Genomic DNA, 56,768 nt, shown 5'->3' on the forward strand with positions numbered 1-56,768 from the left:
GGCACCGGGGTTGCGCACCAGCTGGAAGTACACGAGCCCGCCGAGGAACTCGACCGGCTGCTTGCCCTCGAGCGTGGACACGGCGATCTGCTTGGTGAGGAGGTCGATCCCCCACAGCACCGCGGCGACGACGAACACCACGGCGACGCGCTTCTTGGGCAGCGGCGGCGATGGTGGCGCGGTTTCGGGCTCTGTACTCACTCCCCCATTGTCCACTGAGCGTGTTCAGGCCTCCTCGGCGGCCGCCTTCGGCCTGCTCAGCAGGGCCGCGAACGCCCCGGCGAGCGCGACCAGCGACGACAGCACCAGTGCGAGCTGTCCTTGCGGCGGCACGACCGCGCAGACCACGAACGCCGCCGCCACGACCAGCACCAGCACGCTGCGTTCCAGCCAGGCCAGCAGCACCAGGCCGACCGTCAGCAGGATCGCGCTCCGGGTGTCGCCGTCGAGATCGAATTCCCAGTAACCGACCAGGTCGGCCAGCACGATGGCGACCAGTCCGCCGAGCGCGATCGCGGCGACCTTCCACCACGGCATGGTCTTCGTCCGAAGGGCGTAGAACAGCACCGTACCGAGGTAGACCACGAACACCGCGAACAGCCAGTTGTCCATCCTGCCGATGGCGCCGGCCGAAACCGCGGTCAGGGGCGTCCCCGCGCTCTGGACGGAGCCGAACATGCCGCCGTCCCCGTAAGGCACGTAGGCGAACCACCCTTCGGACCGACGCGTGCCGACGGACAGGGCCACCACGGCCAGCTGGGCGAATCCCAGCAGCGCCAGCGGAAACCAGTAACGCGGTCGCTCGTTCCCCATGCGGGGTGAGGGTAGTGGGTCAGGCGCAGAACGGGGGCAGTTCGCGCGGATCGTTTTCCGGCACCCAGCGGCCTTCCGGCTTCTCGTACTGCCAGCGCGCGCCACGGGCGACGATCTGGCGCAACGCCAGGACGATCCGGTCCACGTGTTCGGTGGTGCTGCCCAGGCCGAGGCTCACGCGCACGGCCTGCTGGCCCGTCGAACCGGCGACGGCGATCAGCCGTTTGGTCGCCACGTGCGCGCAGAACGCGCCGTCCCGCACGCCGATGCCGTACTCCGCGGAAAGGACCGCGGCGAGCCAGCCAGGGTCGAAGCCGTCGACGACGAAGCTGAGCGTGCCGACGCGGTCGACCGGCGCGTCGAACAGCCGCAGTTCGGCGAAGCCGGGGATGGCGGCGAGGCCGCGACGCAGCCGCGCCAGCAGTTCCTCTTCGTGGGCGACGACGCCGTCCCAGTTCGCGGCCAGCGTCTCGCAGGCGACACCGAGCGCGTAGACGCCGACAGTGTTGGGGGATCCGGCTTCGTGCCGCTCAGGTCCGGAATTCCAGACCACGGAGTCACGGCTGACGAGCTTCGTCGCTCCGCCGCCGGCGAGGTACGGCTGGGCCGCGCGCAGCCAATCGGCGCGGCCGATCAGCGCGCCGGCACCGAAAGGTGCGTACAGCTTGTGGCCCGACAGCGCGACGTAGTCGACGTCCAGTTCGCGCACCGAGATCTTCCGGTGCGGCGCGAGCTGCGCCGCGTCGAGCGCGATCCGGGCGCCGTGCCGCCGCGCGACGGCCGCGATCTCCTTGACCGGCAACAGTTCCCCGGTCACGTTGGACGCGCCGGTGAGCACGACCAGCCGCGGCCCCTGCGGGCAGTCCGCGAGCGCTTCGTCCACAGCGGACACCGCGGCGAGCCGGGTGCGCGGCGTTTCGATCCGACGAACGTTCGGCCCCTTCCAGGGCAGCAGCGCGGCGTGGTGCTCGGTGTCGAACACGACGACCGATGTGTGCTTCGGCAGGCTGCGGGCGAGAAGGTTGAAGGAATCGGTGGTGTTGCGGGTGAACACGACGGTGTCGGTCGATCGAGCGTCGACGAAGTCCCGCAGGATTCCGCGGGTGCGCTCGTAGAGCTTGGTGGAGACCTGCGAGGCGAACCCGGCCCCGCGGTGCACGCTGGCGTACCAGGGCAGGAACTCGTCGACCGCGGCCCGGACCTTGTCCAGACAGGGGGCGCTCGCCGCGTGATCGAGGTTGGCGTAACCGATGTCGCCGCCGGTGACCAGCGGAACCCGCAGACCGGCACCCGCGACCGTCGGGATTTCTTGCGTGGCAACGGTTTCAGCAGGGGTGCCGGTGCGTTCTAGAGCGAGGGTCATCGTCATCCTCCGGGCCAGGGGACCCGACGAGGATCCCGCGCTTGCCCGTCGCACCACGCGACGAGCCAGGTCCTCACCCGGGGCACCCCACCGCGGTAGGAGGGTTGCCGGTCAGCTAGCCGGGGCTTGACGCTGACACTCGTGACCTACGGACGAAGTTAGCGGATGGGCGGGCGATCGAGCCAGCCCTCGTCCGCATCTTGAGACGCCGCTCACGTACTCCGCAAGTGGGAAGAGCCGTTGCCCGGCGCCGCGCCGCGCCGGGCAACGGCAGGTCAGACCCGGAAACGGCCGGGCAGTCCGATGGTCGCGCGGGAGGAGACCTCGGTCGCGGTACCCGAGTACTGATCGGTGCCCGCGGTGAACTGCCAGCCGCCGAAGGTCTTGCCGTCGACCGCCTCGCCGTAGGCCTCGGCGACCGTGGTCGAGACCTCGTCGTAGGACTTGCCGTTCCAGTTGCCCGCGCCGACCCCGAAGTCGCGCGAGTCGCCGCCCTGCGCGGCGGCCGTGGGCAGGGTCCACAAGGTGAAGTGCACGTGGGCGCCGGTGCTGCTGCCACCGCAGGGCAGCGCGTTGCCGGTCCGGCCGAGGGCGTCGCCGGGGACGACCTTCTGGCCGTCGGTGACCGAAATGTTCTCCATGTGGTAGTACCCGGTGCGCCAGCCGCCGTCGTGGTCGACGGTCACCCAGTCTCCGCCGGAGCAGTGCTGGATCCGGACGGTGCCCGCCAGCGGGGCGCGAACGGTCCTGTCGCCGGGGCTGAAGTCGATGGCGTTCTTCACGCCGGAGTTCCCGTTGTCCGAGTGGATCCCCGCCGAGTAGACCGATTGGCCCGTCTCGAAGGGCAGCCCGAACGCGGGAAAGGCACCGGCCGCCGTGGCCGTCGGGGCGGCGAGAACCACCCCGACGAGTGCCACCGAGGCCCCCAGACTGGCGAACCGCGCAGGAAGTTTCGTCACCTTGCGTACTCCTTACCCCGTGACGCTCACCCATTCGATGGAGTCGATTGCGGGGAAAGTAATCCAAAAGGAGTACAGAAGGGAAGAATTTTCTGAGATCAACCGACGAACAGGTGGTGCCGGTTCGTGACCTACTGGCCGGATTCGCCCTTCCACCTGGCCAGACGGCCCGCGCGGTCGACGGCCCGAAGTCGTCGTTCGGCCGCTTCACGGGCTTCGGAGGTGGTCACGACGAGTAACTGGTCGCGTTCCTGAAGCCGCGTGTTCTTGTTCGGTGTGAAGCCGGTGCCGTCGCGGACGAGGAGGCTGATCGTCGCCCCCACCGGCAGCCGCAGTTCGGCCAGGTAGACGCCGTGCATCTTCGACCCGGTGTTGATCCGGACCTGCAGGAGTTCCGCGCCCATCTCGTCGAGCGGCGCGGAGTCGACGTCGATCTCGTGCGCTTCGGCGTGCTGGGCCAGCCCGAGCGCTCGCGCGAGCGGGGTCAACGTCGCCCCTTGGAGCAGCGTCAGCACGATGACCAGCACGAACACCGCGTCGACCAGCTCCTGCGCGCCGGGCACCCCGGACGACAGCGGGATCAGCGCGAGCACGATCGGGACCGCGCCGCGCAACCCGGCCCACGACAGGAACACCTGTTCTCGCCAGGGGATCTTGAACGGCAGCGCCGACAGGAGCACCGACAACGGGCGCGCCAGCAGCAACACGACCGCGCCCGCGACCAGGCCCTGGACCAGGCTCTCGAAGATCCTGCTCGGCGAGGCGAACAGGCCGAGAAGCACGAACAGGCCGATCTGCGCGAGCCAGCCGAGCCCTTCGGCGAAGGAAAGCGTGTCCGACCGGTGCGGCAGCTTCGAATTCCCCAGCACCAGGGCCGCGACGTAAGTGGCGAGCAGGCCCGACGCGTGGGCGAGCTGCCCGCTCGAGTACGCCACGACGCACACCGCGACGGTGGCCAGCGGGTACAGACCGGTGGCGGGCAGCGCCGCCCGGCGCAGCGCGAACGCCCCGCCCCAGCCGAACGCCAGGCCGATCACCAACCCGGCGGCGAGTTCGTAGACCACCAGCAGCGGCAGCGACCAGTCGACGGTCGCGCCCTCGGCGAGGACGACGACCGCGATGTAGGCCGGGGCGTCGTTGATCCCGGACTCGATCTCCAGCGCGCCCACGAGCCGCTTCCCGATCCCCGCCGATCTCAGCACGGAGAAGACCGCGGCGGCGTCGGTCGACGCGAGGACCGCGCCCCACAGCAACGCCATCCGCCAGTCCAGGCCGAGCAACCAGTGCAAAGCCGCGCCGGTGACCGCGATGCTCACCGCGACGGCCACTGTGGACAGTGCGATTCCGATGCCCAGCGAGGGTTTCACGGTCGTCCAGCGGGTGGTGAGGCCACCTTCGGACAGGATCATCACCAGCGCGGCGAGGCCGAGCGACTGGGTGAGCTCGGGGTTGTCGTACTGGATGCCGAACCCGGCTTCGCCGAGCAGGACACCCATCCCCAGGTACAGCAGCAGCGAGGGGAGGCCGACGCGGATCGACACCCGGACGGCGATCACGGCGACGAGGAGCACCGCACCACCGGTGCCGAGGATGAGCGGGAGCTGCTCCATGTCGCCTCCCGTTCCGGTCGCCGTGAGGGCTCCAGAATAGTGAGGCGGTGATCGTCACACGTTCGTGTACCGGTCGAAAAGCGTCCGGATTACCTGTGTTACAGACTGTCCACTACGGACTGCGCAGGGCCACCAGGTCGACACCGAGTTCCGCGAACGGTTCTTCCGCCGCGGGAAGGACTTTCACCGCGCGGTTGCCCTCACGGGACAACCAGCCGGCGCTCACTCCGTGAGACAGTAACGCCGCGGCGGCCCGGCCCGCCAAATGATCACGGCGCACTGTCCAATCCAGACAGTCGCGCAACATCGGGCGGCGGCCGCCGTCGATCTCCACCCCCAGCGTGTCGAGTACCTCGCGCCCGCGCCCGGTCAGCGTCAACCCGCCGGCGTCGTCGATCAGCCCGGTGGTGAGCATCCCGTCCCGCAGCGCGACACCGACCGTCCCGGCGAGGTGGTCGTAGCAGGTCCTGGCGAACTCGAGCCGCTTCACCCGCACGGAAGACCGCAGCCCCTTCACCGGCCGGTGTTCGGCGTGCTGGGCCAAATGCTCGATCAGCTCGGCCACCCGGGGGTCGGCTATCCGGACGTAACTGTGCCTCCCCTGCTTGACCCGCACGACGAACCCGGCATCGGTCAGCTTCGTCACGTGCTCGCTCGCCGTCGACGCGGCCACCTCGGCCGCACCCGCCAGCTCGGTCACCGTCCAGGCGCGCCCGTCGAGCAGCGCGAGACACATCGACGCGCGGCTCGGATCGGCGAGCACGGCCGCGACCTCGGCCAGTGCGATCGTTTCCATGCCTTCACCGTAGAAGACGCACGGTTCGGCGGAGGCCGAAGCGTCAGCCCGCCAGGAACTTCGCCGCCAGCTGCACCGCGGGCTTGGAGTCGTTGGAACCTTCGAGCATGACGGCGAAGGCGACGTCACCGCGATAGCCGACGAACCAGCCGTTGGCGTCGGCGCCCGAGCCGAACTGCGCCGTACCCGTCTTGCCGAAGACGGCTCCGCTGCCCTTCAACGCTTTCGCGGTCCCCGTCGTGCAGACCTCGCGCATCATCGCGCGGACCTGGTTCAGCACCCCGGCAGGCGGAGCCTGGTACCCGGCGTTGACCTTGGTCTCCAGCCCCTGCCACAGCTTCGGCACGACCGGCTTTCCGGTCGCGACCGTCGCGGCCATGAGCGCCGCGCCCAGCGGGCTGACCTGCACCCTGCCCTGGCCGATCCCGGCCTCGACCTGCTCGTCACCGCTGCCCGACGGCTCCACCTTCCCGGCCTCCGTCGACAGGCCCGGGATTTCGAAGTCGGCGTTGAGGCCGAGCTGCGTCGCCGCCTTCGCGAGGCCGTCCGCGGGCAACTGCCCGGCGAGCCGTCCGAAGGTCGTGTTGCACGACGCGGCGAACGCCGTCTTCAACGAGACGGTCCCCAGGTCGAACCCGTTGTCGTTCTTGAGCGTGCGGGTGCCGATCTGCTCACTGCCCGGGCACGCCACCTGGGAGTCGGCGGAGACGCCACCCTGCTGCAGCGCCGCGGTCGCCGTGGCGATCTTGAAGGCCGAACCCGGCGAGTACAGGCCGTTGAGCGCCTTCGGCTGGTTCCCGGCGGCGCCGTTCTGCGCGACCGCCAGGAGTTCGCCCGAGGTCTTCATCGCGACGATGATCGCCGGTCCCCCGAAGCCGTCGACGGCCTTCTGAGCGGCGTTCTGGGACGCCACGCTCAAGGTCGAAACCAGCGGCTTGTCGGTCTCGGCGGCCTGCCCGAAGAGCGTCTCGACCGGTTTGCCGGAGACGTCGACGCGCGACACGGTGACGGTCGCTCCGGCGCCGCTGCTCTCCCCGGAGGCGACCTTGGACAACGCTCCCTGCAGGATCGGCGCGACCCCCGTCGCGTCACCGCCGACAAGCGCCTTGCCGTCGCGGTCGGCCACGACCGGCTTGGCCGAAACAGGAGCGACGGAAAGCCTCTGCCCGGCTTCGAGTTTCGGGTGGATCACCGACATCGCCCAGCGGACCACCCATTTCCCGGCGTTGCGCACCAGTTCGAGCTTGCCCTCGTACTTCCAGACGCTGGTGCCCGCGAACGTCCACGCGACGTGGAACGTGGCCGACGTCGTGGTCGCGTTGCCCGGCGTCGTCGGGACCTCGCCGAGCGACGTCCTGACCGACGCCCCGTTGAGCGCCGCGCGCGTCCCGGACAGGGCCGTCGTGGCCGCCGCCGGGTCGTCGACCGGGGCGGTGTTCAGGTCGCCCATGTCGAACAACCGCAGGAACCGGCCGGCGACCTGCGCCGGGCTTTCCTGCGCGCTCTCGGTGGAATCCCCCTGACCACCGCCGGAGGCCGCGGGCGCCCGGTCCTCCCTGACCAGCAGCACCACCGCGGCCACCACGATGGCGACCACCGCCAGCGCGGCGCCGATCAGGATCCCTCTTTTCCGGGCAGGACTCATGGATTCGCTCTCCCCCCATACGGCGCGCACCCTCGCGCGCCCCCGGGCGCCAGCCTGCCGATTTCCCCCGCGCAAGGCGGGGCGACGGCGAGAAAGCGACGGTTCCGATTCCGTTTCGTGATCCCGGTGATCGAGACCCCGCCCCGGAATGCAATGAAAGGTCCTTTCCTCGCAAATTTTGCAAGGAAAGGACCTTTCATAGCGCTCGCGAGGGTCAGGCCTTGGTGACCGCCACGGTCACCTTCGTGCCCTCACCGACCGTCCCGGCCGAGCCGTCGGCGACGGCGACGGCGCCGTACGCCACCGAAGTCGCCAGCGTCTCCGAAGCGATGAACTCCTCGTGCGTCTTCGCGGCCGTGACCACGTCCTCCGGCGCGTCCACCGTCAGCGCGATGCGGTCGGCGACGTCGAGCCCGGCGTCACGGCGGGCCTGCTGCACGACCCGCACCAGGTCGCGGGCCAGGCCCTCGGCCGCCAGCTCGTCGGTCACCTCGGTGTCGAGCAGCACCAGTCCGGCCCCGCCCGGCAGTTCCGCGGCCGCGCCGCCGCCCTTGGCGACCAGACGCCGGTCGTACTCGCCTTCGACGAGCTCGATCCCGGCCGCCACGACGGCGCCGCTCTCGGACGTCGTCCACTCACCGGCCTTGACGGCCTTGATCACCGTCTGGACGTCCTTGCCCAGCCGCGGTCCGGCGGCACGGGCGTTCACCGCGACCTCGAAACCGCCGTGCGCGGCGACGTCCGTGGTCAGCTCGACGGATTTGACGTTGACCTCGTCGCGCAGGATGTCGGTGAAGTCGCGCAGCGAGTCCGCCTCGTGCGCGGCGACGACCAGCTTGGCCAGCGGCAGCCGCACGCGCAGCTTGTTCGACTTCCGCAGCGACAGCGCCGAAGACGCCACCTGGCGCACCCGGTCCATCGCCGTCACCAGCGCCGCGTCGGCGGGCAGGTCGAGCGCGTTCGGCCAGTCGGCCAGATGCACCGAACGGCCGCCGGTCAGCCCGCGCCAGACGACCTCCGTGGTCAGCGGCAGCAGCGGCGCCACCACCCGCGACGTCACTTCCAGCACGGTGTGCAGGGTGTCGATCGCGTCCTGCTCGCCCGCCCAGAACCGGTCGCGCGACCGGCGCACGTACCAGTTCGTCAGCACCTCGAGGAAGTCGCGGACGGTCGAGCAGGCACCGGCGACGTCGTAGGTGTCGAGCGCGTGCTCGACGTCGGTCACCAGTTCGTGCGTCTTCGCCAGCACATACCGGTCGAGGATGTGCTTCGAATCCGTGCGCCACTTGCCTTCCACGCCCTCGGCGTTCGCGTAGAGCGCGAGGAAGTAGTACGAGTTCCACAACGGCAGCACGGCCTGGCGGACGGCGTCGCGGATGCCCTTGTCGGTGACGACCAGGTTCCCGCCGCGCAGGATCGGGCTCGCCATCAGGTACCAGCGCATCGCGTCGGAGCCGTCGCGGTCGAAGACCTCGTTGACGTCCGGGTAGTTGCGCAGCGACTTGGACATCTTCTGGCCGTCCGAGCCGAGCACGATCCCGTGCGAGATGCAGGTGCGGAACGCCGGCCGGTCGAACAACGCGGTCGCCAGCACGTGCAGCAGGTAGAACCAGCCGCGCGTCTGCCCGATGTACTCGACGATGAAGTCGCCCGGGTAGTGGTGCTCGAACCACTCGGTGTTCTCGAACGGGTAGTGCACCTGCGCGTACGGCATCGAACCCGAGTCGAACCAGACGTCGAACACGTCCTCGATCCGGCGCATGGTGGACTTCCCGGTCGGGTCGTCCGGGTTGGGCCGGGTCAGCTCGTCGATGAACGGCCGGTGCAGGTTTTCCAGGCGCACGCCGAAGTCGCGCTCGAGTTCGTCGAGGGAGCCGTAGACGTCCGTGCGCGGGTACGCCGGGTCGTCCGACTGCCACACCGGGATCGGCGTGCCGAAGTACCGGTTGCGGGAGACCGACCAGTCGCGGGCGTTCTCCAGCCACTTGCCGAACTGGCCGTCCTTGACGTTCTCCGGGTACCAGGTGATCTGCTGGTTCAGCTCGACCATCCGGTCCTTGAACTCGGTCACCGCGACGAACCACGACGAGACGGCACGGTAGATCAGCGGGTTCCGGCAGCGCCAGCAGTGCGGGTACGGGTGCTCGTAGGTCTCGTGGCGCAGCAGCACCGCGCCCTGACGGCCGGCGGAACCGGTGCCGTTCTTGAGGTCCTTGATGATGTTCGGGTTGGCGTCGAACACCTGCTGGCCCGCGTAGTCCGAGACGGTCGCGTCGAACTTGCCCTGCGCGTCCACCGGCGTGACCGGGACGATGCCCGCCGCGTCGGTGACGACCTTGTCCTCTTCACCGTAGGCGGGCGCGATGTGGACGACACCGGTGCCGTCCTCGGTGGTGACGTAGTCCGCGGAGAGCACGCGGTGCGCGTTCTCGTGCCCGGCGAAGTACGGGAACGGTGGGGCGTAACGGGTTCCGAGCAGCTCGGTGCCGGTGTAGTGCCCGACGACGGCCGGCTCTTCGCCGAGCTCGCGGGCGTACGAGGCGACGCGCGCTTCGGCGAGCAGGAACCGCTTGCCTTCGCTTTCCACCACGACGTAACGCACGTCCGGGTGCACGGCGGTCGCGAGGTTGGACGGCAGCGTCCACGGGGTCGTTGTCCAGATCAGCAGGTAGGTGCCGTCGAGCTCGTTGTCGTTGCCCTCCAAGCGGAAACCGACCGTGACGGCCGGGTCCTGGCGGCTGGCGTAGACGTCGTCGTCCATCCGCAGCTCGTGGTTGGACAGCGGGGTCTCGTCGCGCCAGCAGTAGGGCAGGACGCGGTAGCCCTCGTAGACCAGGCCCTTGTCCCACAGCTGTTTGAACGCCCAGATGACCGACTCCATGTAGGACAGGTCGAGCGTCTTGTAGTCGTTGTCGAAGTCGACCCAGCGGGCCTGGCGGGTGACGTAGTCCTGCCATTCGCCGGTGTAGCGCAGCACGGACTCGCGGCACGCCTCGTTGAAGACGTCGATGCCCATCGCGTCGATCTCGGACTTCTCGGTGATCCCGAGCTGGCGCATGGCCTCGAGTTCGGCGGGCAGGCCGTGGGTGTCCCATCCGAAGCGGCGCTCGACGCGCTTGCCCTTCATGGTCTGGTAACGCGGCACCAGGTCCTTCACGTACCCGGTGAGCAGGTGACCGTAGTGCGGGAGACCGTTGGCGAACGGCGGACCGTCGTAGAAGACGTACTCGTTCGAACCGTTGACGCCGGGGTCGCGGGCGTCGATCGACGCCTGGAAGGTCCGATCGGCTTCCCAGTACGCGAGGACGCGCTTTTCCGACTCGGGGAACGAAGGCTGGGACGGGACGCCGGTCTCGCCGTCCAGCTGTGCCTTGGGATACAACTTCGGTGCTCCTCGCGGTTCGTCTCTCGTACGGGCTTTCACCCACACGGGGACGAGACGGCCGTTTCCGGCGCGTTCCGCGGTACCACCCCGCTTGCCCGGCCGGTTGGTGTTCCGGCTGGGCCGCTCATTCGACGGCTGTGACGGGCCGTACCCGTCCGGTTCTACTGAGGGTGTGGGCCCTGTTCTTCCGGAGGCTCCCCGGTGATGGCCGGATCGGTGCCAGTTGATTCAAGGGTAGCGCGCGGGGGCAACCGGGTTGTCACCCGGTCATCTGCACCAGGCCGACACCTCGGGCGTGGACGGCCCTGATCGCGAAACTCCCCCTTTCGATATCGACGTACTCCTGCTGCGGCTTCCCGCCGGCGGGATATTCGCTGCCCAGTTCCGCGCCTGCCGTCACCGAGTCCATGAGGATCGCGGGCCCGTCGGTCTCCCAGCTGCCGCAGTCCTCCCACAGCGTGACGGGATCGGCGAGGATCCGCTCGGCCTCGGTGCGCAACTCGTCGTCGGAGTCGGCGGCGAGCCAGCGAAGGAACGCGCGGTGCTCCGGGAGGTAACAGGTGGCGGCGGGTTCGTCGCCGAGGACCAGGCCCGTCGCCCCGCCGATGGGGAGCGTGCCCGCGAGCGCGTTCACCGCACAGGCGCGGTCGTAGTCGTCCTCACCTCCTTCAAGGCTTCCCTTCCAGTGCGCCAAGACGGAAACGGGTACGACGATGAGCGGGCCGCCGAGGGATTCGACCCAGGATTGAGGCCGCGTGATGGTCACGGCGGCAGTGTGCCGTGAGTGACCGACAGTTTCGGCGATAATGCGGCCATGGGCCGCACTTCGCCGATCCCGAAGGCCCTTGCCTGCAGCCGTATTGGCTTCAGGCTTGACTGGACGGCGGCCGGGGAAACGGGATCTATCGTTGGCGATCCTTTCCCGAGTTGCCTGCCGGTTCGGTCGAGCACGTATCCGTTTCCTCGAAGAGCGTCTCTTGGCCGAAGTGCACGTCCGGATCGGAACACGGTCGCTTGCACTGGTCGCGGGCGAGCTGGAGGAGACGCCCGCGGGTGGATTGCTGTTCCAACGGCTCGACGAACCCGCCCTCGTTGTCACTGATTCTGTAGCTGTCGCGCGTGCTGCCTGGAACATGGCGCGACAGATCCGCCGCTTCTGAAAGCGGGAGCGTGTAGGTCGTTATACAGCGTTCGGCCTATGCCCTGAGGTGCATGGTGTTCCTCCTTGGCGTTCCGGTCGAGTCGAGGTAAGCGGGCGGGGTGAACTCCGGCAGGCCGTCCTGGGCGATCTGGACTTTCCATTCGCTGCGGTGGATCAGCCGGTGATGCCGGGTACACAGCAGCACGAGGTTGTCGATCTTCGTTTCGCCGTGGTGTCGCCAGAAAACGATGTGGTGGGCGGTGCCCCGGGACACCGGCATGTCGCAGCCAGGGAAGGCGCAGCCTCCGTCGCGGAGGGTCAACGCGTACTTCTGCGCCAATGACACGGTGCGTTTGGAGCGGCCGATGTCCAGTGGTTCGCCTGCGGTACCGAGAACGCCGGGCCGCACGCGGGCGTCGCAGGCGAGGATTCGGGCGTCGGTCGCACTGATCGGCCCGACCAGATCCAGGTGGGCTTCGCCGAGGTCGTTGATCAGGTCCTCGTAGGACATGGTGACCAAAAACTGGGTCGCCTCGCCGGCTTGGCCGGGAAGGTTGCGACTGGTGGTTTTCAACCGCACGTAGTCGGTGAAGGCGTCTCCGTAGCGTTCGTCCTGGGTGCGGGAGTCCCGGATTCCGTCGATGGCTTTGTGAGGTTTGGCCATCGGATCCAGGTCGGACTTCAACCGAGCATAGGTTTCCAGATCAAGCCGGGCCTTGAGGCCGAGTGAGCCGTCGCGGTGTTTGACGAACCGCCGCTCCGGGCGGGTGTCTTTCGGATCCTCGTTGCGGGGCTCTTTTCCGTCGGGGTCGAGTTCGTCCAGCAGGCGACGTCCGGCACGGGCGATCTGCCGAGGGCCCGCCCGACGAGCCAGCTCGACGAGGATTTTCTCTCCCGCTCGCACGTCTTCGTCGGGAACCGAAGAAGGGATACGGGCCAGGGTCCGGATGATGGCGTCGATCTGACTGCCCCCGATCGCACCCTCCGCAGCAGCCTCGGCCGTCAGCGGAGCCAAAGGTGGTTCGGGGCCCCCGCCGATAGCGGGGCCGGGATGCAGGGCCAGGACCCGGTCGGCGCGGGCGGCGGCTTCCTTGTCCGACACCAGGAAGTCCTCGAGTATCAGCCCCATCAGCGTCGAATGACCCGAACATCCCCGCACCCCGCGGGAATTGATTTCCGCGAGGATCGCATTCTGCTCCGCATCTGCCCGGCGCTTGAGGACTTCGAGTTCTTGTTTGCGGGCATGCAGCGTCGCGGTATCGACGCGCCACCACTCGATGGGCGTCTCTGGAGGTGCATCGTTGCTGGCCACGACCTCAAAGCTACGCCGAACCGAACACTTGCGCTAGCCCGAACAGACCAACAAGAAGAATTGCCGAAAAATGGCAACAGCGAAGGGAGTCTTAAAGCGGCGAAGCATCTTTAAGGGCACGAAGGCGCCTTAAGCACTAGATAGCCTTAAGGCACGAATTGCACTCACGAGCGCGACCAACGCCAACCCACCACGCAAGGCCCCGAGTTGCCGTCCCCGCCACCGCCTCTAGGTTGACGGTATGCCGATCTGCGTGGCCCGATGAAAGGGCCCGGACTCCTCGTCGTCCTGCTGGTCGTCCTCGGTGGCGTCAGCGGGCTCGGGTTCCTCTTGGGACTGGGCAACGCGGCCGTCCTGGCCGCCCTCACCGCGCTCTTCTGCCTCATCGCGGCGGTCGGCGGGCCGCTCTGGGCGGATCTGCGGTTGCTGGCGTGGTTCGCGCCCGCGCTGATCCTCGCGGTCGGAGTGCCGCGGTTGCTGGGCGCGGTGTCGCAGTGGGCGGCGATCGGGCTGCTGGTGGCGATCGTGGTCGTCGCCGGTCTGGTGCCCGTGCTCGGGCCGCGGTTCGTGACGGTCGGGCTGGGGCTCGGGATGGCGTCGCTGTTCGGGTACGGCTTCCAGTTGACGGGCACGGCGTCGGCCGGGCAGATCCTGGGCGCGCCCGCGGTCGCGGTGGGGGTCGTGATCCTGTTGCGAGTGCTGATGGGTGCGAAGGATCCCGCCAAGCCGACCCGTGACGCGCTGGCCGACGCGCTCTCGACGGGTACTTCCGAAACCCAGGTGCGGGCGGCGAGGCTTTGGCTCGCGGATCGGCCCCGTCGCTGGACCGGCGGGGTCCTCGGCGGCCTGTTCCGGTATCGCGCGGCCACGGGGTTGCTGGAGATCCGCCGGAAACGTCTGGACAGCAAGGAGATCGGCGAAACGCTCGACGCCGCCACGGCAGAAGCCGCCAGGCTGGCCGAAGCCGTCCGAAGCCCCGCCGCGCCGAACGACGTCGAACCGGTGCGGCGCAACGAACCCGGCGGTCTGCCCGGCGCCACGGCGAGGCTCGTCACCGCGCTTTGGGAGGCACTCGAAACCATCCGGGCCGCGGCGACCGAACGTGACGAGTCGCGTGTGGACGTTCCGAAGGGACTCCGCAAGGAACTGCGCCGGATCGAGCTGGGCGGCGCGTTTTCCTGGCAGTCGGCGCAGTTCCGGCACGCGCTCCGTTGCGGGCTCGGCGTCGGTTTGGCCTTGGTGGTCGCGAGTTTCCGGCCCGGCGACCCGCTCACCGTGTCGTTCCTGCTCGGCACCTTCGCCATCCTGCAACCGGAATGGCGGGACAGCCTCGGCAAGGCCTGGCAGCGGATCGGCGGTTCACTCGGCGGCGCCGTCGTCCTGAGTCTTGTTCTTTGGCTTCTGCCGCAAGGATTCCTGCTGCCGATCGGGCTCGTCGCACTCCTCGGCGGGTTCTCGTTCATGCAGACGCGCCCGGCGGTGTTCAACGGCTGCATGGTCCTGATGTCGGTCGGCATGAACGCGACCACCAGACATCTCGACCCGCGCTACGTCCTCGTCGAGTACCTGCTTCTGATGATCCTCGCCGGCGTCATCGCGTTGCTGTTCGGCTTCGCCGCGATCCCCGGGGTGCCGAAACCCGGTCCGGCGGAACGGTTCGAGAACGCCGTCGGCGCCACCCGGGAGCTACTCGGTTCGGTGGCCCGGAAACTACGCGGCGAGGACGTCGATCCGCGGACGCTCGGCCGCGAGTTCCGCGCCGCCACCATCGCCCATCACGGTCTGCTCGCGGCGGAGCCGGGCACGAAGGAACCCGCGCCCGGTCAACGGGACGCACTGGAGAAGGCCGCCGAAGCCTTGCGCGGCCTGTCCGTCACGGCGTCGTCGCTCTTGCTGCGGCCCGGATCGGCCGAAGCGGCGGACGCCGTGGACGAGGCCGCGCGCACGCTCGGCACCGAAGAAGCCGCGGAGATCCCTGTGCCCCGGGACGCGGACGAGGAACAGCGCCTGGTGCTCGACACGATCGCCGCCGACGTCGTGGTGGTCGGCGAAGCGGCGCAGAAGCTCTAGGCCTTCTCGCGGTGCTTTCCGGCGATCTCGGCGTCGGGGGTGCACAGCGCGCACGGGGTGAACCCGAGCTGCCGCGCCTCGCCGATGCCGAGCGGGATGGTGTCCCGGGTTTCGAGCCATTCGCACGAAGTCACGTGATAGCGCGGGTACTCGTCGACGACGACGACCTCGATCTCGAGTTCGGAGACGATCGCCACATCCGCGGGGTCGCTCTTCTCCTCGCCGGGGTCGCCGTTTTGCTGAGGCTCAGGGGTGTCCTCCGCGTCGCCGAGTTCACCCGCGGCGGGCATCAGGACGGTCTGCTCGACGTCCTCGGGTTTCTTTTCCTCACCCTCGGCGGCCTCGTCCTCTTCGGCCGGGGCTTCCGCCGCCGCTTCTTCAGCGGGGGCCTCGGCCGCGCGCTTCTTCCGGCGGCGCAGCAGGTCGAAGAGGAGCAGCAACCCCGCGACGACGGAGAGACCGATGGAGATCCAAGCCCACAGGGAGTTCGCGGTGATGAGCGCCGCGACGAGCAGCCCCAGAGCCGCCAGTACCAGTACCAGGACGATGAAGAGCACGGTGAATTACAACACGAGCGCACAGGGAAACGGCCCCGACCCTCCGGAGAGTGCCGAGGCCGTTCCACTGTGTAGAAACAAACCGGTGCAGAAACAAACCGGTGCAGAAACAAACCGGGGCAGAGATCAGCCCGCTTCGGCCCGGGGACCGAACGAGTAACCCTGTCCGCTACCGGAGGACGACGACTGCCCCGAGTTCGACGAGGACGCCGAGGCGGGAGCGGCCGAACCGCGGTCGTCGAGCTCACGCAGCTGGGACTCGAGGAACCCGCGCAGCCTCGTGCGGTACTCCCGCTCGATCGTGCGCAGCTCTTCGATCTTCTTGCCCAGCGAGCCCTTCTCCGCGTTCATGTTGTTCATGGTCTCGGTGTACTTGCGCTGAGCCTCGCGCTCCATGGTCGTCGCCTTGTCGCGCGCCTGGCGCTCCAAGGTCTCGGCACGGGTCCGCGCGTCGTTCAGCATCGTCTCGGCACGTGTACGCGCCTCGTTCACCATCGAGTCCGACTTGGACCGCGCGTCCGACAGCAGCTGCTCGGACTTGGTCCTGGCTTCCGCCAGCATGCCGTCCGACTCGGTCTTGGCCTCGGCGGTGAGCCGGTCGGCCATTTCCTGCGCCAGCCCGAGCACCTTCGCGGCCTGGACGTTGGGCTCCCCGTTGTCCGGCACCATCGAGTGGGCCTGGGTCTGCTCCATCGCCGACTGCGGCGGCGGCACCGGCGCCAGGCGGCGCGACGGCTCGTCGCGTACCTGCGGCGGCGGGCCGACGGCGCCGGCCTTGGCGTTTTCGAGCTCACCACGCGTGGTCTCGAGCTCGTTGTCGAGCTGCTCGACCTGCTGCCGCAGCTCGTTGTTGTCCTCGATCAACCGGGCAAGCTCGGTCTCCACCAGGTCGAGGAACGCGTCCACCTCGTCCTCGTTGTAGCCCCTTTTGCCAATGGGCGGCTTGCTGAACGCGACGTTATGCACGTCAGCGGGGGTCAACGACATCAGATCACCTCACGCACTCCATGGCCTGCAGGTCCACCGGGGCTTCCCCGAAAATCACCCTGGCGTTGCCAGCTGCATCGCGAAGAACACAACCAACAGCAGCACCATAATCGATAAGTCCAGTCCGACGCCGCCGATTCGTACGGTCGGGATGATTCGTCTGAACAGACGAACCGGTGGGTCGGTCACTGTGTAGATGGTCTCGAGCGTTACCGCAACCCCTCCGGCAGGACGCCACTCGCGAGCGAAAGCACGCACGAGCTCGACGACGATCCGTGCCGTCAGCAGGAGCCAGAAGGCGAACAGCACGTACCAGACGACCAGCAACACAGCATTCACGTAACCACTCTGCCATGCCTCACGTCAAAAGACGCAGTTGACGGGCCGCGGATGCCGATGAGTCGACAAAATCACATCCGGCTGCGCTCAGCGGTCACCGGGTGATCAGCCGCGCAGGAATAATCCGCCTTCGGCAATCCGCCGACGGTCCTCCGCGGTGACATCCACATCGGGCGGTGAGAGAAGGAACACCTTGTTGGTGACCTTGTCCATCGATCCGCGCAACGCGAAAGCGAGCCCCGCGGCGAAGTCGACGAGACGCTTCGCGTCCGCGTTCTCCATCTCCGTGAGGTTCATGATCACCGGGATGCCCTCCCGGTAGTGCTCCCCGATCGCGCGCGCTTCCGCGTAGCTCGTCGGGTGCAGCGTCGTGATCCGGCTCAACGGGTCACGCACCGCAGGACGCACCGGCTCGGTGACCGGCCGCAGCCGCGCGACCGGCTCCGGCTGACGGTCCATCGCCAGCGCTCCGTGGACGGCCGGCTCCGGGCTGGCCACGGAGCGTGACCGAGGCCGGGGTGCGGGCTCGTCGTAAGTGTCAACTTCGTCCCGGTAACGTCCACCCCGTGACCGGGCCGGCGGCTCGTCGTCGTAGTCGTACTCGTCGTCGGCGTAGCCTCGCCGGTACTCATCCTCGACGTCATAGCCGTCTTCGTCCGCGGGCACCATCCCGAAGTAGGCCTTCAGCTTCTGCAGCGCGCTCATGCCTCTCCCTAGCCTTAGCCGCGTCCCGCACGTACTCCCCCGCCCTCGCCGCCACTCCCCGTAACGACGGGACGGTATTCCCTAAGGCGAGGCTAAACCGCGTCCACCGAGCAACGCGGTTCCGACACGCACACAGGTCGACCCGTGCGCGATCGCCTGCTCGAGATCATTGCTCATTCCGGCGGAGATCTCACGGGCATTTGGGTGTTCTTCCCGTAGACGCTCCGACGCTCGGGCGAGTTTCCCGAACGCCTCCGCGGGATCAGTACCCAGCGGCGCGACCGCCATAAGCCCCCGGAGGCGAATATCACCCACATGGGCTATCCGCTCCGCCAAATGGCTCACGTCGCTCAACCGAATGCCCCCGCGCTTCGGATCGTCATCGAGACTTACTTGAATGAGGACGTCCAGCGGATGCTCGCGTTGCCCGGATTCGAGGGCCGACTTGGTCGCTTTCGCGAGTGCCTCCGCCAGCCGTTCGGAGTCGACGGACTGGACCTCGTCGGCCCAGCGCACGACCGATTTGGCCTTGTTCCGCTGCAGGCTGCCGACCATATGCCAGCGGATCCGGGCGTCCGGCCGCAGACCGGCGACCTCTTCGGCCTTCGCGCCCGCTTCCTGATCGCGGTTCTCGGCGAGGTCGAGCGCGCCGAGGTCGGCGAGCAGCGCGGCGTCGAGCGCCGGGAAGGTCTTGGTGACCGCGAGCAGTTTGACCTCGTCGCGTGCCCGGCCGGCGGACTCGCACGCGGCCGCGATCCGCTCTTCCACTTCGGCGAGGGAAGCGGCGAGTTCCCCCTTGCGGGTGTCACTCATGACGCGTCCAGCCACGTGATCCCGGCGATCCGGCCCGTCGTGCCGTCGCGGCGGAAGCTGAAGAGCGTCTTGTCTTCGTTGGTACAGCGCGGATCCACGCCGATCTTGCCGACGCCGAGGTCGGCCAGCTGCCGCCAGAGACCGGCCCGCAGGTCGAGCCCCGGCGTGCCCTTGCGGGTTTTGCACGCGCTGCCCGGCACGTGCTTTTCGACGTCGGCGGCCATGTCGGCGGGGACTTCGTAGCAGTCGCCGCAGATCGCGGGACCGAGCAGCGCTTCGGTCCTGGCGGGTTCGGCGCCGAGCGAACGCATCGCCTCGACCGCGGCGGGGACGACGCCGACCCTGGCGCCGACGCGGCCCGCGTGGACGGCGGCGACGACACCGGCTTCGGCGTCGGCCAGCAGAAGAGGTACGCAGTCGGCGACGAGCACCACGAGCGCGAGGCCGGGCTCGGCCGTCACGAGCGCGTCGGTCGCTTCGGCGGCGGAGGTCTCCGAGCCGTCCACGACGGTCGCGGTCCGGCCGTGGACCTGCTCCATCCAGGCCAGCCTGTCCTCGGCGAGGCCGAGTTCGGTGGCGAGGCGCTTGCGGTTGGCGTAGACGTCGCCCGCGTCGTCGCCGACGTGATCACCGAGGTTGAAGGTGTCGTAAGGCGCGCGGGAAGCCCCGCCCGCCCGTGTCGTGACGACCCGCCGTACCCGCACGCTTTTCCTCCTAGACCTGAGTGAAGGCCCCCTCGACTGTAGTCAAGGAGGCCTTCACGGAACGTACTGGCGAACTACCGGCGCATGAACGGCGGCACGTCGACCTCGTCGTCCGACGGGTCGTCGTGCACCGGGGTCGCGCGGCCGGGCAGGCTGCCGTGGTTCGTGTTCGACCCGATCGGCGAGTAGCCGCGCGAACCGCCGCCGGGCTGCGGGAGCCCGCCGCTCAGCGAACCGTTGCCCTCGTTGCGGGCGGACGGCATCGGCGTGTGCGTGCGCGGCGGCGCGACCGGGTAGCCGTTCGACCCGGTCGACGGCACCGGCGTGGCACCCGAAGGCGGGCTCTGCACCGGGGTCGCCCCGCCGGCGTTGACCTGACCGGCCTGCGCGGACGCGGTCGAGTTCGTGCGGGAGCCGAACGCGGGCGGGTCGAGCTTCTTGTGGGTCGGGGTGCCGGCGTCGAAACCGGCCGCGATCACGGTGACCCGGACCTCGTCGCCGAGCGAGTCGTCGATGATCGTCCCGAAGATGATGTTGGCGTCGGGGTGCGCGGACTCCTGCACCAGCGACGCGGCTTCGTTGATCTCGAACAGGCCGAGGTCCGATCCGCCCGCGATCGACAGCAGCGCGCCGTGCGCCCCGTCCATCGACGCTTCCAGCAGCGGCGAGTTGATCGCCTTCTCCGCGGCCTGGATCGCCCGGCCCTCGCCGCGCGCCGAGCCGATGCCCATCAGCGCGGAACCCGCGCCGGACATGACGCTCTTGACGTCGGCGAAGTCCAGATTGATCAGACCCGGGGTGGTGATCAGGTCGGTGATGCCCTGGACACCGGACAGCAGCACCTCGTCCGCCGAACGGAAGGCGTCCATCAGCGAGACGCCGATGTCGCCCAGCTGCAGCAGCCGGTCGTTCGGGATCACGATGAGCGTGTCGCATTCGTTGCGCAGCTGCTGGATGCCCTCTTCGGCCTGCTTGCTGCGGCGCTTGCCCTCGAAGGTGAACGGGCGGGTGACGACGCCGATGGTCAGCGCGCCGAGTTTGCGGGCGATCTGGGCGACGACCGGCGCGCCACCGGTGCCGGTGCCACCGCCCTCACCCGCGGTCACGAACACCATGTCGGCGCCCTTGATGACCTCTTCGATCTCTTCTCGGTGGTCCTCGGCGGCCTTCTGCCCCACCTCGGGGGCGGCGCCGGCACCGAGTCCGCGGGTCAGTTCCCGGCCGATGTCGAGCTTGACGTCGGCGTCGGACATGAGCAGTGCCTGCGCGTCGGTGTTCACCGCGATGAACTCGACGCCCTTGAGGCCGACCTCGATCATGCGGTTCACGGCGTTCACGCCGCCGCCGCCGATACCGACGACCTTGATCACCGCAAGGTAGTTGTGCGGGGGCGTCATCGGGGCCGCCTTCCTGATCGTGTGTGCCCGTGCTGCCCGCCGGTCGCTGAGCCTGTGCCGAACCCTCGAGCTGAAGTTCAGATTGAGAGTTATGTCAACTGCCGACGTTGAAGCAGGACGGTATGCACCAGGCTGGCTCGAATCCAGTAGCCACGCCGTGTGTCGCAAAGGTGTTTTGCCACAACATGTTCGCGGGCGCAAGAGCGAGACCCGGTCGCGGCGGCGAACGGCGGCCTGGTAAAGGCGAAGATCAGGTGGGCATCAGGTGGGCATGGACATGACCATGACGACGTCCTTCGACGGCGACCCGGTCGGTGATCCACCGGCCTGTTCGACGCTGAGCGCGAACTTCTCGGCCCCGCCGAGCCCGTCGGCGACCAGCAGCGCACCGTCCTGACCACCGGAAATGAGCCCGGCGGGTTTGGGTGCGGCACCCGGGAACATGAGCCAGGCCTGGTAGACCCGGCCCGGTTCGTTCGCCGGCAGCTGCGCCGCCATGAACACCAGCCGGTCCTTCGCGCGCGACATCATCACGGTGCCACCGCCGCCCGCCGAGGTCTCGGCGTGCCCGGTCCGGAGGTCGGCGGCCGAAAGGACGTCGGCGACCGGGGCGTACCGGTCCGCGTACTGCGCCGCACGCTCCCGCGCGGCCGTCAGCTGCGAGTGGTTGTCGTAGGCGATCCCGCCGAACACGGCGGTGCCCGCGAGCCCGACGACGGCCGCGGCCACCGCGGCGATCGCCCAGCGCGGGGCGCGACGCCGGTCCTTGACGCGCTCCCCCGCGCCGAAGCGCGTCTTCGGCGGCTGCTGCCTGGTCGCCATCGCCTCGGCGAGCACGCGGCGTTTGAGTTCGGGCGGCGGGTCTTCGGCCAGCGCGGCACCGAGCCGGGTCGCCGTCATCTGCAGTTCGAGGACCTCTTGCGCGCACGAGGCGCATTCGGCGAGGTGGCGCTGGAACTGCGCTCGCTCCACTTCGGACAGCGCGTCGACGGCGTACGCGCCGGTGAGCGTGTGCATCTCGGGCATGGTCATGCCGTCACCCCCAAACAGTCCCGGAGCCTGATCAGGCCGTCCCGGAGCCGGGTCTTGATGGTTCCGTGCGGGGTCTGCAGCACCTCTGAGACCTCGCGATAGGTATAGCCCTGGTAGTAGGCGAGCAGGACGGATTCCCGTTGCAGCTCGGTGAGGGTGGTCAGGCAGCGGCGTACCTGCGAACGCTCCCAGCGGGCCGCGACGGCCTCGGCCACCTCGTCGAAAGGCCGGGCGCGGGCGGCCTCGAAGGTCGCCTTGACCTCGCGATCCGAACTGGCGCGTGCCGAGCGGACGCGGTCGACGGCGCGGCGGTGCGCGAGCGTCATGGCCCAGTTCAGCGCGCTCCCCCGCTCCGGGGAGTAGCGCGTGGCCGTGCGCCACAGCTCCACCATGACCTCCTGCGTGACCTCTTCGGACTGTGCGGCGTCACGGAGGATCCGCCGCACGAGGCCGAGGACCGGACCGGCGAGCCGGTCGTACAAGGCGTCGAAGGCCCGCTCGTCCCCCTTCGCGACCCGGACGAGCAGATCCTCGGCCGTCGGTCCTGCCGGTTCACCGCTGCTTCCGGGAACAGGCGCCATCCGGCGCGGGCGTGCCGATTCATCCATCAAGCCTGCCTCCGGCCGTCTGGGGCGTCCGCTGTGTCATCGGCGCCTTCTTCAACCACAGTTTGACCCCGTGCCGCCGGATCAGCGCGGAGACCCGGTGCGGCATGAGCGGACGGGTGATCAGCATGTGCGCCAGCCACCTGGCGGTGGCCGGGCGCCGCACACCGCGCAGCGACGCGGTCAACGGCGTCTTCCCGTCCTGATGCAGGGCGATCTTGACCGAAAGCAGCGACTCCGGCCGGGGTACCGCCATCCGGTACTCGCCGTCCATCGACTGGAACGGCGAGACGTAGAACTCCTTGTCCGCGAAGGCGTTCCCGTCCTCGTCGGGGCGAAGGAGGTACGCGTGCCTGCCCCCGTAGGTGTTGTGCACCTCGGCGACGACGCATTCGAGTACGCCGTCGGGCCGGTGGCACCAGTACAGGGTGATCGGGTTGAAGTTGTGGCCGAGCATCCGCGCGCCTGCCAGCATCAGCACCCGGCCGCCGCGGAGGTCGACGCCGCGCGCCGCGAGCCAGCGGTCCAATTTGGACCGGATGCTGGAGGTGTCCTCGGGCGCGAAGTGGTCTCGTGAGTCGAAGCGGGCGAAGGGGCGAAGCCACCACGGCAGCTTCGGCGGCACATCGAGGTCGACGAACCACAGGTAGATCCGGTGGGCGAACGAGATCGGCGGCTCGATGCGCCGGACATGCGCCACCGTGGAGTCGTAGAGCACGGCCATGACGGTCACCATCGCACCCCGAAGTTCTCGGCCGCGCGGACACCGGACGCGCAGCCGTCCTCGTGGAACCCCCAGCCGTGGTACGCGCCGGCGAAGGCGACCGTGCCGTCGTTCAGCTCGGGCAGACGGCGCTGGGCGGCCACGGATTCCGGCGTGTAGACGGGATGTTCGTAGGTCATCTTGGCGAGCACCGACCCGTCGGCCGGGCCGGTGCCCGGGTTGAGCGTGACGACGTAGCCGGTCGGCTCGTCGAGCCGCATCAGGCGGTTCATGTCGTAGGACACCTGGACCGCGCCGTGGTGGGCGCCGCAGAACGGCGTCGCGTAGTTCCAGCCCGCCCGCGCCGATTCCGCCGTCGGGAGCACGCCGGTGTCGGTGTGCAGGCACGCCTCGTTGCTGGAGTACCGGAAGGTCCCGAGGAGGTCTTGCTCGGCCGCGGTCGGCGACGAGAGCAGCTTCAGCGCCTGGTCCGCGTGCGTGGCCACGACGACCTTGTCGAGCCGGTGCCGTGTGTCGGCGTCGTCGCGGACCTCGATGCCGCGCGCGGTGCGCTTGACCGAACGGACCGGAGTCGACAGATGCACCGCGGTCAGCTGTTTGGCCGCCCGCTCGACGTACTCGCGAGAGCCGCCGACGACGGTGCGCCACTTCGGGGACCCGCCGACCGACAGCATCCCGTGGTTGCGGAGGAACTCGAACAGGTAGCGCGCGGGGTACTTGAGCGTGTCGGTCCGGTCGGCGGACCAGACGGTCGAAACGACCGGGAGCATGAAGTGGTCGACGAAGTACTTCGTGTACCCGCCGATCGCGAGGAAGGCGCCGAGGGTGACGTCTCCGGCCTCGGGCGCTTCGAGGACGCGCCTCGCGTGCCGGTGGAAGCGCTTGACGTCGGCGAGCATCCACAGGTAGCGGCCCCGTGCGACGTTGCGCGGCTGCGCGAACAGGCCCTTCAGGCCCTTCGCGCCGGCGTACTGGAGCCCGCAGCCGTCGCAGCGGATGCTCATCGACATCTCGGTGTCGCGGGTGGCGACGCCCAGTTCGGCGAACAGGCGGAGCAGGTTCGGATAGGTACGCTCGTTGTGCACGATGAATCCGGAGTCGACGCCGACGGTGCCGCCGTGCGCGCTCGGGACGTCGTGGGTGTGCGCGTGCCCGCCCAGCCTGTCCTCGGCTTCGAACAGCAGTACCTCGTAGCGGCGTTGCAGCAGATAGGCGGCCGTGAGGCCGGCCACGCCGCTGCCGATGACTCCGATGCGTTGACCCTTGGTGTGCACGTGAAGCATTCGGAGCCGGATCGGGCGAGGATTGGATCTCGTGAACCGGCTCGGCATCCGACCCATCCCTTTCCGGTCCGGGAGCGAATGACGACTATGCCGAACAGTCCCGTGTCCCGCCTAGCCCCGTTCGTCGAGCGGCTCCTCGGTGGTGCCCTTCCGGTCGGTTTGCGTACCTGGGATGGCGTACGCGCCGGTCCGCCGGATGCCCCGACCGTGGTACTCCACAACCGCCGGGCCTTGCGCCGTCTCCTCTACGCCCCCGGCGAATTGGGCCTGGCCAGGGCATACGTCTCAGGTGATCTCGACGTCGAGGGCGATCTCGCCGACGGATTCCGCCGGATCTGGGCGCTGACCCGTTCGGGCGCCGTGCGCGGCGCGAAGCTCGGCCCGCGCGACTGGGCCGAGGCCTTGCGTCTCGCGGTGAGCCTCGGCGTCGCCGGGCCGCCGCCCAAGCCGCCCGCCGAGGAGGCCCGGCTGTCCGGGAAGCTGCACACCCTGCTCCGCGACAAGTCCGCGATCGCGCACCATTACGACCTCAGCAACGCCTTCTACCAGCTGTTGATGGACGAATCGATGGCCTACTCGTCGGCGTACTGGACGTCCGAGGAGAAGGGTTACGACCTCGAACAGGCGCAGTGGGACAAGCTCGAACTGATCTGCCGCAAGCTCGGCCTGCGCCCGGGGATGCGGCTGCTCGACGTCGGCTGCGGCTGGGGCTCGCTCCTGGTGCACGCGGCGAAACATCACGGCGTGACCGCTGTCGGGATCACTCTGTCGGCGGAGCAGCTGCAGCACGTCCGCGGCCGCCTCGTCCAGCACGATCTGGAGGATCGCGTCGAGGTCCGGCGGCAGGACTATCGCGAACTGCGTGACGAACCCTTCGACGCCGTCGCCACCATCGAGATGGGTGAGCACGTCGGCGAGGAGAACTACCCCGAGTACACGCGGACGCTGTACCGGATGCTCAAGCCCACCGGACGGCTGGTCCTGCAGCAGATGTCCCGCGGCGCGGTGGCGCCCGGCGGCGGCGCGTTCATCGAGCGCTACATCGCCCCCGACATGACGATGCGGCCGCTGAGCCGCACGCTCGGGCATCTGGAGACCGCCGGGTTCGAGATCCGCGACGTCCACGCGCTGCGAGAGCACTACGTGCGCACGGTCCGGGCCTGGGAGAAGACGCTCGAAAGCAACTGGGACGACGTCGTCGCGCTGATCGGGGAATCCGGCGCGCGGGTCTGGCGGCTGTACCTGGTCGGCGGGGCGCTCGCGTTCGAGGAGAACCGGATGGGCGTCGACCAGATCCTCGCGGTCCGTTCGTCGGAAGAGGGTTTGAGCGCGCTGCCCGCCACCCGGGAGTGGTCCTGATGCCCCTCGGCGGGACCCTCGCGGTCACGGCGGGCGCGACGCTGCTGGCCTTCGTCGTCACCTTCGGCATCGCGCGATGGCGGAAGCGGTACGACACCGTCGACACGCTGTGGGGACCGGGCTTCGCGCTCGTCGCGCTGGTGGGGGCCCCGCTCGGGGACGGGTCGGTCGCGCTGCGCGTGGTCACCGCGCTGCTGACCGCGATCTGGGGCGTACGCCTCGGCGTCCACCTCCACCTGCGCAACCACAAGTTGCCCGAGGACCCGCGCTATGTGCGGATGGCCGAGAGCGCCGGCCCGAATCCGGCGCTCAAGCTGTTCGTCCGCGTGTACCTGGTGCAGGCCGTGGTGCTCTGGTTCGTCTCGCTGCCGGTCCAGTTCGCGATGTACGGCGACACCTTCGGGGTGACGGCGTGGCTGGGCGTCGCGGTGTGGCTGGTGGGCTTCGGGTTCGAGACGGTCGGCGACGAGCAGTTGCGCCGTTTCAAGGCCGACCCGGGCAACAAGGGGAAGGTGCTCGACAGCGGTCTGTGGCGCTACACCCGGCATCCCAACTACTTCGGGGACGCGTGCGTGTGGTGGGGCCTGTACCTGCTGGCGTGTTCGAGCTGGGTGGGGGCGGCGACCGTGCTGTCGCCGATCGCGATGACGTACACGCTGGCCAAGGGGACCGGAAAACCTCTGCTGGAGAAGGGTTTGCGGCGTTCGCGGCCGGGATACGCGACGTACGTCGAGCGGACCAGCGGGTTCTTCCCGCTGCCCCCTCGCCGCGTCACTCCCCGGTGAGACCGTCCGTCAGCTCGCGCAACAGGTCGAGGTGGCCGGCGTGCCTGCCGGTCTCCTCGATCATGTGCGCGACCACGAACCGGACGTTGACCTTGCGATCGCCGCGGAAGGGGACCTCGTCGTCCAGCCCCATCGCTTCGACGATCTTGCGGCTGCGCTCGCACTCGGCCTCGTAGGCGGCTATCAGCTGCTCGATCGGGGTCTGCATGGCGACCCGGAACTCGGCGTCCGGATCGGCCTCCAGCGCCTCCTTCCAGACGTCCTCCTGCCCGCCGAGCACCACGTTGAACCAGTACTGCTCGACGAGGGTCAGATGCCCGAGCAGACCGGCGACGGTGGTCAGTTCGCTGGGGACGAGCGGCCGCCGGGCCTGCTCGTCGGTGAGGCCGGAGCACTTCCACACGACGGTGGCGCGAAGGAAGTCGAGGAAGCCGTTCAGCTGGGTGCGCTCGTCGCCGGTGAGGGGCGGTTCGGGGCGCTTCGGTTCGTCGGTCATGGTCGTGCAGTCTGCCGGTTTCCTCGGATGATCCGCTAACGAGTTACCCGGGGAGGCACTGTCCACCATCTGTCGCAGAGCGGTGGTCCGTGTCCGAACGTGATCCCATCGTTCGAGTGAACCCCACGGTAGTTAGCGCCCAGGAAACATGACGACCACCCGCCCGTCATGTCAGGCTGGTGCAGTTGTGCCCATCGCCCGCCGGTTCCCGGAGAAAGGTCACTGATGTCAGGCCTGCAGCTGAGCGCACTCGATGTCGCTTTCCTTTGCCTGGAAAGCGAAACGACGCCCATGCACATGGGGGCGGTGGTCACCTTCCGCCCGCACGGGCAGGTGCACGCGCGCGAGCTGACCACGCTGCTCGCCGAGCGGGCGGCACGCCTCCCCAAACTGCGTCAGCGCCCCCGCACCGCGCTGTTCCCGCCCGGCGCCGCGATCTGGGCCGACGACCCGGATTTCGTTGCCAGTGAACATATTTCACATCACCACCTGAGTTCCCTGTACGAACCGGACCCGCTCTCCGCCTACGCGTCACGATGGATGGGACGGCCGCTCGACACCGGAAAACCGTTGTGGGACTTGCATCTCGTCACCGGCCTGCCGGACGGCGAGTTCGCGTTGCTGCTGAAACTGCACCACGCGCTGACCGACGGAGCGGGCGCGTACGCCGTCGCCGTCGGCCTGCTCGACGAACTCCCGCGTGCGCCGAGGCGTCCGCACAGCGGTGCCGCGCCGCCTCCGCCGCGGTCCCCTGTGGACGCTGTGAAGGAAGCCGTCGGCTCGACGCTGACCCAGGCCGGGATCGCGTCGTCGGTGGTGCGCGCGACGCGTTCACCGCTGTCCCCCATCAGCGCGCCGCCGTCGACCGAACGACGGCTCGGCCTCGTCCGGCTGGACACCGCCGAGATCCGGCGGATCCGCCGGGCCCACGGCGGGACCGCGAACGACGTCGTGCTGGCGATCCTCAGCGGCGCGCTGCGCGAATGGATGATCAACCGCGGCCAGCGCGCCGACGACCGGACGCTGCGGGCGCTGATCCCGGTCAGCGTGCGCGGGCGGTCCGCCGAGCAGCTCGGCGGGAACAAGCTGTCCGGGTACCTCTGCGAGCTGCCGGTCGGCCTCGACGATCCGGTCGAGCGGCTGCTGGCCGTCCAGCGCGAGATGAGCCGGAACAAGGCCGCGGGACCTGCGCGAGGCGCGGGCGCCTTCCCGCTGCTCGCCGACCGGATGCCGCCGATGCTGCACCGGCTCGGTTCGAAGGCCGCCGGGCTGGCCGCGCCGCTGCTGTTCGACCTCGTGGTGACCACGGTGCCGGTGCCGCCCAACCGGCTCACCCTGGACGGGACGCAGGTGTCGGGCGTGTACCCGTTCGTGCCCCTGGCACCGCGGCAGGCGCTCGGGATCGCGGTGGCGACCTACCGCGACTCGGTCCACATCGGACTGCAGGCGAACGGGGCGGCGGTCTCGGACGTGGGTTCGCTGCGGGACGGGGTGCTCAAGTCCGCTTCGCGCCTGCTGGACACCGTTTAGCGAATGCCATGAAAGGTCCTTTCCTTGCAAATTTTGCAAGGAAAGGACCTTTCATGGCGCGCGTAAGGGGGCAGGTCAGCCGCGCAGCATCTCCGCGACCAGGAACGCCAGCTCCAGCGACTGCTGCGTGTTCAGCCGCGGGTCGCACGCGGTCTCGTACCGGCCCGAAAGGTCCAGATCCGAGATCTCCTGCGCGCCGCCGAGGCATTCGGTGACGTCCTCGCCGGTCAGCTCGACGTGGATGCCGCCGGGGTAGGTGCCGAGTTTGCGGTGCACCTCGAAGAAGCCCTGCACCTCGTCCACGATCCGGTCGAAGTGCCGGGTCTTGTAGCCGGTCGAAGCCTCGTGCGTGTTGCCGTGCATCGGGTCGCACTGCCAGATGACCTTGTGCCCGGACGCCTCGACCTTCTCGACGATCGCGGGCAGCACCTCGCGCACCTTGCCGTTGCCCATGCGGGCGATCAGCGTCAGGCGGCCGGGCTCGTTGCGCGGGTCGAGCCGCCGGACGTACTCGACGGCCTGCTCGGGCGTGGTCGTCGGGCCGATCTTGAGACCGATCGGGTTGGCCAGCAGCTCGGCGAAGGCGATGTGCGCGCCGTCGAGCTGCCGCGTCCGCTCGCCGACCCAGAGGAAGTGCGAGGACAGGTTGTACAGCTTGGGGTTCGCCGCGTCCGCGCGGTCCATCCGCAGCATGGAGCGCTCGTAGTCCAGCAGCAGCGCCTCGTGGCTGGCGAAGATCTCGGTGGACTGGAGCGAGCTGTCGGTGACGCCGCAGGCCGACATGAACCGCAGGCCGCGGTCGATTTCCGCGGCCAGCGCCTCGTAGCGCTCGCTGGCGGGCGAGGACTTCACGAAGTCCTTGTTCCAGTCGTGCACCTGGTGCAGATCCGCCATGCCGGCGCCGGTGAGGGCGCGGACCAGGTTCATCGCGGCGCCCGCGTTCGCGTAGGCGCGGATCATCCGGCCGGGGTCGGGCACGCGCAGTTCGGGCTTGGCGACGAGCGAGTTGATGATGTCGCCGCGGTACACCGGCAGGCCGAGCGCGTCGGTGGACGCCGAACGCGGCTTCGCGTACTGGCCCGCGATCCGGCCGACCTTCACCACCGGCAGGCTCGCGCCGTAGGTGAGGACGACGGCCATCTGCAGCAGGGTGCGCAGGTTGGCGCGGATGTGCGGCTCGGTGTTCGATTCGAACGTCTCCGCGCAGTCGCCGCCCTGCAGCAGGAACGCCTCGCCGCGGGCGACCATCGCGAGCCGGTCCGAAAGGCGGTCGATCTCGGCGGGGACGGTGATCGGCGGCACGCTCTCCAGCACGCCGCGTACGCGCTTCGTCAGCTCGGCGTCCGGCCACTCGGGCTGCTGCGCGGCGGGCCGGGAAAGCGCGTCGTCGAGCCGGTCACGCAGCTCGGGCGGCAGGGGTGGCAGTTCGGGGAGCGTGTCGACGGGAACGTCCACTGTCCAGTTCACAGGCACCAGGATATGCCGCGCCGAAAGCCGCCCGCCCACCGGGACGAAAGTCCCAAAACGTGGACGGGCGGCGGAAGGGATCAGGCGGCCTGCGCCTTGTTGTAGAGGTTCTGCGCGTCCGTGCCGAAGTACGGGCCGAACATGTAGCCGGGCAGGAAGTTGTAGCCGAAGCTGTTCACCGAGGCCTGGACGCCCGCACCGGTCGCCTCGCTGAAGTTGAGGAACCACGGGCCGCCGCTCGAACCACCGGTCATGTTGCAGTTCATCCCGTGGTCCTTGGTGAGCAGGAAGTCGGTGAACGTGCTCCCGCTGCAGTAGATCAGCTTCGTGCCGTCGTACGGCGCCGCCGCTGGGTACCCGAACGTGTACATCGACTGGTTGCGCGCCTGGTTGAACGCGATCCCCTGCGCGCCGACGACGTCGGTCAGCTTCTGCCCGTTGAGCGGGTTCACCACGGCCGCGCCGATGTCGTAGTTCATGTCCTCGCTCGCTTCCCACTGCGGAGTGGTCAGCGTGCTCTTCGCGGCCCACGTGCCGTAGGGAGTGTTGCCGTTGTTGTAGCCGGGAGCGAAGGTCCAGTTGGTGTGCCAGGCGCCCTGGTACTTCACGCAGTGCCCGGCGGTGATCACGACGCTGCCGTTCGTGCTGGTGACCGCGTCACCGGAGCACGACGCGTTCCGCCCGCCCATGGTGAAGAACACCCGGCCCGCGGTCTGCACGACCTTGCCCGCGCCGGTCCAGGCGCCCCCGCCGTTGGGGATGCTCTGGATGATCGTGCTCGTGCCCTTCGCGACATCCTTCGGCGTGAAGGCGGGCGCCTGGACCAGCTGTTCGATCGGCACCGCCGACCGCATCCGCTCCGGGGTCCAGTAGGCCGCGACCGCTTGCGCGTCGGTGACCGTCCGATGCTGGACCGGCCCGGCGTGGGCGGGATTCGCGACGGCCGTCAGCGCCGTCACCGCCAGCCCCACGAGCGCCGCCAGTATCCCCGTCCGGGAAGCCGTCCTCTTCATGGCGTACCACCTTTCGCCACCGGTGAATTGCCGTATGACTTGCACGACATTTCGAAAGTATTTGGCCTGCTACCAGGGGTACAAGCGGCCGTTCGGCCGCATCCGGGGTGGCGTATGGGCCGTTCGGTCTAGCGGCAGTGCGCGTCGGCCGCCGGGAGGACGCCGTCCCGCAGGTACCGGACCACGAAGTCGTTGCCGCAGGCGTTCTCCTTGGTGAAGACGCCGTGCCCGCCGGCGTCCACGGTGACGAACTTCGCCCGTCCGCCCAACGCCGAACGCAGCTCCCGCGCACCGGACAACGGCGTCGCCGGGTCGCGGAGGTTCTGCACCAGCAGGATGTTCGACGGTCCGCGGTCGTGGATCCGCACCGGCGGTTCGCGGCGCTCGACGGGCCAGAACGCGCAGGGCGTGATGTTCGCGGCCGCGGGGCCGAACATCGGCTGCGTCACGCGGGCGCGTTCGACCGCTTTTCGGTAGTAGCGAACGCTTTCCGGCCAGTCGGAGTCGTTGCAGAGCACCTGCAGCTGGAGCGCGGCGTGATTGTCGGTGTCGAGCGGTCCGCCCTGCGCCTTCGCTGCCGGAGCGGCCCACCGCTCGGCGAGACCGGGGAAGTTCGCGTCGTCGTACAGCGCGCCCCAGGTGTCGATTCGAATTCCCGGGCGCTTTTCGGCCAGCTCGAGGAACTTCGCCGTCACCTCGGCCTGTGTCCGCCCGAGGTGGTAGACGTCGTCGCGCGCCGCCGCCCACGCCGTGAAGTCGCCGAAGCGGTCGTCGAAGCCGTCCGCGAAACGCTGATGTGCCCGGACGTCGAGCCCGTCGGGGCCGAGCAGGCTGTCCAGCACGATCCGGTCCGTGCGCGCCGGGAACAGTGACGAATACGCCGCGCCCAGGTAACTCCCGTACGAAACGCCGTAGTACGAGATCTTCCGCTCCCCCAACGCCGCGCGGATCCGGTCCATATCGCGCGCGGTGTTGGCGGTGGTCATATGTGGCAGGAGGTCCGCGGTCTTCGACTCGGCGCATTGCTTCGCCACGACGCGGGACTTCGCCGCCTTCTCGGCGACGTCGCGCGGGCCCTCCGCGTACGGGCCGACGAGGATGAACTGCTGTTCCTCGCTCAGGTCACAGGTCACCGGGGTGCTGTAGACCGTCCCGCGCGGGTCGAAACCGATGACGTCGTAGCTGTCGAGCAGGTCGGACTGTCCCTGTCGCTGCGCGAGTTGCGCGGGCATCGCCAGGCCTGGGCTCCCCGGGCCGCCGGGGTTCATGAGCAGCACGCCTCGCCGCTTCGGCGATTTACTCGCCTTACGGGAAACGGTGAGTTCGATGGTCCGGCCGCCGGGATCGGCGTAGTCCAGCGGCACCTGGAGTTTCGCGCATTCGAGGCCCTCGGTCGGTGAGGGTGTCATGCCGTAGTCCGGGCAGGGAGACGTCCACCGTAGTGCCGGAGCCGCATCGGCGGTCGCCGGGACGGCTACCGCCAGTGGCAGGAAAGCCAGTATCGCCAACGTTTTTCTCATGCGGAAAGCGTGGCGTGACCGGCCGCCCGACCGCGTCGGCCCGGAGGTTGATCCCCGCCCTCCACCTTGGGCAGGAAGGAACGCGCCGACCACGCTGTCGGCGCGCACCGGGCTCAGACCACCGCGAGCGGCAAAGCCGTCGGGTGCACCGGAGCGGGCAGGTCCGAAGCGCCGGTGAGGTACGCGTCGACGGCGCTCGCCACCGAACGTCCCTCGGCGATCGCCCACACCACCAGCGAGGCACCGCGGTGCGCGTCGCCGCAGACGAACACGCCGGGCGAGGAGGTCTGCCAGTCCGCGCCGCACGAGAGCGTGCCGCGTCGGGTCAGCGAGAGACCGAGCCCGTCCAGCAGCGGCATGTGCTCGACACCCTCGAACCCGATCGCGAGCAGCACGAGGTCGGCGGGCAGTTCCTCGACCTCGTCGTTGACCGGGGTCACCATGCGCTTGCCGGTCTCGGGGTCCTTGACCACGCGGACCTGACGGAGCTCCACGGCGCGCACGTTGCCCTCGTCGTCACCGATGAACCGGGTGACCGCGACGGCGAACTTGCGCTCGCCCGCCTCCTCGTGCGCCGGGTAGGTGCGCAGGATGTACGGCCAGGTCGGCCACGGCGAGCGTTCGTCGTCCCTTGTGGACGGTGGCGTCGGGTACTGGTCCAGCTGGGTCACCGAAAGCGCGCCCTGCCGGGTCGCGGTGCCGTAGGAATCGGCCCCGGTGTCCCCGCCGCCGATGATGACGACGTGCTTGCCCGCCGCGTCGACCGGCGACGGGCCGTCGCCCTCGACGTACTTGTTGGCCGGGACCAGATGTTCCATCGCCAGGTGGATCCCGGCGAGTTCGCGCCCGGGTGTGGTCTTGTCGTCGCGGCCGCGCAGCGCGCCCACGGCGAGGACCACCGCGTCGTACTCCGCCCGCAGTTCCTCGACGGTCAGGTCGACGCCGACCTCGCAGCCGGTGACGAACTTCGTGCCCTCCTTGCGAAGCTGCGCGAGCCGCCGGTCGAGGACCTTCTTCTCCATCTTGAACTCGGGGATGCCGTACCGCAGCAGGCCGCCGAGCCGGTCGTCCCGCTCGAAGACGGTCACCTCGTGGCCGGCGCGGGTCAGCTGCTGCGCGGCGGCGAGCCCGGCCGGGCCGGAGCCGACGACCGCGACCCGCTGTCCCGACGAAACCGCCGAGACCTGCGGCTGCACGTAGCCCGCTTCCCAGGACTGGTCGGCGATCGTCTGCTCGACCCGCTTGATCGACACCGGACCGCCGGACAGCGGCGAGATCGACAGCACGCAGCCCGCCTCGCACGGCGCGGGGCACAGCTTCCCGGTGAATTCGGGGAAGTTGTTGGTCGCGTGCAGCCGGTCGCTCGCCGCGGCCCAGTCGCCGCGGCGCACCAGGTCGTTCCACTCCGGGATCAGGTTGCCCAGCGGGCAGCCGGAACCACCGGAGTGACAGAACGGGATGCCGCAGTCCATGCATCGCGAAGCCTGCTTGCGCACCTGTTCGTTGCGCTCGCCGGGTTCCACGTCGGCGTAGACCTCTCCCCAGGTGGCGAGACGGTCCTCTTTGGACTTCTTCTTCGGCTCTTCACGTTCGTACTTCAGGAAACCCGTCGGATCAGCCACGAGCGGCCTCCATGATCGCTTCGTCGACGTCGCGGCCCGCGGCACGCGCCGCCTTCGCCGCGTCAAGGACACGCTGGTAGTCGCGGGGCATCACCTTGGTGAACGCCGCCGAGCGACGTGGCCAGTCGCCGAGCAGCGACGCGGCCACGGCCGAACGTGTGAGGTCGTAGTGCTTCTGCACGGTCTTCTTGAGCCAGGCGAGGTCCTCGGACGACGGCGTCTGGAGATTCACCATCTCCTCGTTGACCTTGCCGCGGTCGAGGTCGAGCACGTACGCCTCGCCACCGGACATCCCCGCCGCGAGGTTGCGCCCGGTCGGGCCGAGCACCACGGCCTGTCCGCCGGTCATGTACTCGAAGGCGTGGTCGCCGACGCCCTCGGCGACGACCACCGCACCGGAGTTGCGCACGCAGAACCGTTCGCCGACCTGGCCGCGCAGGAACATCTCGCCGCCGGTGGCGCCGTAGGCCAGCGTGTTCCCTGCGATGGTCTGGCCTTCCGCGGCGAACTTCGCGTCCGGATGCGGGCGTACGATGATCCGCCCGCCCGAAAGCCCCTTGCCGACGTAGTCGTTCGCGTCGCCGACCATGTCGAGCGTGATGCCGCGTGGAAGGAACGCCCCGAGCGACTGCCCGGCGGAACCGGTCAGCAGCACGTGGATCGTGTCCTCGGGCAGGCCCTCACCGCCGTAGCGACGGGTGATCTCGGAACCGAGCAGCGTGCCGACGGTCCGGTTCACGTTCCGCACCGGCAGTTCCAGCCGCACCGGATGCGCGTCCTCCAGCGCCGCCTCGGCGAGCTGGATCAGCGTCCGGTCGAGGGCGTGCTCCAGGCCGTGGTCCTGCGCCCGCGTGCGCCGCTTCGCCCCGCCGTACGGGGTCTCAGCGGGCATCTCGAAGATCGGCGCCAGGTCGAGACCGGAGGCCTTCCAGTGCTCGATCGCCTCGTCGGTGTTCAGCACCTCGGCGTGCCCGATGGCTTCGTCGAGGGTGCGGAAACCGAGTGCCGCCAACGTTTCCCGGACCTCTTCGGCGACGAACCGGAAGTAGTTCACGACGTGGTCGGCCTGGCCGGTGTACCGCTTGCGCAGATCCGGGCTCTGGGTCGCGACGCCGACCGGGCAGGTGTCGAGGTGGCAGACGCGCATCATGACGCAGCCTTCGACGATCAGCGGCGCCGTCGCGAAGCCGTACTCCTCCGCGCCGAGCAGCGCGGCGATGACGACGTCCTTGCCGGTCTTCATCGCGCCGTCGACCTGCACGGTGATCCGGTCGCGCAAACCGTTGAGCAGCAACGTCTGCTGGGTCTCGGCGAGGCCGATCTCCCACGGGGTGCCCGCGTGCTTCAGCGAGTTCATCGGGGAGGCGCCGGTGCCGCCGTCGTGGCCGGAGATCAGCACGACGTCGGCGTGCGCCTTGGACACCCCGGCCGCGACCGTGCCGACGCCGAGCGAGGACACCAGCTTCACGTGGATGCGGGCGTTCTCGTTGGCGTTCTTGAGGTCGTGGATCAGCTGGGCGAGATCCTCGATCGAGTAGATGTCGTGGTGCGGCGGCGGCGAGATGAGCCCGACGCCCGGCGTCGAGTGCCGTGTGCGCGCGATCCACGGGTACACCTTGTTGGGCGGCAGCTGCCCGCCCTCGCCCGGCTTCGCGCCCTGCGCCATCTTGATCTGGATGTCGTCGGCGTTGACGAGGTATTCGCTCGTGACACCGAAGCGGCCGCTCGCGACCTGCTTGATCGCGCTGCGCCGCGCCGGGTCGTACAGGCGCTCGGGATCCTCGCCGCCCTCACCGGTGTTCGACCGGCCGCCGATGCGGTTCATCGCGATGGCGAGCGTTTCGTGCGCCTCGGCCGAAATCGAACCGTAGGACATCGCGCCGGTGTTGAAGCGCTTGAAGATCGCCTCGACGGGCTCGACCTCGTCCAGCGGGACGGGCTCGCGAACGCCCTCGCGGAAGGCGAACAGCCCGCGCAGCGCGCCACCCTGGCGGTACAGGCGGTGCACCTCGTCGGAGTACTTCTTGTACACCTCTTCCCGGCCGGTCTTCGTCGCGTGCTGCAACAGGAAGACGGTCTCGGGGGTGAACAGGTGCAGCTCGCCCTCGCGGCGGTACGCGTACTCGCCGCCGGTCTCGAGTCCACGGTGGACACGATCGGTCGGGTTGTCCGGGTACGCCCGGCGGTGACGCGTGGCGACCTCTTCGGCGAGCACGGTCAGCCCGACCCCGCCGAGCTTCGACGACGTCCCGGTGAAGTACTCGTCGAGCAGGTCCTGGGCCAGGCCGAAGGATTCGAAGACCTGCGCCGCGGTGTACGCGCCGACGGTCGAGATACCCATCTTCGACATGATCTTCAGGACGCCCTTCACGAGCGCCTTGACGTAGTTGCGGATCGCCTTGGCGGGCTCGATCCCGGTGACCGCACCGGTCGAGATCATGTCCTCGATGGTCTCGAAGGCCAGGTACGGGTTCACCGCCGCGGCGCCGTAGCCGAGCAGCAGCGCGATGTGGTGGACCTCGCGGGCGTCACCGGTCTCGACGACCAGCGCGACACGGAGCCGCTCCTTGGTGCGCACCAGGTGGTGGTGCACCGCGGACACCAGCAGCAGCGACGGGATCGGCGCCATGCGGTGGTCGGAGTCGCGATCGGACAGCACGAGCGTGCGCGCGCCCGCCGCGATCGCCTCGGAGGCCTCGCGCCGGACCCGCTCGATCGCGGACGCCAGCGCGTCGGCGCCACCGTCCACTTCGTACAGTCCGGAAAGGACACTGCACGCGAAGCCGGGAAGGTCGCCGTCGTCGTTGATGTGAATCAGCTTGGCGAGTTCGTCGTTGTCGATCACCGGATACGGCAGCTGCACGTGGCGGCAGGAGGCCGGGCCGGGGGCGAGCAGGTTGCGCTCGGGACCCATGATCCGGCTCATCGAGGTGACGAGCTCTTCGCGGATCGCGTCCAGCGGCGGGTTGGTGACCTGCGCGAAGTTCTGCTTGAAGTAGTCGTAGAGCAGCCGCGAACGCTGTGACAGCACGGCGGGCGGGGTGTCGGAGCCCATCGAACCGATCGGCTCGGCCGCCTTGACCGCCATCGGCGCGAGGAGGATCTTCAGCTCTTCTTCGGTGTAGCCGAAGGAAAGCTGGCGCCGCAGCACGGAATCGTGGCTCTGCACGATGTGGTCGCGGTCCGGCAGGTCGGCGATCTGCAGGAGACCGGCGTGCAGCCAGCCCTCGTACGGGAGTTCCTTGGCCAGCGCCGACTTGACCTCTTCGTCGTCGACGATCCGGCCCGCCTCGGTGTCCACCAGGAACATGCGGCCGGGCTTGAGGCGGCCCTTGGCCACGACGTCCGCGGGGGCGACGTCGAGGACGCCCGCCTCACTGGCGAGCACCACACGGTCGTCCGCGGTGCGCCACCATCGGGCGGGCCGCAGGCCGTTGCGGTCCAGCACCGCGCCGACGAGCGTGCCGTCGGTGAAGGTGACACAGGCCGGGCCGTCCCACGGCTCCATGAGGCTGGCGTGGAACTGGTAGAACGCACGACGTTGTGCGTTCATCCCGGCGTGGTTCTCCCACGCTTCGGGGATCATCATCAGCACCGCGTGCGGCAGCGACCGCCCGCCGAGGTGCAGCAGCTCCAGCACCTCGTCGAAGGAGGCGGAGTCCGACGCGTCGGCCGAGCAGATCGGGTACAGGCGGGTGAGATCGCCGGGGATGAGGTCCGATTCGAGCAGCGCCTCACGGGCGCGCATGCGGTTGCGGTTGCCCCGGATGGTGTTGATCTCGCCGTTGTGCGCGACGAACCGGAACGGATGCGCCAGCGGCCACGACGGGAAGGTGTTGGTGGAGAACCGGGAGTGCACGAGCGCGATGGCGCTGGTGAGCCGGGTGTCGGTCAGGTCGGCGAAGAAGAGCGGGAGCTGCTCGGGGGTCAGCATTCCCTTGTAGACGATGGTCCGCGAGGACAGCGACGGGAAGTAGGTGCCGCAGCCCGCGGTCACGCTCTCGTTCTCGACGCGCTTGCGGAGGCAGAAGGCCAGCCGGTCCAGTTCGAGCCCGGCGGGACATCGCCCGTCGGACTCGGCGCCCGCGACGAACAGCATCGCGAAATGCGGCATGACCGAACGCGCCGTCGGGCCGATGTCGGCGCGATCGGCGTCGACCGGTACCTCACGCCAGCCGAGGACGTCGAGGCCCTCTTCCGTGGCGATCCGCTCGATCAGGGCGATGGCCTTGTTCCGCTCCTCGACGTCCGAGGGCAGGAAACCGATCCCGGTCGCGTAGGTCTGGTGACCGTCGGCGTCCGCCGCGGGCAGGGGGAAGTCCACTTCCGCCCGCAGCAGCTCGTCCGGGAGCTGCAGCAGGATGCCCGCGCCGTCGCCACTGGTCGGCTCCGCTCCGGCGGCCCCGCGGTGGTCGAGGTTCGTCAGCGCGGACAGGCCGTCGGTGACGATGCCGTGCGAGCGCCGCCCGCGAACGTCGGCCACCATGGCCACACCGCAGGAGTCCTGTTCGGATTCGGGATCGTAGAGACCCTGTTTGCCAGGAATGGCGGAGAAGATCATGAAGGGACCTCCTTCGTCGTCTGTGCTCAGCGGCCGGGCGGGGCCGGCCGGGGGATGCGCACGGGACGACGATGGCCCGTTCGTTAGCGAGACTTTAACACCTGTGAAACACGTCGGCATCAGTTCGGCGGGCGCAGAAGCCCGCCGACGGGTAACGATCTGGACGCCCGGAACGACACAGTTCCTGATGAGGTCACAGTAGTTCGTTCCGCTAAGTATATGTCCTGTTCCGGGATGTCACGAGAAGCGGTGAGGCGACCCTAGTCACTCCCGGCGCCCGGCGCGAGCCCAGGACACCGGAAATAGAACGTGTTACAGTTCTGGTCATGATCCTGGACCGTTTCCGGCTCACCGACCAGGTCGCCGTGGTCACCGGCGCCGGACGCGGGATCGGCGCGGCGACCGCCGTGGCGCTCGCCGAGGCCGGTGCCGACGTGGTGATCTCCTCCCGCACCGAAACCCAGCTCGAAGACGTGGCCGCCCTGGTCGCCGCCACCGGACGGCGCGCCCACGCGGTGCCCGCCGATCTGAGCGACCCGGCCGCCGCCGGCGAGCTGGCGCGCATCGCGACGGCGGAGTTCGGGCGGCTGGACCTGGTGGTCAACAACGTCGGTGGCACCTATCCCCGGCCGCTGCTGGAAACCACCCCGGACTTCCTCGAAGAAGCCTCCGTCTGGTCACGCGTGTCGTCCGTCTGGTCACGCGACTCACCGCGGCGAGTCCCGGATGCCATGAAAGGTCCTTTCCTTGCAAAATTTGCAAGGAAAGGACCTTTCATGGCACTCGCGAGGACGGGCGGAAGTACGTGAAGGCCCCCTTCATTGCGTCTAGCGCAATGAAGGGGGCCTTCACGTACCAAAGAGCGCTACTTCTCGGCGTCGGGCTTCGGGTCCTCGGTCGCCTTGTCGGCGGCGGAGTCCCGGACGGTGTCCGGAGCCGCGGCGACCTCCGCATGCGACTCAACGGAGTCGGCGTCCTCCCGCGGCACGTCCTTGCTCCACAGCGTTTCCGGCGCTTCCCTCGGCCCCCGCTTGGCGGCCAGGACGAAGTACGCGATCGCCGCGGCGAACAGCAGGATCGAGGTCCACACGTTGACCCGCAGGCCGAGGATGTGGTTCGCGGTGTCGGTCCGCATCATCTCGATCCAGAACCGGCCCGCGGTGTACCCGGCGACGTACAGCGCGAACACGCGGCCGTGGCCGAGGCGGAACTTCTTGTCCGCCCAGATGACCAGCAGCGCGACACCGAGGTTCCAGATCAGCTCGTAGAGGAACGTCGGGTGCACCGGGCTGTCCGGCAGCGGGACGTGCCCGATCGCGATCCCGTTCAGGAAGTCGTCCGGGTTGGTCGGGTTGTAGCGCTGGTAGATCTCCAGTCCCCACGGCAGATCGGTGTGCGCGCCGTAGAGCTCCTGGTTGAAGTAGTTGCCGAGCCGCCCGATCGCCTGCGCGATCACGATCCCCGGCGCGAGCGCGTCCGCCATCGCGGGCAGCGGGATGCCCCGGCGGCGGCAGGCGATCAGCGCGCCGACGGCGCCGAGCGCGATGGCGCCCCAGATGCCGAGGCCGCCGTCCCAGATCTTCAGCGCGTTGAGCGGGTTCTTGCCCTCGCCGAAGTACAGCTGGTTGTCGGTGATGACGTGGTACAACCGGCCGCCGACCAGGCCGAACGGCACCGCGAAGACGGCGACGTCGATGACGGTGCCCTTCGTGCCGCCGCGGTTCACCCAGCGCCGCTCGCCCAGCCAGATCGCCACGATGATGCCGGCGATGATGCAGAGCGCGTATGCCCGGATCGGGACCGGCCCGATATGCCAGACGCCCTGGTCGGGGCTGGGGATGGTCGCGAGGAACGCTGCCGAGGCGGTATTCACGTCGGCCACCGTAGCGCTTCGTCGACTTCTTGGGGGCGTCAGCCCTCGACGGCGGCCAAACAGCCCGCGATCAGCGCGGACGCGACCTGCCCGATGGCGGCGTCGGGCGGCAGGAACAGTTCGTCGTGCAGGCTCGGCGCGCCCGCGGTGTCGCCGAGGCCGACGAACATCATCAGCCCGCGCGTCATCCCGCAGTAGTGCGCGAAGTCGTCGGCGCCGAACGACCGGAAATCGGTGTCCACGCCCGCCCCGGTCCGGACGAGCCGCCGGTGTGCGCGCTGAGTGAGCCCGGCGTCGTTGTGCAGCATCGGTTCGCACGGGCTGATCTCCAGTTCCGCCCGGCAGCCGTGCGCCTTGGCGGTGCCGTGGACGATCTCGGCGAGCCCCTCCAGCGCGAGGTCGCGGTCCTCGGCGCGTATCAGCCGCAGCGAGCCCGACAGGCGGGCCTCGTTCGGCACGACGTTCGCCGTGGTCCCGGCTTCGATCCGGCCGACCGAGCAGACCGCGCCGAACACCGGGTCGACCCGGCGGCTCGCGAGCTGCTGCAGGCTCACCACGATCTGGCTGAGCGCGAGGATCGGGTCCCGCAGCAGGTGCGGATACCCGGCGTGCCCGCCCTGGCCCCGGACGACGACGTCGAACTCGTCGGTGGAGGCGTTGACCGGTCCCGGCACCGCCGACACCACGCCCGCCGCGAGCCGGGGCTGGACGTGCGCGCCGATGACCGACTCGACGCCGTACTCGGTGAGCACGCCCGACTCGACGATGTCCAGCGCGCCGGACGGCGACGTCTCCTCACGCGGCTGCAGGAGCGCCACGAGCGGCCGGGGCACCCCGACCACGGCGGCCGCGCGGACGGTGGCGACGAGCGCGGCCATGTGGACGTCGTGTCCGCACGCGTGCATCAGCGGCGTCTCCGAAGCCCACGGCACCCCGGTGCGCTCGGTGACCGGCAGCGCGTCCAGTTCGGTGCGCAGTGCCACGGCCGGTCCCGGCCGGGTGCCGGGGAGCAGGACGGCGCGTCCGGTCTTGGCGACCCGGACCCCGTCGTCGATGCCCAGCGCCTCGACGACGATCCGCGCGGTGTCCTCCTCGTCGCCCGACGCGCGCGGATCGGCGTGTACGCGGTGCCGCAGCCCGATCGCGGAAGGCAGCTCCGCTTCGACCGCGGCCTCCCACCGGTCCTGCAGTTCGTCCAGCTCCGTCATGTCCCCTCCAGCCCGTACACCCGTTCGGCGTTGCGGTGCCCCACCAGCGCCGCTATCCGATGCGCGTCCACTTCGGACAGTACGTCCGATGTGAGTCCCGCGTACAGGAAGTCGGACAGTCCTTGCCGGAACAGCGCGGTACCGAGGTGGTACAGCTCGGCCAGCCCGAACGCGTCCGTGGAGAACAGCAGCTTCCCGAACGGCACGATCTCCATTGTCTCCGCGATGATCGCGGGCGCACGATGACCGGCGTTGTGCGTCGCGAGTCCCACGTCGACGAACACGTGCTCGAACACCTGCGCCAGATACGCGGCGTTCCGGTGGAAGGGATAGTTGTGCAGCAGCATGATCGGCACCCCGTGCGAGCGGGTGGCCCGCAGGAGCCCGGTGAGCAGCAGCGGATCGCAGCGATGCAGGTCGACGTCGGAATCGCCGAACCCGACGTGGAACTGGATCGGCAACGCCAGATCGATCCCGGTCCAGATCAGGAAGCGGTGCAGCACCTCGTCCGCGAGCCGGACCGGTTCGCCCGCCTCGATGCGCGCGAGCCAGCGACCCGCCGCTTCGGTGACTTCGGCGTCCGTCGGCCGCTCCCCCGCCAGGTCGAGGCCGACCCGGTAGGCGGCGATGGACTTGAACCCGACGGCCGTCGTGGCGCGTTTCGCCAGTTCCCCGGTGAAGGCCTCGATGAATCCGGCCGCGGTGGTGGCTCCGATCACCGTTTCGGCGACCTGTTCGAGGCGGACGATGTCCCGCGCCCGGGCGGCGGACAGCGCCGCGAACTGCTCGGTCGTGGTCAGCGTGTCCGGCAGGAAACCGCCGTCGAGCAGGAATTCGGTCGTGCCGGTGGCGCGCAGGAATCGCGCGTTGACCTCCGTGGCGCCCAGTTCGGCGCGGCGGGCCAGATAGACCTCGGCCGGGACGTGCGGCGGCAGATCGAGCACGGGCGCGCAGCGGGCCCGCACCGCGAGCCCGATCAGCGAATCGAACAGGGTGGTGCCCAGTGACGAGACGGTGTCGGCCTCGGTGAGCAGCTGTTCGAACTCGATCCGGCCGAGGTCACCGGTGACGACGCCGTGGCAGTGGTGGTCCACCAGCCGCGTCCGGGCCACGAACGGCAGGATCGGGGTTCCCGGCATGAGCGCGTCCCTTCTCGTGATCGACGAGTGCGGCCTCACCCTATGGCCGGATCGGGGCGTGGCAAGGGGCTGGAGAACAGGCCAGGATGAGGAACCATGGTGAACCGGGAAGCACTGACCGCCCGCGCGACCGCCCTCACCGGGGAACTCCGGGCACGGGGTGTCGAGCTCGTGGCGCTGACCTTCGTGGACAACGCCGGGATAGCGCGGGTCAAGGCGGTGCCACTGCGGAAGCTGCCGTCGGCGGCCGCGTGGGGTGTCGGCGCTTCGAATTCCTTCGATTTCTTCGGCTTCGACGACGTCATCACCGGCGGTGAGCATTCCCTCGGGCCGGTCGGCGACCTGCGGCTGCATCCGGACCTCGACGCGCTGACCGTGCTCGCCGGGCAGCCCGGCTGGGCTTGGGCGCCGGTGACGAAACTCGATCAGGAGGGCGAACCGCATCCGCAGGACGGGCGGGCCCTGCTGGCGACGGCGGTGGACCGGCTCGCCGCACGCGGTCACCGCGCGCGGATGAGTTTCGAGATCGAATGGGTGATCACCAGCGCCGACGCCCCGGACGACGCGCGGTCGGCCACGGCGGGCCCGGCCTACGGTTACGCGAGGCTTTCCGAGCGCGCGGACTATCTCCGCGCCTTGGTGTCCACTTTGGACCAACAGGGCGTCGGGGTGGAGCAGATCCATCCCGAGTACGCGGACGGCCAGTTCGAACTGTCCGTCGCCGCCGCCGATCCGGTGCGGGCGGCCGACATCGCCGTGCTGACTAAGGAGACGATCCGCACGCTCAGCCACCGGCACGGGCTCAAGGCGTCCTTCACCCCGAAGTTCGCGCCCGCCGGCGTGGGCAACGGCGGACACGTGCATCTGAGCGTTTGGGACGGAGCGCGGAATCTTTTTTCGGGCGGGGAAAGGGTTTTCGGGCTGACACCGCTCGCGGAGTCGTTCAGCGCCGGCATCCTGAAACGGCTGCCCGCGCTGCTCGCGATCGGGGCGCCTTCGGTGGTCAGCTATCTGCGCCTGGAGCCGCACCATTGGGCGGGGGTGTACACCGCGTGGGGCCTGGAGAACCGGGAGACGCCGCTGCGGCTGGTGCGCGGCGTCGCCGGGAATCGCGCGTCGGCGGCGAATCTCGAGGTCAAATGTTTCGACCTGACCGCGAATCCGTATCTGCTGGCGGCCGCGCTGCTGTTCGCCGGGATGGCCGGTGCCGACGAGGAGGCGTCACTGCCGGAGCCACTCGACGTCGACCCCGGAATCCTGATCGAAGAGGAACGCGCCGCCCGCGGGATCGAGCGCCTTCCTCAGCGGCTGGAAGAGGCCGTCGCCGCGTTCGAGGCGGACAAGGATCTGGCGGCCGCGTTCGGCGCTCCGCTGGCGACGACGATCGTGGACGTGCGACGGGCGGAGATCGAGCGGTTCGCGCACGCGACCCCGGAGGAGATCACCGAGGCGCAGCGGTGGCGGCACTGAGGCCACCGCCGCACCTTCGGATCAAGCGGGGGCGACGGCCTTCCGTACCCCCGCGGCCAGTTCGGCCGAAAGTTCGCGCACCGCGTCGGTGCCGCTCGCCGCGGCCGTCACCAGCGCCGAGCCGACGATGACGCCGTCCGCGAAGCCGGCGACCTGCGCCGCCTGCTCGCCGGACCGGACGCCGATCCCGACGCCGATCGGCAGTTCCGTATGCGCGCGGGTCCGCTCGACCAGGTCCTCGGCGTGCACGCCGACCTGGTCACGAGCACCCGTCACACCCATCACCGCGGTGGCGTACACGAAGCCCGAAGCGGCCGCGACGGTCTTCGCGATCCGCTCCTCCGAGGAGGACGGCGCGACCAGGAAGATCCGGTCCAGACCATGCTGTTCGGAGGCGGCCATCCACTCGTCGGCCTCGTCCGGGATCAGGTCCGGGGTGATCATCCCGAGCCCGCCCGCAGCGGCGAGGTCCCGCGCGAAACGGTCGACGCCGTAGCGGTGCACCGGGTTCCAGTACGTCATCACGACGGCCTTGCCGCCGCGCGACGACACCGCCTCGACGACCTCGAACAGGTGCTTGAGCTTGAAGCCGCCGGAGAGCGCGCTCACCGACGCGGCCTGGATGGTCGGGCCGTCCATCACCGGATCCGAGTAGGGCACGCCCACCTCGACCAGGTCGGCGCCGCCGTCGACCACCGCGGCCAGCAGATCCTTGGACCCGTCGACCGTCGGGAAGCCCGCCGGAAGGTAGCCGATCAGCGCGCCGCGCCCCTCGGCCTTCGTCTTCGCGAAGATGTCGTCCAGCGCGCTCATGCGTTCTCCACCAGGCCGAAGTACTTCGCGGCCGTGTCCATGTCCTTGTCGCCGCGACCGGACAGGTTCACGATGATCAGCCCCTCGGGGCCGAGTTCCCGGCCGAGCACCAGCGCGCCGGCCAGCGCGTGCGCCGACTCGATCGCCGGGATGATGCCCTCGGTGCGCGAAAGCAGCTTGAACGCGTCCATCGCCTCGGCGTCGGTCACCGGCCGGTACTCGGCGCGGCCACTGTCCTTGAGCCACGCGTGCTCCGGGCCGACGCCCGGGTAGTCCAGCCCCGCGGAGATCGAGTGCGACTCGACGGTCTGGCCGTCCTCGTCCTGCAGCAGGTACGTCATCGCGCCGTGCAGGTTGCCCGGGGTGCCCTTGGTCAGCGTGGCGCCGTGGCGGTTGCCCTCGACACCCTCGCCGCCCGGTTCGAGACCGACCAGGCGCACCGACGTGTCGTCGATGAAGCCGTGGAAGATCCCGATCGCGTTCGATCCGCCGCCGACGCAGGCCGCGACGGCGTCGGGCAGGCGTCCGGCCTGCTCCAGGATCTGGGCGCGGGCCTCCTCACCGATGATCTTGTGGAAGTTCCGCACCATCATCGGGAACGGGTACGGGCCCGCCGCCGTGCCGAACAGGTAGTGCGTGTCCTCGGCGTTGGCGACCCAGTCGCGCAGTGCCTCGTTGATCGCGTCCTTGAGCGTGCGCGAACCGGTTTTCACCGGCACGACCTCGGCGCCGAGCAGCTTCATGCGGGCGACGTTCAGCGCCTGCCGCTCGGTGTCGACCTCGCCCATGTAGACGATGCATTCCAGGTCCAGCAGCGCGCAGGCGGTGGCGGTGGCCACGCCGTGCTGTCCGGCCCCGGTCTCGGCGATGACCCGCTTCTTGCCCATCCGCTTGGTGAGCAACGCCTGGCCGAGCACGTTGTTGATCTTGTGCGAACCGGTGTGGTTCAGATCCTCGCGTTTGAGGAAGATCCGGGCGCCGCCGGCGTGCTCGCCGAAGCGCTTGGCCTCGGTGAGCAGCGACGGACGGCCGGCGTACTCACGCAGCAGCCGCCGGAACTCGTTGACGAAGTCCGGGTCGGTCCTCGCCTTGTCGTATTCCGCCGCGACCTCGTCGACGACGCCGATCAGGGCCTCGGGCATGAACCGGCCGCCGTACGGGCCGTAGTAGCCCCGGCCGTCCGGGTCGTGCTCGCCGTGCGGTGTTTCGGTGTACTCCACGCTCATCGAGAAGGCCTCGGGCAAGCGGGGTGCGAACCGGCGGTCACGAGCTTGACCAGGGCGCCCTTCGGATCTCCCGAAGCGACGAGCCCTTCGCCCACGAGGACGGCGTCGGCGCCGTGACCCGCGTAGGACATCAGGTCGCCGGGGCCACGGACACCGGACTCGGCGATCTTGAAGACGTCCATCGGCAGGCCGGGGGCCAGCCGCGAGAAGACGTCCCGATCCACCTCGAGGGTGTGCAGGTTGCGGGCGTTGACGCCGATCACCTTCGCGCCGGCTTCGAGCGCCTTGTCGGCCTCTTCGGCGTTGTGGATCTCGACCAGCGCGGTCATCCCGAGGGATTCGACGCGGTCCAGCAACGCGATCAGGGCGTTCTGTTCCAGCGCCGCCACGATCAGCAGGACCATGTCCGCGCCGTGCAGCCGCGCCTCGTGCACCTGGTACGGGCTGACGATGAAGTCCTTGCGCAGCACCGGGATGTCGACCGCCGCGCGGACCGCGTCGAGGTCGGCGAGCGAGCCGCCGAACCGCCGCTGTTCGGTCAGCACGCTGATCACCCGGGCGCCGCCGTCGGCGTAGTCCTTCGCCAGCGCGGCCGGGTCCGGGATCTCGGCCAGATCGCCCTTGGAGGGGCTGCGCCGCTTCACCTCGGCGATGACACCGATACCGGACTCGCGCAGGGCCGCGAGCACGTCACGTGGGGGCGCGACCTGGGTCGCGCGCTTCTTCAGTTCGTCGAACGGCAGAACCGCCTCGCGCTCGGCGAGATCGGCACGGACGCCGGCGACGATGTCTTCGAGCACGCTCACCGGAGTCCCTCACCGGCCGTCGTACTCACGGATTCCTTCGCAAGGTCGCTCACAAAAACCTTCCCCTTCCCGCCGAAACGATGCTAACCCCCGCACGGATACGGCCTGGTTCCGGGTATGTCCGTTACTCCGAATGCCCACCGTGTCATCTTTCCCGGCGTGGATCTCCGAAACCCGCGAATTCCGCCGTCGTCACCGGGTCGCGGTGGGATCTTCGCCGTCGGACAGCGCCTCCCACAACTCGGTCTCGGGATCCTTCGCGGCCTTCTTCTTCGCCCCCGGCGCCGAATACTTCGCGCCGAGACGCGGCATCCGGCCCGCGCCCTTGATGGCTGCCAACCCGCCCGCCGTCACGAGAATTCCCCCGAGGATCGCGAGACCGCGGGCTCCCAGCATCTGGGCGACGGGCAGTCCGTCGGCGAACCCGCTGAACGAGCCGCCCGCCACACCGATCCACACCGCGGCGAGACCGGACACGGCGAGTACCACGCCGAGCACCCGGCGTGGCCAACCACCGGTGGCGATCAGCCCGGCCGTGCCGGCGAGCGCCAGCAACGCGAGGGGAATCAGCGCAACCGCACGCTGCGAACCGGATTCCGTGTACAGCACGGTGCCGCGCACGCCGCCGTCGCGGAACTCCGCGAACCACACGAGCTGCGAGGAACCCCACAACGCGACCGCGCCCAGCAACAGGCCCGCCACGGCGATCCACAGTGGACGCTTGGCCTTCTTCGCCGGGACCTCAGACACGAGTGCGGTCACCCGCCGGGTCGAGCTCGTCCGCCGCGATCATCGTCTGCGCCGCCGCGACGGCGGAAAGCACCGTGCGGGCCTTGTTGAGCGACTCGTTGTCTTCGTAGTCGGCCACCGAGTCCGCGACGACACCCCCGCCCGCCTGGACGTACGCGGTGCCGTCCTTCATCAGCGCGGTGCGGATCGCGATCGCGGTGTCGGCGTCCCCGGCGAAGTCGAGATACCCGACGACGCCACCGTAGAGCGCCCTGCGGGTCGGCTCCAGCTCCTCGATCAGCTGCATCGCGCGGACCTTCGGCGCGCCCGAGAGCGTCCCCGCCGGGAAACAGGCGGTGACGGCGTCGAAAGCCGTCTTGTCGTCGAGGAGTTCCCCGGTGACCGTGGAGACGATGTGCATGACGTGGCTGTAGCGCTCGACGTCGAAGAAGTCGACGACGCGGACGGTGCCCGGCTTGCAGACCTTGCCGAGGTCGTTGCGGCCGAGGTCGACGAGCATGAGGTGCTCGGCGCGCTCCTTCTCGTCCGCGAGCAGGTCCTTGGCCAGCTGCGCGTCCTCCTCCGGATCGGCGCCGCGCCAGCGGGTGCCCGCGATCGGATGCGTGGTCGCGCGGCCGTCCCGCACGGTGACCAGCGACTCCGGGCTGGATCCGACGATGTCGAAACCGTCCAGGCGCAGCAGGTACATGTACGGGCTCGGGTTGGACGTGCGCAGCACGCGGTAGACGTCGAGCGCGTCGGCCTGGGTCTCGATCTCGAAGCGTTGCGACGGCACGATCTGGAACGCTTCGCCCGCCTTGATCGCCTCGACGGCCTTCTCGACCGCCGCGTGGAAGTCCGGCTTGGAGCGGCGGCGCGTGAATTCGGGCGCGGGACGGTCGAAGACGGCGGCCGTGGCCGGGGCGGCGACGTGCAGCTGCTTGGTCATCGCGTTCAGGCGCGCGACGGCGTCGTCGTACGCGGCGTCGACGCGCTCGGCCGAGTCGTCCCAGTTGACCGCGTTGGCGATCAGCGTGACGGTGCCCTCGTGGTGGTCGAAGGCGGCCAAGTCGGTCGCCAGCAGCATCGTGAGCTCGGGGATGTCGAGGTCACGCTCGGCGAGCTCGGGGAGCCGTTCGAGCCAGCGGACGGCGTCGTAGCCGATGTAACCGACCATGCCGCCGGTGAGCGGCGGCATCCCGGGCAGCTGTTCGGTGTGGAGCGCCGCGACGGTCTCGCGCAGCACGGTGAGCGGATCGCCCTCGGCCGGCAGACCGACCGGAGGGGTGCCGGTCCACACGGCCTCGCCGTCACGCACGGTCAGCGCGGCGGGGCTGTCGACGCCGATGAACGACCATCGGCTCCAGGAAGCGCCGTTCTCCGCCGATTCGAACAGGAACGTCCCCGGCCGGTCGGCGGCGAGCTTGCGGTAGACCCCGATGGGGGTCTCACCGTCGGCGAGCACGCGACGGACGACGGGGATGACGCGACGGCCCTCGGCGAGCGCGCGGAACTCGTCGCGCGAAGGGCTGACCGAGCCGAGCCCCGAGGGGCTGGCGTTTGCGGCGCTGACCATGTCGCTCATTGTGCTGCAACGGCCGCACGGGCCGGGACGGGGGGATGAATTCAAAGATTGTTGAATTTCTGGCCGGGTCCGTTCATGATGACGCCATGGCTGGTGAAGACACTACCGTGCGGCGACGGGGACGGCGGCCCGGCGGACAGGACACCCGGACCGCGCTGATCGAAGCGGCGCGCGCGGTGTTCGGCGAGAGCGGTTTCGACGGCGCGACCGTCCGCGCGATCGCGACGCGGGCCGGGGTCGACGCGGCGATGGTGAACCACTGGTTCGGCAGCAAGGAAGGGTTGTTCGCCCAAGCCATCCTGAAGCTCCCCTTCGAGCCGCACGAACTGCTCGCGGAACTCCAGGACGGGCCCGACGACGAATTCGGTCAGCGGATCGTCCGCACCTTCCTCACCCGATGGGACGGCGCGGGCGGCGAGGTGTTCCAGGCCCTCGTCCGCAGCGTCGCCGGACACGAACAGGCCGCGGCCGTGCTGCGCGGTTTCTTCCAGAACTTCTTCACGAAGGTCATCGGCGGGCTGGGCTCGGACCGGGTCGAACTGCGGACCACTCTCTGCGCTTCCCAGCTCGTCGGGATGGGGCTGGTGCGCTACGTCGCGAAGTTCGAGCCGATGGCTTCGAGCGAGATCGAGCCGCTGGTGACCGCGATCGCGCCGACCGTGCAGCGTTATCTGACCGGCGACATCGACTGAGTTCCGTCTCCAAACACGCGAGTTCCGGCTTCGATCACGCGAGTCACGCCTTCGCTCACGTTGGGAGCCACCCGAAACGCCACTCGACGCCCCCAGCCCGTGCCATGAACGGTCCTTTCCTTGCAAATTCTGCAAGGAAAGGACCGTTCATAGCATCCGGGGCCGACGTCGGGAGGTGGCGACTCTTCCAGAGCCAGCCGTCGCCCGTTGTTCGAGAAGCGACATTTTCTCGGTCAAGGGGCCGGCCACTTCTTCGTGGACCGTCGGCGGCTCGTAGCTTTCGGCGAAGTCGTCGTCCGCACTGGAGCGAGGTCGCCCGGCGACCCGTGGACGTCGTCTCGGACGGTCGATCTTCTTTTTCCCTCGCCCCAGTTTCATGCACCGAGGCTAATCGAGAAGAGCGGGTTTTCCGGATAACGAGTCGCGTCTCGCTTCGGGGCAACCCTGAGGGCTCTGCGAGCGTACGAGTTCAGGTCGGGCCGGGAACGCGTACGGGCGGCGGGAAATCCTCCCCCGCGGGAAAAGGACGACCATGTTCGCGCCTTCGCCACCGACCCGGACCCGGAGGCCGGGATGCTTCCGGAAGCGGCGGCACGAGCGGATCGACCAGCCGACCGAGCGGACCACGGTTTCGGTGCCGTCGTCGAAAGTGAGGTACGTGGCGGGCGGGAGCCGGTTGCCCAGCCCCTCGTAATCCGGCCGTACCGTCGCCCGCGCCGGACGCCATCCGGTGGCCTGGACGGACCGGTGCCTGGCCCGCCAGCCCGCCGCGGACATCAGCGAGCCCACGAACCCGACGAGACCGAACGCCGTGGGCAGCACGCCCAGCTTGCCGAATCCGTCGTCGCCCGACCCGCCCAGGACGAGCAGGAGGATCCCGGCGGCGAAGACGGCGGGCCAGATCGGCGCGATCCAGGCGGAGCGCAGCCCCGACAGACGCAGCTTCGCGGTCTCCCGCTCGGGATCGATGGCGACGAGCGCGGCGTCGTCGACCCTCCGGTCGTCGGGCGCGGCCTCGGCGAGCCCGGCATGGATCCGCGCCCGGTGTCGCGCGAACAGGGCCACCAAGAGCCCCACGCAGATGAGGGCGAATTCGTCGAAAAAGCCCTCGAAGCCCCAAATCGGATCTTTTTCGAAAGCCTGGACGGCGAGACCGATGACCCCGCCACCCACCGGTATCAAGCTCACCACCGCGGTGACGCGGTAGCCCAATCTCCGGCGGAGATGCTTCTCCGCCGGGCCTTCCCCAGTCCCCAGTGGCATGTAAAAAGCGTACGCCCGCAAGGGGAATTCGGGGATAGGACCAAGGTCCCGACGGCGTCAGCCCGCGACCAGCACCGCGATCAGCGCCAGCGTGCCCGGCACCACCTGGACGAAGAAGATCTTCTTGCTCGCCGTCGCCGTCCCGTAGAGCCCGGCCACGATCACGCACGCGAGTCCGTAGATCTTGAACTGCCACGCCGTACTGCCGGTCGCGATCAGGCCCCAGATCAGCGCGGCGGCGAGGAAACCGTTGTACAGCCCCTGATTCGCCGCGAGCGCCGAACTCTCCTTCGCGAACTCCTCGGTGGTGCCGAAGGAGGCGCGAGCGCGCGGGGTGGTCCACAGGAACATCTCGAGCACGACGATGTACAGATGGATCAGCGCGACGATGCCGACCAGCACGTTGGCGACGACATTCACGGGTTACTCGCTCTCGTCGGCCAGCAGCAGCCGTTCGTCGGTGTCGAAACAGGTGTGCGTGCCGGTGTGACAGGCCGGGCCGGTCTGGTCGACGCGCAGCAGGACGGTATCGCCGTCGCAGTCGATCCGCATCTCGCGCACGTGCTGGACGTGGCCCGACGTCTCGCCCTTGACCCACAGTTCCTTGCGGCTGCGCGAGTAGTACGTCCCCCGCCGCGTGCTGAGCGTGCGTTCGAGGGCCTCGTCGTTCATCCACGCCATCATCAGCACGTCCGATGTGGAGTGTTCGACGACGACGGCGGCGATGAGCCCGTCGGCGTTGCGCTTCAAGCGATCCGACAAGGCGGGGTCAAGCGTCATTCGTGGCTCCGAGAAGGTGCCGTTTCACCGGCATCGAGTTGAGCAGGACCGCCGTGTAGATGTACCCGGCGAAGAGGATCCCGGAGACGATCTTCACCCAGAAGAGTTCCGCCGCCAGCATCGACAGCGCGTGCAGCAAGCCGAAAAGGAAGCTGACCGCGAAGCCGGCGAACCGCGCGGACGACATCTTGAGCACCAGCCCCGCGACGACGAGGCCGCCGAGGACCAGCGATGTCCCCGGCAGCAGGAACGTCCGCGCGGACGAATACGGCGCGAACATGAGGATCCCGGCCATCGCGAGGTACGCGACGGCGAGCCCGAGCAGCAGCGCGCAGACGACCTTGACCTCGGTGGCGGCTTTCCACTTGCCCGCGATCACCGGACCACGACTCCCCCGGCGCGCAGCGCGCCCTTGACCTCGCCGATCTTCAACTGTCCGAAGTGGAACACGCTGGCCGCGAGCACCGCGTCCGCACCCGCTTCGACGGCGGGCAGGAAGTGCTCCAGCGCGCCGGCGCCACCACTGGCGATCACCGGGACACGGACGGCCGCGCGCACCTGGGTGAGGAGTTCGAGGTCGAAACCGTTCTTCGTGCCGTCGGCGTCCATCGAGTTGAGCAGGATCTCGCCGACGCCGAGTTCCTCGCCGCGCGCGGCCCATTCGACGGCGTCGATCCCGGTACCGCGACGACCGCCGTGAGTGGTCACCTCGAAGCCGGACGGGGTCGGTTCGGTGCCCTCGGGGACCCGGCGCGCGTCCACCGACAGCACGACGCACTGCGCGCCGAACCGGCGGGACGCCTCGCGCAGGAACTCCGGCCGCGCGATGGCGGCGGTGTTGATGCTCACCTTGTCCGCGCCGGTGCGCAGCAGCCGGTTGACGTCGTCGTTCGTGCGCACGCCGCCACCGACGGTGAGCGGGATGAACACCTGCTCCGCGGTCCGGCGGACCACGTCGAAAGTGGTCTCACGGTCGCCGGAGGAGGCCGTGACGTCGAGGAACGTGAGCTCGTCCGCGCCCTCGGCGTCGTACAGGCGGGCGAGTTCGACGGGGTCGCCGGCGTCGCGCAGGTCGGCGAAGTTGACGCCCTTCACCACACGGCCCGCGTCGACGTCGAGACACGGGATGACCCTGACTGCGACTGACATGGGGACAAGCGTAGTCAAGGGCGTTCTAAGCTCGCGGAATGGCACAGGCGGGGCGGCGGCCGGGGCAGACCGAGACGCGGGAGGTGATCCTCGACGCGGCACGGCGCAGGTTCGCCGAACAGGGCTACGACGGGGCGACCGTCCGCGGCATCGCGGCCGACGCCGGGGTCAACGCCGCGCTGCTGCACCATTTCTTCGGCACCAAGCAGCGCCTTTTCGCCCTGTCGATGAACCTGCCGGTCGACCCGGGCGAGCTGGTCCCCCGGATCCTCGAAGGCCCCGAGGACGAGATCGGCGAACGCCTCGTCCGCGCGTTCCTCGGCCTCTGGCAAGTTCCCGAAGGCCGGGCGCCGTTCCTGGCGATGATCCGGTCCGCGACCACCAACGAGCAGGTCGCGACCATGATGCGGCAGTTCCTCGAACGGGCGGTGCTGGCGCGGGTCGCCGAGGCGCGCGGCGTGCCGAAGGTCCGGGTGGCCGGGATCGCCGCGCAGATGATCGGGTTCGCGCTGCTGCGCTACGTCATCGGGCTCCCGCCGCTGGCCGCCGCCTCGGAGGACGAGATCGTCGCGATGCTGGCGCCGGTCGCGCAGTACTACCTGACCCCCGACGTTCACCGGCCGGACACTCCGCGCGGCTAGCTTCCCGAGGATGCGCATCGCTGCTCTCCTCCCCCTCCCCCTGCTGGCGGCCTCGCTGCTCGCCGCCGTGCCCGCCGAAGCGGGCCAGAACCCCTCGCCCGTGGCACAGACCAGGGCGTACGTCGACGACAAGGGCGCGGACCCGGCGAACGCCGACGCCGACGACCCGGCGATCTGGGTCCACCCGAAGAACCCTTCGGCCAGCGTCGTACTCGGCACGCTCAAGGAAGGCGGGCTGGCCGCGTTCGATCTGAAGGCGCGGCAGTTGCAGCATCTCGCCGTTCCCGAGGGCGGCCGGTTCAACAACGTCGACGTCGTCGGCGATCTCGCCGTGGTGAGCGACCGCGGCCGGGACCGCGTGCGCGTCTACCGGATCGACCCGGCCGGAGCCGCGGCCGGCTCGCGGGTGCTGCGTGACGTCACGGATCCTTCCGCCCCACCGGTCTTCTCCGCGTCGGAGTCCGAAGTGGACGAACAGCGGACCGCGTACGGGCTCACCGCCGGTCGTGACCCGCGCACGGGCGCGCGCTGGGTCGCGGTGACCCGGCGGCACGAGACGCGCGTGGCGCTCTTGCGACTTGTCGACAAAGCGGACGGCACCGTCGGCACGGCGCCGATCGGCACGATCGACCTGCCGTCGGAGTTCCGGCTGCCGAACGGGAAGACGTGGTCGCCCTGCGGCGAACCGGACGAGCGGCCGCAGCTGGAGGGGTCGATCCTCGACGCCGGGAACCGCGTGCTCTACACGGCGCAGGAGGACGTCGGGATCTGGCGGATCCCGGTGCACGGCGCCGGTTTCGGCCGTCCGGAGCTGATCGACAAGGTGCGGTCGTTCGGGGTTCCGCAGCGCTTCGACGAGGCGACCGAGGAATGCGTCACCGATGGCCCCGACCCCGGCTTCGGCGGCAAGTGGCTGACGGCGGACGCCGAGGGGCTGGCGCTGGCCGATGGCAAGCTCCTCGCGTCGAGCCAGGGCGACTCGCGGTTCGTGGTCTACGACCGTGACGGCACCCCGCGGCGCGATTTCCGGATCGTCGCCGGACGCGCAACCGACTCGGTCGAGCACTCCGACGGCGCCGCGATCACCACCAGGCCGCTGGGGCCGCTGTTCCCTCACGGTCTGCTGGTGGTGCACGACGGAGAACGCCGTCCCGCCGCCACCGACCCCTCCGGTGAGGAACTCGCGACCACCGGGTTCGCCTTCGTCCGGCTGGAGACCGCCGTGCGGTGATCGTGTTCACCGAGAAAGTTCCGCTCCCGATGCATCAGCCGGGTGGTCTCGCGCGTCCTTAGAGGGAGACCACCGGCTGAGGGGGACACGTGCCTGCGAGCTTCGACGAGTTCGTCGCGGATCGCCTGGACGGGCTCCTGCGCTACGCGACCGTCCTGACCGACGATCCGTACCTGGCGCAGGACATCGTCCAGGAGGTGCTGCTGCGTGCTCAGCAACGCTGGCCGAAGATCGACTCGCCACCGACCTACGTCCGCCGGATGGTGACCAACGAGTACCTCTCGTGGCGAAGGCGGCTGGCGGTCCGCCGGGTGACGCCGTCGTCGCCGGAAGTGCTCGACCTGGTGAGCCCCCCGGTCTCCGATCACGCCATCGAGTACGACGAACGCGACGCGATGCTGGACCGGCTCGCGAAGCTCCCGCGCAAACAACGCGCCGCGATCGTGCTCCGCTACTACGAGAACTACTCCGACGAGGAGATCGGCGCGGTGCTCCGCTGCGCGACGTCGACCGTGCGCAGCCAGATTTCGCGCGCGCTCTCGACGCTGCGGGAAACCGGGCCGTCCTCGTCCGTGCAGCCCACGGGAGCCCGCAAATGACCCGACTGAGTGACGAGCACACCGAGGACCTGATCCGGGAGAGCCTCGAACACCTGGCGGCGCGGGCGCCCGACGGTGCCGAGATCCGCGACGCGCTGGCCCAGCGGCCGTCACGCCGTCCGACGATGGCCTTGGCACTGGTCGCGGCCGCGGTCGCGATCATCGCGCTCGGCGTCCCGCTGGGCCTGCGGGCCTACACCACGGTCACCCCAGCCTCGCCGCGCAACGCCGATTGGGCGGTGCTGCCGTACAAACCCGGCTGGCTGCCCGACGGCTTCAAGGAGCTGACCCGGAGCGCGAAGCCCTACCCGGGACCGCAGACCAGGACGTGGAGCAACGGCGAGGTCGGGCAGCTGCGGCTGACCACCACACCGCTGGACGACCGGGGCGGGCCGTGGACGATCGCGCCCGCGCCGAACCAGATCATCGTGCACGGCCGCGTCGGGATGGTCGCGGAGGTCTACGGCGACGGGACGATGCTGACCTGGTCGCCCGACGACACGTACCTGCTGAGCTTGACGCTGATCGGGGTGAAGGATCCGCGCGACGTCGGCCAGCGGATCGCGGACGAGATGGTCAGGGACGACCGTGCCCGGGTTTCGGGCGAGCTGCGGTTCGGCAGGCTGCCCACCGACCTGGAGCTGTCCGGGGTGAACCTGTTCATGACCGCCGGCGGGGGTGCGACCGAACTCGAAGCCACCCGTACCGGGCAACCCACCGCGGCGGCGGTCGTCACGGCGTCGCTCCGCGCCGAACGGCCGGACTCGGGCGACGCCACGCCCGTTCCGCTCAAGGTCAGGGGCGCCGACGGCTTCTTCCTGCCGCAACGGACCGGGCGGCTCGGGCAGCAGGACGAAACGGTCGCCGTCCAGGTCGAGGGCGGGCGGTGGCTCACCGTGTCCGGCAAACGGGACCAGGCGACCCTGCTCGACATCGCGAACGGTGTCCAGCTGATCCCCGGCGATTACAGC

The 56,768-nt window shown here is 69.4% G+C and carries 51 protein-coding genes, 1 pseudogene and 1 riboswitch (2 of these 53 cut by a window edge); of the genes and pseudogenes, 12 read left to right on the top strand and 40 right to left on the bottom strand.

The features are described 5' to 3' along the window. The 9 genes from lspA to ACSMFO_RS26850 form a co-directional block, all read right to left on the bottom strand. Positions 1-201 carry the beginning of a signal peptidase II gene (lspA, locus tag ACSMFO_RS26810; protein WP_037344928.1) on the bottom strand. The gene continues 363 nt to the left of window position 1, outside the view, so only the first 201 of its 564 coding nucleotides appear in the window; its start codon is at positions 199-201; its stop codon lies off the left edge, out of view. A gap of 24 nt (positions 202-225) precedes the next feature. After that, on the bottom strand, positions 226-813 hold the full coding sequence (locus ACSMFO_RS26815; protein WP_436460935.1) for a hypothetical protein: 588 nt from the start codon (positions 811-813) through the stop codon (positions 226-228). Between the two features lie 19 nt (positions 814-832). Next, entirely contained in the window at positions 833-2,176 is a 1,344-nt protein-coding gene (locus ACSMFO_RS26820; RefSeq protein ID WP_360121495.1) for an aminotransferase class V-fold PLP-dependent enzyme, read from the bottom strand. 32 nt (positions 2,177-2,208) lie between these two features. After that, a riboswitch (SAM riboswitch) is annotated at positions 2,209-2,323 on the bottom strand. Positions 2,324-2,451: 128 nt separating this feature from the next. Then, positions 2,452-3,135: a M23 family metallopeptidase gene (locus ACSMFO_RS26825; RefSeq protein ID WP_436460936.1), complete on the bottom strand. Its 684-nt coding sequence runs from the start codon at positions 3,133-3,135 to the stop codon at positions 2,452-2,454. 131 nt (positions 3,136-3,266) lie between these two features. Further along, a complete protein-coding gene (locus ACSMFO_RS26830) occupies positions 3,267-4,745 on the bottom strand; it encodes a potassium/proton antiporter (RefSeq protein ID WP_436460937.1) in 1,479 nt (492 codons plus the stop codon). Between the two features lie 112 nt (positions 4,746-4,857). Continuing rightward, complete coding sequence (locus ACSMFO_RS26835) at positions 4,858-5,541, bottom strand: ArsR/SmtB family transcription factor (RefSeq protein WP_436460938.1); 684 nt, start codon at positions 5,539-5,541, stop codon at positions 4,858-4,860. Between the two features lie 43 nt (positions 5,542-5,584). Beyond that, positions 5,585-7,186 (bottom strand): penicillin-binding transpeptidase domain-containing protein, encoded by a 1,602-nt coding sequence (locus tag ACSMFO_RS26840; RefSeq protein ID WP_038510457.1) that lies wholly within the window; start codon positions 7,184-7,186, stop codon positions 5,585-5,587. A gap of 214 nt (positions 7,187-7,400) precedes the next feature. Then, entirely contained in the window at positions 7,401-10,568 is a 3,168-nt protein-coding gene (gene ileS / locus ACSMFO_RS26845; protein ID WP_436460939.1) for an isoleucine--tRNA ligase, read from the bottom strand. A gap of 262 nt (positions 10,569-10,830) precedes the next feature. After that, positions 10,831-11,337 (bottom strand): Imm21 family immunity protein, encoded by a 507-nt coding sequence (locus ACSMFO_RS26850; RefSeq protein WP_436460940.1) that lies wholly within the window; start codon positions 11,335-11,337, stop codon positions 10,831-10,833. Between the two features lie 142 nt (positions 11,338-11,479). Between ACSMFO_RS26850 and ACSMFO_RS26855 the strand changes: the two genes are divergently transcribed. Further along, the gene (locus ACSMFO_RS26855; RefSeq protein ID WP_436460941.1) at positions 11,480-11,731 is read left to right on the top strand and encodes a hypothetical protein; all 252 of its coding nucleotides are present in this window, start codon (positions 11,480-11,482) and stop codon (positions 11,729-11,731) included. 36 nt (positions 11,732-11,767) lie between these two features. Here the strand turns inward: ACSMFO_RS26855 and ACSMFO_RS26860 are convergent, their stop codons facing one another. Next, positions 11,768-13,024, bottom strand: a complete 1,257-nt coding sequence (locus tag ACSMFO_RS26860; RefSeq protein WP_436460942.1) for a DUF222 domain-containing protein — start codon at positions 13,022-13,024, stop codon at positions 11,768-11,770. A 261-nt stretch (positions 13,025-13,285) separates the two neighbouring features. On the opposite strand from ACSMFO_RS26860, the gene ACSMFO_RS26865 reads away from it, so the two are divergent. Further along, complete coding sequence (locus tag ACSMFO_RS26865) at positions 13,286-15,094, top strand: FUSC family protein (protein ID WP_436460943.1); 1,809 nt, start codon at positions 13,286-13,288, stop codon at positions 15,092-15,094. On the opposite strand, the gene ACSMFO_RS26870 is transcribed toward ACSMFO_RS26865, so the two are convergent. The 11 genes from ACSMFO_RS26870 to ACSMFO_RS26920 form a co-directional block, all read right to left on the bottom strand. Beyond that, positions 15,091-15,651, bottom strand: coding sequence for a hypothetical protein (locus ACSMFO_RS26870; protein ID WP_436460944.1), 561 nt, complete (start codon positions 15,649-15,651; stop codon positions 15,091-15,093). The two genes, ACSMFO_RS26865 and ACSMFO_RS26870, sit on opposite strands and share 4 nt — an antisense overlap. Positions 15,652-15,777: 126 nt before the next feature. Further along, complete coding sequence (gene wag31, locus ACSMFO_RS26875; protein ID WP_037344910.1) at positions 15,778-16,638, bottom strand: DivIVA-like cell division protein Wag31; 861 nt, start codon at positions 16,636-16,638, stop codon at positions 15,778-15,780. Positions 16,639-16,692: 54 nt separating this feature from the next. Next, positions 16,693-16,968: a YggT family protein gene (locus tag ACSMFO_RS26880; RefSeq protein WP_005155180.1), complete on the bottom strand. Its 276-nt coding sequence runs from the start codon at positions 16,966-16,968 to the stop codon at positions 16,693-16,695. 114 nt (positions 16,969-17,082) lie between these two features. Then, the gene (locus tag ACSMFO_RS26885) at positions 17,083-17,682 is read right to left on the bottom strand and encodes a cell division protein SepF (protein ID WP_037344908.1); all 600 of its coding nucleotides are present in this window, start codon (positions 17,680-17,682) and stop codon (positions 17,083-17,085) included. An 81-nt stretch (positions 17,683-17,763) separates the two neighbouring features. Further along, positions 17,764-18,495: a YggS family pyridoxal phosphate-dependent enzyme gene (locus ACSMFO_RS26890; RefSeq protein ID WP_436460945.1), complete on the bottom strand. Its 732-nt coding sequence runs from the start codon at positions 18,493-18,495 to the stop codon at positions 17,764-17,766. After that, positions 18,492-19,199: a peptidoglycan editing factor PgeF gene (gene pgeF / locus ACSMFO_RS26895; protein ID WP_038510440.1), complete on the bottom strand. Its 708-nt coding sequence runs from the start codon at positions 19,197-19,199 to the stop codon at positions 18,492-18,494. The genes ACSMFO_RS26890 and pgeF overlap by 4 nt, the downstream gene beginning before the upstream one ends. A gap of 74 nt (positions 19,200-19,273) precedes the next feature. After that, entirely contained in the window at positions 19,274-20,596 is a 1,323-nt protein-coding gene (ftsZ, locus tag ACSMFO_RS26900) for a cell division protein FtsZ (RefSeq protein ID WP_016335933.1), read from the bottom strand. 261 nt (positions 20,597-20,857) lie between these two features. Further along, positions 20,858-21,628: an anti-sigma factor gene (locus ACSMFO_RS26905; RefSeq protein ID WP_436460946.1), complete on the bottom strand. Its 771-nt coding sequence runs from the start codon at positions 21,626-21,628 to the stop codon at positions 20,858-20,860. Beyond that, positions 21,625-22,236, bottom strand: a complete 612-nt coding sequence (sigK, locus tag ACSMFO_RS26910) for an ECF RNA polymerase sigma factor SigK (RefSeq protein ID WP_350581610.1) — start codon at positions 22,234-22,236, stop codon at positions 21,625-21,627. Before sigK ends, ACSMFO_RS26905 begins: the two co-directional genes overlap by 4 nt. Then, positions 22,229-22,969, bottom strand: a complete 741-nt coding sequence (locus ACSMFO_RS26915) for a DUF1365 domain-containing protein (protein ID WP_436460947.1) — start codon at positions 22,967-22,969, stop codon at positions 22,229-22,231. The genes sigK and ACSMFO_RS26915 overlap by 8 nt, the downstream gene beginning before the upstream one ends. Next, positions 22,963-24,240 (bottom strand): NAD(P)/FAD-dependent oxidoreductase, encoded by a 1,278-nt coding sequence (locus tag ACSMFO_RS26920; RefSeq protein ID WP_436460948.1) that lies wholly within the window; start codon positions 24,238-24,240, stop codon positions 22,963-22,965. The genes ACSMFO_RS26915 and ACSMFO_RS26920 overlap by 7 nt, the downstream gene beginning before the upstream one ends. An 87-nt stretch (positions 24,241-24,327) precedes the next feature. Between ACSMFO_RS26920 and ACSMFO_RS26925 the strand changes: the two genes are divergently transcribed. Together ACSMFO_RS26925 and ACSMFO_RS26930 are read left to right on the top strand one after the other, a co-directional pair. Beyond that, positions 24,328-25,599 carry a class I SAM-dependent methyltransferase gene (locus ACSMFO_RS26925; protein ID WP_436460949.1) on the top strand — a complete coding sequence of 424 codons (1,272 nt, stop codon included), beginning with the start codon at positions 24,328-24,330 and terminating at the stop codon, positions 25,597-25,599. After that, on the top strand, positions 25,599-26,384 hold the full coding sequence (locus ACSMFO_RS26930) for a DUF1295 domain-containing protein (RefSeq protein WP_436460950.1): 786 nt from the start codon (positions 25,599-25,601) through the stop codon (positions 26,382-26,384). Before ACSMFO_RS26925 ends, ACSMFO_RS26930 begins: the two co-directional genes overlap by 1 nt. On the opposite strand, the gene ACSMFO_RS26935 is transcribed toward ACSMFO_RS26930, so the two are convergent. Next, entirely contained in the window at positions 26,371-26,880 is a 510-nt protein-coding gene (locus tag ACSMFO_RS26935) for a DinB family protein (protein WP_037344897.1), read from the bottom strand. The genes ACSMFO_RS26930 and ACSMFO_RS26935 overlap by 14 nt on opposite strands. 225 nt (positions 26,881-27,105) lie before the next feature. On the opposite strand from ACSMFO_RS26935, the gene ACSMFO_RS26940 reads away from it, so the two are divergent. Further along, complete coding sequence (locus ACSMFO_RS26940) at positions 27,106-28,410, top strand: wax ester/triacylglycerol synthase family O-acyltransferase (protein WP_436460951.1); 1,305 nt, start codon at positions 27,106-27,108, stop codon at positions 28,408-28,410. A 75-nt stretch (positions 28,411-28,485) separates the two neighbouring features. On the opposite strand, the gene ACSMFO_RS26945 is transcribed toward ACSMFO_RS26940, so the two are convergent. The 5 genes from ACSMFO_RS26945 to gltB form a co-directional block, all read right to left on the bottom strand. Continuing rightward, positions 28,486-29,877, bottom strand: a complete 1,392-nt coding sequence (locus ACSMFO_RS26945) for a class II 3-deoxy-7-phosphoheptulonate synthase (protein WP_038522829.1) — start codon at positions 29,875-29,877, stop codon at positions 28,486-28,488. Positions 29,878-29,957: 80 nt separating this feature from the next. Next, positions 29,958-30,890 carry a trypsin-like serine peptidase gene (locus ACSMFO_RS26950; protein WP_436460952.1) on the bottom strand — a complete coding sequence of 311 codons (933 nt, stop codon included), beginning with the start codon at positions 30,888-30,890 and terminating at the stop codon, positions 29,958-29,960. Between the two features lie 128 nt (positions 30,891-31,018). Further along, positions 31,019-32,410 (bottom strand): alpha/beta hydrolase, encoded by a 1,392-nt coding sequence (locus ACSMFO_RS26955; RefSeq protein WP_436460953.1) that lies wholly within the window; start codon positions 32,408-32,410, stop codon positions 31,019-31,021. Between the two features lie 113 nt (positions 32,411-32,523). Continuing rightward, positions 32,524-34,032, bottom strand: a complete 1,509-nt coding sequence (locus ACSMFO_RS26960) for a glutamate synthase subunit beta (protein ID WP_436460954.1) — start codon at positions 34,030-34,032, stop codon at positions 32,524-32,526. Next, positions 34,025-38,593 carry a glutamate synthase large subunit gene (gltB, locus tag ACSMFO_RS26965; RefSeq protein ID WP_436460955.1) on the bottom strand — a complete coding sequence of 1,523 codons (4,569 nt, stop codon included), beginning with the start codon at positions 38,591-38,593 and terminating at the stop codon, positions 34,025-34,027. Before gltB ends, ACSMFO_RS26960 begins: the two co-directional genes overlap by 8 nt. A 326-nt stretch (positions 38,594-38,919) precedes the next feature. Here gltB and ACSMFO_RS26970 point away from each other — a divergent pair. Beyond that, a pseudogene (locus tag ACSMFO_RS26970) lies at positions 38,920-39,261 on the top strand (SDR family NAD(P)-dependent oxidoreductase); the annotation flags it as partial. 197 nt (positions 39,262-39,458) lie between these two features. Here ACSMFO_RS26970 and lgt read toward each other — a convergent pair. Genes lgt through ACSMFO_RS26985 form a run of 3 tightly spaced genes read right to left on the bottom strand, consistent with a single transcriptional unit; the run spans position 39,459 to position 42,813 of the window. Beyond that, positions 39,459-40,475, bottom strand: coding sequence for a prolipoprotein diacylglyceryl transferase (gene lgt / locus ACSMFO_RS26975; RefSeq protein WP_436460956.1), 1,017 nt, complete (start codon positions 40,473-40,475; stop codon positions 39,459-39,461). A gap of 29 nt (positions 40,476-40,504) precedes the next feature. Further along, entirely contained in the window at positions 40,505-41,674 is a 1,170-nt protein-coding gene (locus ACSMFO_RS26980) for a M20 metallopeptidase family protein (RefSeq protein ID WP_436460957.1), read from the bottom strand. Then, positions 41,671-42,813, bottom strand: coding sequence for an amidohydrolase family protein (locus ACSMFO_RS26985; protein ID WP_436460958.1), 1,143 nt, complete (start codon positions 42,811-42,813; stop codon positions 41,671-41,673). The genes ACSMFO_RS26980 and ACSMFO_RS26985 overlap by 4 nt, the downstream gene beginning before the upstream one ends. A gap of 96 nt (positions 42,814-42,909) precedes the next feature. Here ACSMFO_RS26985 and ACSMFO_RS26990 point away from each other — a divergent pair, with 96 nt between their 5' ends. Continuing rightward, the gene (locus ACSMFO_RS26990; protein ID WP_436460959.1) at positions 42,910-44,283 is read left to right on the top strand and encodes a glutamine synthetase family protein; all 1,374 of its coding nucleotides are present in this window, start codon (positions 42,910-42,912) and stop codon (positions 44,281-44,283) included. 21 nt (positions 44,284-44,304) lie between these two features. Here the strand turns inward: ACSMFO_RS26990 and trpA are convergent, their stop codons facing one another. The 5 genes from trpA to ACSMFO_RS27015 form a co-directional block, all read right to left on the bottom strand. Next, on the bottom strand, positions 44,305-45,096 hold the full coding sequence (gene trpA, locus ACSMFO_RS26995) for a tryptophan synthase subunit alpha (protein WP_436460960.1): 792 nt from the start codon (positions 45,094-45,096) through the stop codon (positions 44,305-44,307). After that, positions 45,093-46,322, bottom strand: coding sequence for a tryptophan synthase subunit beta (gene trpB, locus ACSMFO_RS27000; protein WP_360121554.1), 1,230 nt, complete (start codon positions 46,320-46,322; stop codon positions 45,093-45,095). The genes trpA and trpB overlap by 4 nt, the downstream gene beginning before the upstream one ends. Further along, positions 46,319-47,128: an indole-3-glycerol phosphate synthase TrpC gene (gene trpC, locus ACSMFO_RS27005; RefSeq protein ID WP_020630310.1), complete on the bottom strand. Its 810-nt coding sequence runs from the start codon at positions 47,126-47,128 to the stop codon at positions 46,319-46,321. Before trpC ends, trpB begins: the two co-directional genes overlap by 4 nt. Before the next feature lie 192 nt (positions 47,129-47,320). Then, complete coding sequence (locus ACSMFO_RS27010) at positions 47,321-47,878, bottom strand: Trp biosynthesis-associated membrane protein (protein WP_436460961.1); 558 nt, start codon at positions 47,876-47,878, stop codon at positions 47,321-47,323. Then, positions 47,871-49,433 (bottom strand): anthranilate synthase component I, encoded by a 1,563-nt coding sequence (locus tag ACSMFO_RS27015; RefSeq protein ID WP_436460962.1) that lies wholly within the window; start codon positions 49,431-49,433, stop codon positions 47,871-47,873. Before ACSMFO_RS27015 ends, ACSMFO_RS27010 begins: the two co-directional genes overlap by 8 nt. Before the next feature lie 95 nt (positions 49,434-49,528). Between ACSMFO_RS27015 and ACSMFO_RS27020 the strand changes: the two genes are divergently transcribed. Then, on the top strand, positions 49,529-50,134 hold the full coding sequence (locus ACSMFO_RS27020) for a TetR family transcriptional regulator (protein WP_436460963.1): 606 nt from the start codon (positions 49,529-49,531) through the stop codon (positions 50,132-50,134). 387 nt (positions 50,135-50,521) lie between these two features. Here ACSMFO_RS27020 and ACSMFO_RS27025 read toward each other — a convergent pair whose 3' ends face one another. Genes ACSMFO_RS27025 through hisF form a run of 5 tightly spaced genes read right to left on the bottom strand, consistent with a single transcriptional unit; the run spans position 50,522 to position 53,326 of the window. Then, on the bottom strand, positions 50,522-51,397 hold the full coding sequence (locus ACSMFO_RS27025) for a hypothetical protein (protein WP_436460964.1): 876 nt from the start codon (positions 51,395-51,397) through the stop codon (positions 50,522-50,524). A gap of 57 nt (positions 51,398-51,454) precedes the next feature. Beyond that, positions 51,455-51,817: a DUF1304 domain-containing protein gene (locus ACSMFO_RS27030; protein WP_038510378.1), complete on the bottom strand. Its 363-nt coding sequence runs from the start codon at positions 51,815-51,817 to the stop codon at positions 51,455-51,457. 3 nt (positions 51,818-51,820) lie between these two features. Beyond that, entirely contained in the window at positions 51,821-52,177 is a 357-nt protein-coding gene (gene hisI, locus ACSMFO_RS27035; protein ID WP_436460965.1) for a phosphoribosyl-AMP cyclohydrolase, read from the bottom strand. Beyond that, entirely contained in the window at positions 52,167-52,556 is a 390-nt protein-coding gene (locus ACSMFO_RS27040; RefSeq protein ID WP_037344870.1) for a hypothetical protein, read from the bottom strand. Before ACSMFO_RS27040 ends, hisI begins: the two co-directional genes overlap by 11 nt. Then, positions 52,553-53,326 (bottom strand): imidazole glycerol phosphate synthase subunit HisF, encoded by a 774-nt coding sequence (gene hisF / locus ACSMFO_RS27045; protein ID WP_026466775.1) that lies wholly within the window; start codon positions 53,324-53,326, stop codon positions 52,553-52,555. The genes ACSMFO_RS27040 and hisF overlap by 4 nt, the downstream gene beginning before the upstream one ends. 38 nt (positions 53,327-53,364) lie before the next feature. Between hisF and ACSMFO_RS27050 the strand changes: the two genes are divergently transcribed. The 4 genes from ACSMFO_RS27050 to ACSMFO_RS27065 form a co-directional block, all read left to right on the top strand. Further along, on the top strand, positions 53,365-53,967 hold the full coding sequence (locus ACSMFO_RS27050) for a TetR family transcriptional regulator (protein WP_436460966.1): 603 nt from the start codon (positions 53,365-53,367) through the stop codon (positions 53,965-53,967). 10 nt (positions 53,968-53,977) lie between these two features. Further along, the gene (locus tag ACSMFO_RS27055; RefSeq protein ID WP_436460967.1) at positions 53,978-55,198 is read left to right on the top strand and encodes a phytase; all 1,221 of its coding nucleotides are present in this window, start codon (positions 53,978-53,980) and stop codon (positions 55,196-55,198) included. Between the two features lie 89 nt (positions 55,199-55,287). Further along, a complete protein-coding gene (locus ACSMFO_RS27060) occupies positions 55,288-55,797 on the top strand; it encodes an RNA polymerase sigma factor (protein WP_073848496.1) in 510 nt (169 codons plus the stop codon). Beyond that, positions 55,794-56,768, top strand: partial view of a hypothetical protein gene (locus ACSMFO_RS27065; protein WP_436460968.1) — the 5' portion only. Its footprint extends 24 nt past the window's final position; the window shows 975 of its 999 coding nt (coding positions 1-975); the start codon lies at positions 55,794-55,796; the stop codon falls past the right edge of the window. The genes ACSMFO_RS27060 and ACSMFO_RS27065 overlap by 4 nt, the downstream gene beginning before the upstream one ends.

Source organism: Amycolatopsis sp. w19 (assembly GCF_051373225.1).
GTDB classification, from domain to species: Bacteria; Actinomycetota; Actinomycetes; order Mycobacteriales; family Pseudonocardiaceae; genus Amycolatopsis; species Amycolatopsis japonica.

What these genes read in the sequence shown, in the direction of transcription:
- hisF (WP_026466775.1), bottom strand. Translation starts at nt 53,326, where the DNA reads ATGTCAGTCGCAGTCAGGGTCATCCCGTGTCTCGACGTCGACGCGGGC.
- ACSMFO_RS26950 (WP_436460952.1), bottom strand. Translation starts at nt 30,890, where the DNA reads ATGAAGAGGACGGCTTCCCGGACGGGGATACTGGCGGCGCTCGTGGGG.
- ACSMFO_RS27015 (WP_436460962.1), bottom strand. Translation starts at nt 49,433, where the DNA reads ATGGTCAGCGCCGCAAACGCCAGCCCCTCGGGGCTCGGCTCGGTCAGC.
- gltB (WP_436460955.1), bottom strand. Translation starts at nt 38,593, where the DNA reads ATGATCTTCTCCGCCATTCCTGGCAAACAGGGTCTCTACGATCCCGAA.
- ACSMFO_RS26930 (WP_436460950.1), top strand. Translation starts at nt 25,599, where the DNA reads ATGCCCCTCGGCGGGACCCTCGCGGTCACGGCGGGCGCGACGCTGCTG.
- ACSMFO_RS27025 (WP_436460964.1), bottom strand. Translation starts at nt 51,397, where the DNA reads ATGCCACTGGGGACTGGGGAAGGCCCGGCGGAGAAGCATCTCCGCCGG.
- hisI (WP_436460965.1), bottom strand. Translation starts at nt 52,177, where the DNA reads ATGACGCTTGACCCCGCCTTGTCGGATCGCTTGAAGCGCAACGCCGAC.
- ftsZ (WP_016335933.1), bottom strand. Translation starts at nt 20,596, where the DNA reads ATGACGCCCCCGCACAACTACCTTGCGGTGATCAAGGTCGTCGGTATC.
- ACSMFO_RS26905 (WP_436460946.1), bottom strand. Translation starts at nt 21,628, where the DNA reads ATGACCATGCCCGAGATGCACACGCTCACCGGCGCGTACGCCGTCGAC.
- ACSMFO_RS27055 (WP_436460967.1), top strand. Translation starts at nt 53,978, where the DNA reads ATGCGCATCGCTGCTCTCCTCCCCCTCCCCCTGCTGGCGGCCTCGCTG.
- ACSMFO_RS26865 (WP_436460943.1), top strand. Translation starts at nt 13,286, where the DNA reads ATGAAAGGGCCCGGACTCCTCGTCGTCCTGCTGGTCGTCCTCGGTGGC.
- ACSMFO_RS26985 (WP_436460958.1), bottom strand. Translation starts at nt 42,813, where the DNA reads ATGCCGGGAACCCCGATCCTGCCGTTCGTGGCCCGGACGCGGCTGGTG.
- ACSMFO_RS26990 (WP_436460959.1), top strand. Translation starts at nt 42,910, where the DNA reads ATGGTGAACCGGGAAGCACTGACCGCCCGCGCGACCGCCCTCACCGGG.
- ACSMFO_RS26980 (WP_436460957.1), bottom strand. Translation starts at nt 41,674, where the DNA reads ATGACGGAGCTGGACGAACTGCAGGACCGGTGGGAGGCCGCGGTCGAA.
- ACSMFO_RS27020 (WP_436460963.1), top strand. Translation starts at nt 49,529, where the DNA reads ATGGCTGGTGAAGACACTACCGTGCGGCGACGGGGACGGCGGCCCGGC.
- ACSMFO_RS26940 (WP_436460951.1), top strand. Translation starts at nt 27,106, where the DNA reads ATGTCAGGCCTGCAGCTGAGCGCACTCGATGTCGCTTTCCTTTGCCTG.
- trpA (WP_436460960.1), bottom strand. Translation starts at nt 45,096, where the DNA reads ATGAGCGCGCTGGACGACATCTTCGCGAAGACGAAGGCCGAGGGGCGC.
- ACSMFO_RS26835 (WP_436460938.1), bottom strand. Translation starts at nt 5,541, where the DNA reads ATGGAAACGATCGCACTGGCCGAGGTCGCGGCCGTGCTCGCCGATCCG.
- ACSMFO_RS26815 (WP_436460935.1), bottom strand. Translation starts at nt 813, where the DNA reads ATGGGGAACGAGCGACCGCGTTACTGGTTTCCGCTGGCGCTGCTGGGA.
- sigK (WP_350581610.1), bottom strand. Translation starts at nt 22,236, where the DNA reads ATGGATGAATCGGCACGCCCGCGCCGGATGGCGCCTGTTCCCGGAAGC.
- ACSMFO_RS26885 (WP_037344908.1), bottom strand. Translation starts at nt 17,682, where the DNA reads ATGAGCGCGCTGCAGAAGCTGAAGGCCTACTTCGGGATGGTGCCCGCG.
- ACSMFO_RS26955 (WP_436460953.1), bottom strand. Translation starts at nt 32,410, where the DNA reads ATGAGAAAAACGTTGGCGATACTGGCTTTCCTGCCACTGGCGGTAGCC.
- ACSMFO_RS27050 (WP_436460966.1), top strand. Translation starts at nt 53,365, where the DNA reads ATGGCACAGGCGGGGCGGCGGCCGGGGCAGACCGAGACGCGGGAGGTG.
- wag31 (WP_037344910.1), bottom strand. Translation starts at nt 16,638, where the DNA reads ATGTCGTTGACCCCCGCTGACGTGCATAACGTCGCGTTCAGCAAGCCG.
- ACSMFO_RS26925 (WP_436460949.1), top strand. Translation starts at nt 24,328, where the DNA reads ATGCCGAACAGTCCCGTGTCCCGCCTAGCCCCGTTCGTCGAGCGGCTC.
- trpB (WP_360121554.1), bottom strand. Translation starts at nt 46,322, where the DNA reads ATGAGCGTGGAGTACACCGAAACACCGCACGGCGAGCACGACCCGGAC.
- ACSMFO_RS26830 (WP_436460937.1), bottom strand. Translation starts at nt 4,745, where the DNA reads ATGGAGCAGCTCCCGCTCATCCTCGGCACCGGTGGTGCGGTGCTCCTC.
- ACSMFO_RS26915 (WP_436460947.1), bottom strand. Translation starts at nt 22,969, where the DNA reads ATGGTGACCGTCATGGCCGTGCTCTACGACTCCACGGTGGCGCATGTC.
- ACSMFO_RS26840 (WP_038510457.1), bottom strand. Translation starts at nt 7,186, where the DNA reads ATGAGTCCTGCCCGGAAAAGAGGGATCCTGATCGGCGCCGCGCTGGCG.
- ACSMFO_RS26890 (WP_436460945.1), bottom strand. Translation starts at nt 18,495, where the DNA reads ATGAGTGACACCCGCAAGGGGGAACTCGCCGCTTCCCTCGCCGAAGTG.
- ACSMFO_RS26935 (WP_037344897.1), bottom strand. Translation starts at nt 26,880, where the DNA reads ATGACCGACGAACCGAAGCGCCCCGAACCGCCCCTCACCGGCGACGAG.
- ACSMFO_RS26920 (WP_436460948.1), bottom strand. Translation starts at nt 24,240, where the DNA reads ATGCTTCACGTGCACACCAAGGGTCAACGCATCGGAGTCATCGGCAGC.
- ACSMFO_RS26820 (WP_360121495.1), bottom strand. Translation starts at nt 2,176, where the DNA reads ATGACCCTCGCTCTAGAACGCACCGGCACCCCTGCTGAAACCGTTGCC.